The organism is Xenorhabdus griffiniae (assembly GCF_037265215.1).
GTDB lineage: Bacteria > Pseudomonadota > Gammaproteobacteria > Enterobacterales > Enterobacteriaceae > Xenorhabdus > Xenorhabdus griffiniae.
On the sequence record NZ_CP147737.1, the window covers coordinates 1,209,466 to 1,267,136 of the forward strand.

Annotated in this window: 42 protein-coding genes and 1 pseudogene (2 of these 43 only partly in view); 10 read left to right on the forward strand and 33 right to left on the reverse strand. The window is 52.8% G+C overall.

Annotation, left to right across the window (positions count from 1 at the left end):
* The 4 genes from WDV75_RS05435 to WDV75_RS05450 form a co-directional block, all read left to right on the forward strand.
* On the forward strand, positions 1-917 hold the 3' portion of the coding sequence (locus tag WDV75_RS05435; protein ID WP_273571070.1) for a S8 family serine peptidase. 5,527 nt of this gene lie to the left of the window's left edge; 917 of the gene's 6,444 nt are visible here — the last part of the coding sequence; the start codon falls outside the window, past its left edge; the stop codon is at positions 915-917.
* A gap of 407 nt (positions 918-1,324) precedes the next feature.
* Entirely contained in the window at positions 1,325-1,612 is a 288-nt protein-coding gene (locus WDV75_RS05440) for a hypothetical protein (RefSeq protein WP_273571069.1), read from the forward strand.
* A gap of 229 nt (positions 1,613-1,841) precedes the next feature.
* Positions 1,842-2,711, forward strand: coding sequence for an integrase domain-containing protein (locus tag WDV75_RS05445; RefSeq protein WP_273571068.1), 870 nt, complete (start codon positions 1,842-1,844; stop codon positions 2,709-2,711).
* A gap of 255 nt (positions 2,712-2,966) precedes the next feature.
* Positions 2,967-3,236, forward strand: coding sequence for a helix-turn-helix domain-containing protein (locus tag WDV75_RS05450; RefSeq protein WP_273571067.1), 270 nt, complete (start codon positions 2,967-2,969; stop codon positions 3,234-3,236).
* A 632-nt stretch (positions 3,237-3,868) separates the two neighbouring features.
* Here WDV75_RS05450 and WDV75_RS05455 read toward each other — a convergent pair.
* The 9 genes from WDV75_RS05455 to WDV75_RS05495 form a co-directional block, all read right to left on the reverse strand.
* Positions 3,869-4,897 carry a tyrosine-type recombinase/integrase gene (locus WDV75_RS05455; RefSeq protein WP_273571066.1) on the reverse strand — a complete coding sequence of 343 codons (1,029 nt, stop codon included), beginning with the start codon at positions 4,895-4,897 and terminating at the stop codon, positions 3,869-3,871.
* 79 nt (positions 4,898-4,976) lie between these two features.
* Positions 4,977-5,990, reverse strand: a complete 1,014-nt coding sequence (locus WDV75_RS05460; protein WP_273571065.1) for a TraI domain-containing protein — start codon at positions 5,988-5,990, stop codon at positions 4,977-4,979.
* A 163-nt stretch (positions 5,991-6,153) separates the two neighbouring features.
* A complete protein-coding gene (locus tag WDV75_RS05465; RefSeq protein WP_273571064.1) occupies positions 6,154-6,837 on the reverse strand; it encodes an N-6 DNA methylase in 684 nt (227 codons plus the stop codon).
* 106 nt (positions 6,838-6,943) lie between these two features.
* The gene (locus WDV75_RS05470; RefSeq protein ID WP_273571063.1) at positions 6,944-7,867 is read right to left on the reverse strand and encodes a DUF1281 domain-containing protein; all 924 of its coding nucleotides are present in this window, start codon (positions 7,865-7,867) and stop codon (positions 6,944-6,946) included.
* Between the two features lie 226 nt (positions 7,868-8,093).
* Positions 8,094-8,222 (reverse strand): hypothetical protein, encoded by a 129-nt coding sequence (locus WDV75_RS05475; protein WP_338860828.1) that lies wholly within the window; start codon positions 8,220-8,222, stop codon positions 8,094-8,096.
* A gap of 45 nt (positions 8,223-8,267) precedes the next feature.
* The gene (locus tag WDV75_RS05480; RefSeq protein WP_273571062.1) at positions 8,268-8,474 is read right to left on the reverse strand and encodes a hypothetical protein; all 207 of its coding nucleotides are present in this window, start codon (positions 8,472-8,474) and stop codon (positions 8,268-8,270) included.
* Positions 8,475-8,534: 60 nt separating this feature from the next.
* Positions 8,535-8,810 (reverse strand): hypothetical protein, encoded by a 276-nt coding sequence (locus WDV75_RS05485; RefSeq protein WP_273571061.1) that lies wholly within the window; start codon positions 8,808-8,810, stop codon positions 8,535-8,537.
* 122 nt (positions 8,811-8,932) lie between these two features.
* Entirely contained in the window at positions 8,933-9,394 is a 462-nt protein-coding gene (locus tag WDV75_RS05490) for an antirestriction protein (RefSeq protein WP_273571060.1), read from the reverse strand.
* Positions 9,384-9,830 (reverse strand): antirestriction protein, encoded by a 447-nt coding sequence (locus tag WDV75_RS05495; RefSeq protein WP_273571059.1) that lies wholly within the window; start codon positions 9,828-9,830, stop codon positions 9,384-9,386. The genes WDV75_RS05490 and WDV75_RS05495 overlap by 11 nt, the downstream gene beginning before the upstream one ends.
* A gap of 577 nt (positions 9,831-10,407) precedes the next feature.
* Here WDV75_RS05495 and WDV75_RS05500 point away from each other — a divergent pair.
* On the forward strand, positions 10,408-11,412 hold the full coding sequence (locus tag WDV75_RS05500; RefSeq protein WP_273571058.1) for a hypothetical protein: 1,005 nt from the start codon (positions 10,408-10,410) through the stop codon (positions 11,410-11,412).
* A gap of 164 nt (positions 11,413-11,576) precedes the next feature.
* Here the strand turns inward: WDV75_RS05500 and WDV75_RS05505 are convergent, their stop codons facing one another.
* The 5 genes and pseudogenes from WDV75_RS05505 to WDV75_RS05525 form a co-directional block, all read right to left on the reverse strand.
* The gene (locus WDV75_RS05505; protein WP_273571057.1) at positions 11,577-12,494 is read right to left on the reverse strand and encodes an integrase domain-containing protein; all 918 of its coding nucleotides are present in this window, start codon (positions 12,492-12,494) and stop codon (positions 11,577-11,579) included.
* A gap of 874 nt (positions 12,495-13,368) precedes the next feature.
* Complete coding sequence (locus WDV75_RS05510) at positions 13,369-13,791, reverse strand: hypothetical protein (RefSeq protein ID WP_074021858.1); 423 nt, start codon at positions 13,789-13,791, stop codon at positions 13,369-13,371.
* Positions 13,792-14,312: 521 nt separating this feature from the next.
* Positions 14,313-14,765, reverse strand: a pseudogene (locus WDV75_RS05515) (hemagglutinin repeat-containing protein); the annotation flags it as partial.
* A gap of 12 nt (positions 14,766-14,777) precedes the next feature.
* Positions 14,778-15,155: a hypothetical protein gene (locus WDV75_RS05520; RefSeq protein WP_273572347.1), complete on the reverse strand. Its 378-nt coding sequence runs from the start codon at positions 15,153-15,155 to the stop codon at positions 14,778-14,780.
* On the reverse strand, positions 15,152-15,475 hold the full coding sequence (locus tag WDV75_RS05525) for a CdiA family toxin C-terminal domain-containing protein (protein ID WP_273572346.1): 324 nt from the start codon (positions 15,473-15,475) through the stop codon (positions 15,152-15,154). The genes WDV75_RS05520 and WDV75_RS05525 overlap by 4 nt, the downstream gene beginning before the upstream one ends.
* A gap of 311 nt (positions 15,476-15,786) precedes the next feature.
* On the opposite strand from WDV75_RS05525, the gene WDV75_RS05530 reads away from it, so the two are divergent.
* Positions 15,787-15,927: a hypothetical protein gene (locus tag WDV75_RS05530; RefSeq protein ID WP_273572344.1), complete on the forward strand. Its 141-nt coding sequence runs from the start codon at positions 15,787-15,789 to the stop codon at positions 15,925-15,927.
* 415 nt (positions 15,928-16,342) lie between these two features.
* Here WDV75_RS05530 and xerC (WDV75_RS05535) read toward each other — a convergent pair whose 3' ends face one another.
* Both xerC (WDV75_RS05535) and WDV75_RS05540 read right to left on the reverse strand, forming a co-directional pair.
* Positions 16,343-17,473, reverse strand: a complete 1,131-nt coding sequence (gene xerC, locus WDV75_RS05535) for a site-specific tyrosine recombinase XerC (RefSeq protein WP_273572113.1) — start codon at positions 17,471-17,473, stop codon at positions 16,343-16,345.
* Positions 17,460-20,777, reverse strand: coding sequence for a CHC2 zinc finger domain-containing protein (locus WDV75_RS05540; RefSeq protein ID WP_273572111.1), 3,318 nt, complete (start codon positions 20,775-20,777; stop codon positions 17,460-17,462). The genes xerC (WDV75_RS05535) and WDV75_RS05540 overlap by 14 nt, the downstream gene beginning before the upstream one ends.
* Positions 20,778-20,876: 99 nt before the next feature.
* On the opposite strand from WDV75_RS05540, the gene WDV75_RS05545 reads away from it, so the two are divergent.
* Both WDV75_RS05545 and WDV75_RS05550 read left to right on the forward strand, forming a co-directional pair.
* Positions 20,877-21,269 carry a helix-turn-helix domain-containing protein gene (locus WDV75_RS05545; RefSeq protein ID WP_228903054.1) on the forward strand — a complete coding sequence of 131 codons (393 nt, stop codon included), beginning with the start codon at positions 20,877-20,879 and terminating at the stop codon, positions 21,267-21,269.
* Between the two features lie 78 nt (positions 21,270-21,347).
* Entirely contained in the window at positions 21,348-21,590 is a 243-nt protein-coding gene (locus WDV75_RS05550; protein ID WP_112896961.1) for a SymE family type I addiction module toxin, read from the forward strand.
* A gap of 52 nt (positions 21,591-21,642) precedes the next feature.
* Here the strand turns inward: WDV75_RS05550 and WDV75_RS05555 are convergent, their stop codons facing one another.
* The 4 genes from WDV75_RS05555 to WDV75_RS05570 all read right to left on the reverse strand — a co-directional run bounded on the left by WDV75_RS05555 (position 21,643) and on the right by WDV75_RS05570 (position 28,547).
* Positions 21,643-22,278: an SMI1/KNR4 family protein gene (locus tag WDV75_RS05555; RefSeq protein ID WP_273572105.1), complete on the reverse strand. Its 636-nt coding sequence runs from the start codon at positions 22,276-22,278 to the stop codon at positions 21,643-21,645.
* Positions 22,279-22,282: 4 nt separating this feature from the next.
* Positions 22,283-23,260 (reverse strand): NucA/NucB deoxyribonuclease domain-containing protein, encoded by a 978-nt coding sequence (locus WDV75_RS05560; RefSeq protein ID WP_338860837.1) that lies wholly within the window; start codon positions 23,258-23,260, stop codon positions 22,283-22,285.
* A gap of 852 nt (positions 23,261-24,112) precedes the next feature.
* Positions 24,113-25,243: a site-specific tyrosine recombinase XerC gene (gene xerC, locus WDV75_RS05565; RefSeq protein ID WP_273572113.1), complete on the reverse strand. Its 1,131-nt coding sequence runs from the start codon at positions 25,241-25,243 to the stop codon at positions 24,113-24,115.
* The gene (locus WDV75_RS05570; protein ID WP_273572111.1) at positions 25,230-28,547 is read right to left on the reverse strand and encodes a CHC2 zinc finger domain-containing protein; all 3,318 of its coding nucleotides are present in this window, start codon (positions 28,545-28,547) and stop codon (positions 25,230-25,232) included. The genes xerC (WDV75_RS05565) and WDV75_RS05570 overlap by 14 nt, the downstream gene beginning before the upstream one ends.
* A 99-nt stretch (positions 28,548-28,646) precedes the next feature.
* Between WDV75_RS05570 and WDV75_RS05575 the strand changes: the two genes are divergently transcribed.
* Together WDV75_RS05575 and WDV75_RS05580 are read left to right on the forward strand one after the other, a co-directional pair.
* Complete coding sequence (locus WDV75_RS05575) at positions 28,647-29,039, forward strand: helix-turn-helix domain-containing protein (protein WP_228903054.1); 393 nt, start codon at positions 28,647-28,649, stop codon at positions 29,037-29,039.
* Between the two features lie 78 nt (positions 29,040-29,117).
* Positions 29,118-29,360 carry a SymE family type I addiction module toxin gene (locus tag WDV75_RS05580; protein WP_112896961.1) on the forward strand — a complete coding sequence of 81 codons (243 nt, stop codon included), beginning with the start codon at positions 29,118-29,120 and terminating at the stop codon, positions 29,358-29,360.
* 52 nt (positions 29,361-29,412) lie between these two features.
* Here WDV75_RS05580 and WDV75_RS05585 read toward each other — a convergent pair whose 3' ends face one another.
* The 13 genes from WDV75_RS05585 to WDV75_RS05645 form a co-directional block, all read right to left on the reverse strand.
* Positions 29,413-30,048, reverse strand: coding sequence for an SMI1/KNR4 family protein (locus tag WDV75_RS05585; protein WP_273572105.1), 636 nt, complete (start codon positions 30,046-30,048; stop codon positions 29,413-29,415).
* A 4-nt stretch (positions 30,049-30,052) separates the two neighbouring features.
* Positions 30,053-31,018, reverse strand: coding sequence for a NucA/NucB deoxyribonuclease domain-containing protein (locus WDV75_RS05590; RefSeq protein ID WP_338860840.1), 966 nt, complete (start codon positions 31,016-31,018; stop codon positions 30,053-30,055).
* 18 nt (positions 31,019-31,036) lie between these two features.
* Positions 31,037-31,267, reverse strand: coding sequence for a hypothetical protein (locus WDV75_RS05595; protein ID WP_273571879.1), 231 nt, complete (start codon positions 31,265-31,267; stop codon positions 31,037-31,039).
* On the reverse strand, positions 31,264-44,802 hold the full coding sequence (locus tag WDV75_RS05600; protein WP_273571881.1) for a hemagglutinin repeat-containing protein: 13,539 nt from the start codon (positions 44,800-44,802) through the stop codon (positions 31,264-31,266). Before WDV75_RS05600 ends, WDV75_RS05595 begins: the two co-directional genes overlap by 4 nt.
* Before the next feature lie 67 nt (positions 44,803-44,869).
* Entirely contained in the window at positions 44,870-46,606 is a 1,737-nt protein-coding gene (locus WDV75_RS05605) for a ShlB/FhaC/HecB family hemolysin secretion/activation protein (protein ID WP_338860843.1), read from the reverse strand.
* Between the two features lie 318 nt (positions 46,607-46,924).
* On the reverse strand, positions 46,925-48,442 hold the full coding sequence (locus tag WDV75_RS05610) for a conjugal transfer protein TraG N-terminal domain-containing protein (protein ID WP_273571642.1): 1,518 nt from the start codon (positions 48,440-48,442) through the stop codon (positions 46,925-46,927).
* Complete coding sequence (locus WDV75_RS05615) at positions 48,439-48,789, reverse strand: hypothetical protein (RefSeq protein ID WP_273571640.1); 351 nt, start codon at positions 48,787-48,789, stop codon at positions 48,439-48,441. The genes WDV75_RS05610 and WDV75_RS05615 overlap by 4 nt, the downstream gene beginning before the upstream one ends.
* Positions 48,790-48,797: 8 nt before the next feature.
* Positions 48,798-50,234, reverse strand: coding sequence for an integrating conjugative element protein (locus WDV75_RS05620; protein ID WP_273571638.1), 1,437 nt, complete (start codon positions 50,232-50,234; stop codon positions 48,798-48,800).
* Between the two features lie 15 nt (positions 50,235-50,249).
* Positions 50,250-51,218, reverse strand: coding sequence for a TIGR03756 family integrating conjugative element protein (locus tag WDV75_RS05625; protein WP_273571636.1), 969 nt, complete (start codon positions 51,216-51,218; stop codon positions 50,250-50,252).
* The gene (locus WDV75_RS05630) at positions 51,215-51,613 is read right to left on the reverse strand and encodes a TIGR03757 family integrating conjugative element protein (RefSeq protein ID WP_273571634.1); all 399 of its coding nucleotides are present in this window, start codon (positions 51,611-51,613) and stop codon (positions 51,215-51,217) included. Before WDV75_RS05630 ends, WDV75_RS05625 begins: the two co-directional genes overlap by 4 nt.
* Before the next feature lie 129 nt (positions 51,614-51,742).
* Positions 51,743-54,988 (reverse strand): Ig-like domain-containing protein, encoded by a 3,246-nt coding sequence (locus tag WDV75_RS05635; protein WP_273571632.1) that lies wholly within the window; start codon positions 54,986-54,988, stop codon positions 51,743-51,745.
* A 101-nt stretch (positions 54,989-55,089) separates the two neighbouring features.
* Entirely contained in the window at positions 55,090-55,563 is a 474-nt protein-coding gene (locus WDV75_RS05640; RefSeq protein WP_273571630.1) for a hypothetical protein, read from the reverse strand.
* A 73-nt stretch (positions 55,564-55,636) separates the two neighbouring features.
* Positions 55,637-57,671, reverse strand: the 3' portion of a protein-coding gene (locus WDV75_RS05645) for a conjugative transfer ATPase (protein WP_273571627.1). Its footprint extends 713 nt past the window's final position; 2,035 of the gene's 2,748 nt are visible here — the last part of the coding sequence; its start codon lies beyond the right edge, outside the window; it ends in the stop codon at positions 55,637-55,639.

Consider the following 57,671-nt stretch of genomic DNA (forward strand, 5'->3'; position numbering starts at 1 on the left):
TCGCTGGAAATGGTGATAATAAGGTTAATGTGACGGGAAGTAGTTCCGATATCACTCTAGGTAATGGTAACAATACCGTTATTGGTGGTGTTAAAAAGCTAATCGTCGGAAATGGCGATAACAATATTGAATCCAGCAGTACTATGCCGACGATAAAAGTAGGTGATGGTAACAACACCATTACTGGCAATGTCGATAAACTAGCTGCTGGACATGGTGATAATAAGATCAATGTGACAGGGCATAGAGCTGATATCACGCTAGGTGATGGTAATAACATTATTATTGGTAATGTCGACGAACTAGTCGCCGGGGGTGGTGATAATAAAATCAATGTAACAGGACGAGATGCCGATATCACGCTAGGTGATGGTAATAACATCATTACCGGCAATGTTAATAAACTAATAGTCGGTAATGGCGATAACAATATCGAGTCCAGTAGTACTATGGCTAAAATAGAAGTAGGAAGTGGTAATAACCATATCGTTGCTAACGGTACTATGTCGAGGGTAAAAGTTGGTGATGGTAATAACAATATTTTGACCAGTGGTACTATGTCGACTGTAGAAGTCGGACATGGATCCAATAAGTTAGAATTTAACGGTGATATGGGCAAGTTGGTGTTAGGAAAGGATATTAGTCTTGATAATCTGAGATTCCAGCATGCTGGGCAAGATTTACAGATTTCGGTCATTGGTAGCAAACAGGAAGTAACACTGCATAATTGGTATGCCAGTTCTCCTGAACGACCAGCAAGCATTATGGTCGGTGATGGCCACCGTTTGATGGATAGTGAGGTTGAGCACCTTGTTCAGGCCATGGCTGCATTTGCACCATCAGCTCCTGCAACCACAATGTTCAGCGATGTTGAGCAACAACGGCTGCAACCTGTACTGGCTGCCAACTGGCATTAAATGTAATGGGTAATAGCGCCCGCGATAATCATCGCGGGCATCTTACTGGCTGGTAAAAATTGTGTTGTTCTACCTTAAACAAACATTTGACTCGCTTCAATCCAATAGATAATGTATGGAGCTGTAACTAAAACGATCCTATCGTCTGCAAGGATCAGCGTTAAGCGGCGAATGAAAACTCCCGTAGCCTGCAAGGGAGAGCAAGCATTGCGGTACATCTGCCCACCTTTGGAAGCAGATATTGTCAGACATAAACCCCTTGTCTGGTAATGAAGGTTTATTAAACTAAAAATACGCCCAAAAGGTGTTTTTATCTTGTCGCCGAAGGGTGTTGAACATGGGTTCATACACTGACTTTTCAAATCAACATAAATCCTGTTTATCTTCAATGAACAACAGGATGGCTTTTGTGCATCCGTTCATACTTTTATCTATCCCTGTCTGAATTATTCAACAGACAATTTTTTACCGCTAAACCATTAACGCATGACTACCGTTTGACATTGAATCTGGCGGCGTTTTGCTGTACCCGTTGGTATTTCAACGCTTTAATAGTCTTTGCTGATTGTTCGAAAACTCAAGGCGTCACTTTTTGCGGGTTACCGCTGAAAGTGACGCCGCAGCCAAAGAGTACCACAACCCTGACAGGCTCACGCCTGCTTCACCACGCAGTGAATCTGACACTGCATTTTTAGATTAAAAAAGGAGAACTTGACGATATCGAGGCTGGCTTTTAGCCGGTGGGGATGACCTGTTTATACAGGCGGCAGTACCGCGTACTCAACCGATACCCCGCAATACCTCAACCTGCGTTCACTCTGGCGCACAGATATCGATCAAGGGCAAAGCAGGTTTTTCTGTTTTGCCAGAATGGTCGCGCGCCAGAGATTGCATGTTGTCAGGTATAGGTCGCGGGAGAAGCTAATGAGTCGATTGATTAAGGAATTAAAATTTTTTGCCCGACAAGGCGGCGGCAGTCATAAAACTTGCCATGATCGCATTCAGATCGCCGAACGTTTAGGCGTGTTGTTATTGAGCCTGAATATTCAGGTCAAAAGCCTTAAGAATTTGAAAGCCAAGCATGTGGAACAGTATGTTGATGCCCGTTTGTCTCAGGGGATCGCCAAGCGAACGGTGCAAAATGAAATGTCCGCACTGCGTAATATCTTTCGCATGGCAGGTCGGGAGAAGCTGGAAACCTCGCCGCGTTTAAGCAATCAGGCATTGGGATTAAGTGGCACCAGCCGCGCCGGAACAAAACAAGCGATCCCTGATGCCACGTTTCAGGTTGTTTATCAGAAGGCACGTGAACGTGATGCCGGATTTGCCGTCACACTGACACTTGCCCGATTGTTGGGGTTACGTTCTCAGGAAGCGGTGCAATGCAGTGCTTCATTGAAAAGCTGGCGCAAACAGTTAGAGCAACCAGAGCCAAAACTGCATGTTGTTTTCGGTACAAAAGGTGGTCGGCCAAGGCAAACCCGCGTACTGGATGTTGCAGCGGTGAAAGAAGCTGTCGAACAGGCCATTGTTATTGCAGAGCAACGAGGTGGCAGGTTGATTGATAAACCAGACCTCAAGCAAGCCATGAACTACTGGCGGACACAGACCACAAGGATTGGTTTAACAGGCTGTTATTCTCCCCATAGTTTGCGTTATGCGTGGGCACAGGATGCATTGGCTTTTTACCAACAGAATGGTTTTAGCCGTCAGGAAGCAAGGGCACTGGTATCAATGGATTTGGGGCATGGTGACGGCCGCGGGCGTTATGTTGAACGGGTTTATAGCCGTTAAACTTAGTTGTTCGGTTATTGAGTCAGATAAAACAATCAGTTAAAGTATTCCCGCCATTAGCAAAATCTAGTGGTCAAGGTTTAGCAGCCTTGTGCGCTTATACACTGGTAAGAATCTTTACCAGTGTGCCTGCATACGCCTTTTCTATGGTGGTTCAGGCAGGGGAGACTCACGTCTCGCCGGAGTAAGCGCCGGTCTGCTAACCCTGCTTTGAATCACCACCATCAATATTAATTAATGGAAGGGGTAGCAGGAATGAATAATAACAATGTTCAAAATGACTGGCATCAGGCCGATATCATTGCAGCATTACGTAAACGTGGTACAACCTTAGCGGCGCTCTCCCGTGAGACGGGACTCAGTTCATCAACATTAGCAAACGCACTCAGCAGGCAGTGGCCTAAAGGCGAGTGGATTATCGCGAATTATCTCGGCATCCATCCCTCAGAGATCTGGCCCAGCCGCTATTTTGATAAACGTGGTCAACTGATTAAGCGTAAAGTTCGCAATAAACCACAGGAATAACTCGCTGTAATTTGTGATCGATGTCGTAAAAATGATAATTTTTTATCTTAAGCCCTGAGCGTAAAATGGCAGCCCAATTTGACCATTTTTAACCCTCACGGCTTTTTTGCTTTAAGATGATTAAAAAGCACGCAATAAGTAAGATAAATAATTAAAATCAGTCAGATAGTAAAGAGAAAACAAGGAAAAAAATCTAGGGGCATTAAAAGGGGCATAAACAAAATTAGAGATAATAGATTTTATAAATTCAACAGGTTATAATTTTTTTCGATTCCGCCTCCGGCACCAAATTTCCATGCGGGTTTGTCCTAGGTTGTTAAATTTCCTGACAAAAGCGCAAAAAAGAATCAATCGTTAATTAAATGTTAAATCCTAATCAGCTCAATTTGTACTGTTTAGTTGAAAAGAACACTTAAGACAAGATAACAGGGTAGCTGTTTTAACAGTTACCCTTTTCTCGTTTAAGGTAATGATTTCAGTAATTGATTCTGATGTCAAGTAAGGTGAAAACTTCACGTGACACGGGATCGGAATTAGCCATTTTTTCATACCATCGATATTGATGCAGGGCAGTTCACTCACACCTCCACCTCAATCCTGTCTGAGACCTGCCCTGTCTTTTTTACGCCGTTTTATTCATTCTCATCGGCATGCTCATCAACAAAATCAGTATACAACCCCAGTTCCCGTTCCAGCGCTTTGCCCGTCACTTCCATATCAAGATCAATGTATTCCATCGTGGTCGCCACATTACGGTGCCCCAGTAAGCGTTTCACCAGCGGCAGATTACGATCCGGCGATTTCATCAGGGTCGTCGCCAACGTATGACGAAAACGGTGAGGCGAGACTGCAAAATCACACTCTTTGGACAGCCGGCGAAAGAAAGAACGGAGCTGTTGTTTTTCCCGGTTGATATCGTATTGGTAACGGGAAAGCCGGCTTGGGTGCGGGACACTCAACCGGCTGAGATCGAAAATCGGATCGTGGGCTTTCGCACCGGCAGCGATGGCCCGTTCCACTAATTTTACCAGCCGGCGTTTAAGCGGCGGAATAATCGGTATTTCCCATTCACTGTGGTTTTTACTGCCTTCCAGCCCCAGTTCAATATAATTGCTGTCCAGATTAATATCCCGCAGCCGCAGGTGCAGTAACTGGTTCTGACGCATACCCGTAAAGCGCAATGTCGCCAGCACCGTTGACCAATACCAGGTCGGATACAGGGCACACCGCCCTCCCCGTGGAGTTATCTCGATGCTTTCTTCCTCAGCAAACTTGCCCATCAGCAGATTAATGCGGGTTATCTGCGATTGGCTCAAAATCTTCTTCTTTTTCTTCTCTTTTTTAGCCACGGCGTTGTTAAACGGATTTTCGGTGTGAGGCAGCAGTTTTCGCTCTATGCCGAAATTAAAAATCGCCCGCAGATGAGCTACCTTATTATTCCAGGTATAACTCGACTGCTTTTTTTCTACCAGAAGATGACGCCGCCACCGCAGCACATCCCGGTGAATAACCTGTGCCGGTGATGCGGCTTCTCCCATAAACCGGATAAAACCCCGTGTGACCTTGCGATAACTCCATTCGGTATCCGGTCGCAGGATATGTGAAAAAAAGTACTCTTCTAATAGCTCTTCCCAACTGAGCGTTTCTGCTGTATTCAACATGTTATTTTTTCCTCGGTTCATCCTGCCGTGTCCTGTCCAAAAACAATTCACGGCAATAAAATACAAATAACCCTTTAAATTATTTACCTTTAAATGATGAATGTGGGTGACTGTCAGTGGCAATACTTTCTTTCTCCCGTCCCGGCTGTTTGGTCAGTTTCGGACCGTGATGATGATTTTTTCCCTGATTTTGTGGTGAAGATGCATCCGGTGACTGAAATAAGGATAATAATGTCAGCGTATCGTCAGACACAGAGGGCGATGGGGTTGTGATTTCACTGACAGGAGGCGTGGATATCGTTTCCGGCACAGGGTTGTCTTCAGTAGAGAACACGGTCTCCGTCACCGGTTTCACCTGCAAAGGGGATTGAACCTGTCCGGCCGCATCCTGAAGCAATGTCTCTATCAATGGGACAGTGGAGGGTCGTCCGTTAAGATGCTGCATCAGACAGTGCCAGACCTCCGGTACCGTCACCAGCCACATCATGGCTTTTTCCGGTAACAGACAGGCGGCCAGCAACACTTCCTGCGGAGCCGACGGTATGTTCTCCGGGGCGCGGAAACGGAAACGAAACGGTTTGTCGGGAATACCGATGCCCGGTTGCCAGACCTGCCCGTCTTCCAGTTCCCCTTCGAGTTGCCGCAACAATGGCAGGTGGTAAAACAACGCGGCCCAGAATACCACCGCCTGCCATAAGACACCCTGTGCTGCCTGCGTTTCCGGTGTCACACCGGGCGGCAGTAAATGCCCCTTCGCCAGCCGCACGGCACAGGTGGTAAATTGCAGTGTCAGGTCAGCAAATCCGCCACGGCCTGACCACTTCCCTTCCGGAGAGGCGGGTATCTGCTGAACACTGCCCAATAATTGTTTAATCGGGGCGAGATAAAAACGCTGGTACAACCCTTCAGGGAGCGTACTGTTTTGCCATAATTGTTGCAGGCACTGATGGCGCAAGGGGGTTGCCAGCAACGCCTCCACTGATTGTGGCCGGAAATAGTCCCCGTTATCACAAGCCCCGCTCGTTTTTTGCCCTGATGATTTTTTCTGTAATGCTGGCGAGCGGGTAAAATGCGATTTAAAACGTGTAAACATCACTTTTCTCCTTGTCAAATTTGGCTCAGTGTCGGTCAATCCCACTCGGAAACAAGGCGAAACTCTTTTTGCGAAAATGAAAATTGTTTGTATGACTTACCCTTAAACGTAAAAAAGCGCCCCGAAAGGCGCAGTCGTGAAACAAAGAGGATGAAAACAGAAATCAGGCCGCGTGTTCATAGGCCTGCAAACGCTGTGACCAGTTGCCCAGATAATGGGCCGGTGTGTAGCGGGTTCGTTGGCTGCCACCATCATGCAGAGCATCACCAATCGTGACCGCCGCCGGAATACCGGCCAGGGAAAGCTGGATATAGGCCATCACCGCTGCCAGCGGATCGATATCAATCGCAGACACCCACATACTGGACAACGGATCATGTCCCTGCTCTCTTAATACCTCTGCGGCGGCCAGCATCATACAGGCTGCACCACAGCAAGGTTCGTGGAAAGTGACAAAGGGTCGGGTCTGCAACAAGTCAGACACCTCATGCAACTGCAATTGTGCCATGACTCTGGCCACACTCCAGGGCGTAAAGAACTGCTGAAGTTCCTTATTGCCCAGCTCCAGCTGCATAAACACACTGCCGAGAAAATCACCGGGTGCTTCCGACAATGCCAGCACGGTCATCGAAAAAAGTTCCACAATCCGGTCAATATCTTCCCGTTCGTATTTGTTGATGGTTTTCAGATAGAACTGCTCGAGTTCCTCACTGAAACAGTATTTATTGTGAATGGCCGCCATCGCACAGTTGCAAAAATCCTGAAAAACCCGATAACGGTGACGGGAACGGGCGGTTTGTTTAAACAGCAAAATAAACTCTTTCTGATAGTCAGGGCGAGAAGCCATGGCGTGTTTTCCTATAAAACAAAAAAGGTAAACACGCCCCGGAAGGGGAACGTGTTTCCCCTTTCGGTTGAAGTGAAAATAAGCTGATACAACGTTAAACAGCGGGTTACTGCCCGACGGCCATCGCCGGTAACGCCAGTGCCGGTTCGGTTTTGTCTCCGTTAACCAGATACAGGGCCGGACGGTTTTCGTGTCCTGCCTGCCCGTTATGACTGTCCACATGCTCGCCCTGGTCATAACAATCATAGCCTTTGAGGCTGCCTGACGGTTCGCTGTACCAGTGGCGGATTTCACAGTCAAACACCGATGACAACCCGCCCATCAGTTCTGCCGAAGGGGGGACCCACGGCGTGTCAAAACGCACGGTTAAGCTGCTGAGATGGCGCCGTTCCCAGCGGACATGATGACCGAACGGCCATTCCAGCCCATAGTGCTCATCGTAGCACTGCGCTGTGGTGGTCATTCCTTTTAATAAGCCACTGTTGCCGTTAATCTCCGGAGCCAGCCGGGTCGGTCGTATCATCAGCATATCGCAGGGCTGGGCCGAGGTCGGGTAAACCGCCAGCTTCTCCCAGCACGCGCCGATATCAAGATTGTCAGACCAGCCCACCACACCAAACCAGTCGGTATACTGACGGGTCAGCAGGCGGGCAATCATGTCACGCGCTGATGCCGGTATAGTCTCCCAGCGCAGCAGGCTTAAGCCTGACTGACGGTAGATACTGTCAATCCGCTTCATATTTTCGGTGCTCAACAACACATTGTCCTGCAACAGCGCCAGCCACTGTTCAAACGCCAGATTCTGCGCGGTCGGCGCTGCCGTTCCCCGAATCAGTTCCGGATACGGTGTGTAAGTGAGGGGTTTGGTGGGTTTTAATATCCCCGCACAGCCGGCCAGAAACAGGCGCAGGCTCTGTAATACCGCCTGACGGTAACGGGGGACTTCTTCCCCGCAGACCCATTGCTGCATCACATCGAGACAAACGGATTTTCCCGTAATTTCCAGTTGATTAGTGACCCATTCTGCCATGGTTAAGTTCCTTTGATTTTTAAGTTTAAAAACCGGAGAAACTGTTCCCCCACGGGAGTCAGTTCCCCCGATGGGTGATTGAAGAAAAGTGTCAGTTGAAATCCCGTCTGAAGATACCGGCAACCTGACTGCCGACAATGACCGTCAGTTCATCATGCACGCCCGGATACGGTGTACCGGGCGTCATTGCCGGGGCGTCCAGCCGGGTTAAATCGTATTTATCCACTCAGTCATTAATGGCTTCGGATGACCTGACACCGTGAGCGATAAGTTCGGTTACCGTTTCGGTTTCACACAATGCCGTGTCATTCAGACTCAGACCAGAATGACGTTTCAGCAACGCGGCGGCAATCATCTGCCAGACGGTTAAACGTAAAGGTGCCAGGGTGATACCTCGCCTTCACACGCTGACGATTGTGCTGTGCCGGAGAATATCCCGGACTTCAGGATGGTGCTGATAATCGGGCGAAATCATATGCAGTGACAACAGATTCGCCTCATGCCACAAGACACGCGCCGCCCCGGCATTCTGCCAGCTCAGCTCAAAGGTGGCCGACTGACACAAGCGCTGTTGTTTCTGCACCAGCGACAGACGTTCTGATGTCACGGTGACCGGCTGTGCCCAGACAATCTCGTCATCAAAGCGGCCACCGAGTACCTTGTTATCCTAGGCGTCATAAATCATCACGGTCAGTGGGAAAAAAGCCCGCCGGCACTGAGCTGAGGGCATTTCCGGTACCGGCCAGTCACCCAAAAGATGGATCACTTTCAGCCGCTGTACCGCTTCGGTGACCGAGTCGGTCTCACACACGGTCAGCGTTTCCTCCCGCAACGATTGGGGTCGTTGGGGATGCTGTATCAGGCCGGTGACCTGTACGGTAAAAATCGCTTCCTGCGAGACCGGTGTCGTGCTCTCCGGCGCAGGTAAAAAAATCGGGTTCATGGTGTGGCTCTCCTTGATTGGATGTCAATAAAAGACAACACCCGCCCGGTAACGGGAAGGTGTTGTCGGCTCCCCGGTCAGGCGCTAAAGAAAAGGGTTAACAACCTCATGGGCTGATAACGTCAGTGGTGATGAGGGTTATTATGGATAAGTGACGAGCGGATGATGTCCTCTTTGGGCTTCAACGCCAGTACCGCACGCAGCAGCCCGGTTTCCGGATGGTGCAGTGCGTATTCGCGCAGTTCGCAGAACCGGAACGCATCGGCATTCGGCTCATCCAACTCAGCGATACGGGCAAACACAATCGCGGTGACGGCCAGACCAAACGCATCCGCAGATAACGTGGCCGTCAGTGTCGTCTCCGGCAGATAAACCGAATAGGTTTTTGCCGCGGTGGGGATCATATACGTGAGGGAATCAGACACGTTCCGGCTGCGCCATTGCTCAGGACGATATTCACCGCACAACTGTGAGGCGGTATTCGCCAGCAGGAAACCCAGAAACAACCGTTCCAGCGGGGTTTTGTCGGGAAACACGACCGACAGGGCCAGGCTGTCCAGCAGCACCAGTTCATTATCCGGCATCACGTTCTCCCTTTAAGCCCAGAGCCGTCCGGATACACTGAGCCTGAGGATGTTGCCGCGCATATTCACGCAGGGCGCAAAACCGCTCAGCATATCCATCCAGCTTCATCAGGTCAGTCAGGTAACCCAATACACTCAGGGTCACCATCAGTCCAAAGGCATCAGCGGAGACTTCACCTTTAAAGTCCGTCGTACTCACCTTGACGCCAGAAGAATCCGGCCGCATCGGCACGATATAGGCGATACAGTCTGACACCTTCCGGTACTGCCATCGGTCACACCGCTCATCGTCACACAGCCCGGCAGCCGCTTTAATGAACGTGTGCTCCAGCAACATCAGTTCCAGTGAACCGGTGTGCGGAAAAATGTCAGCAAAAGGGGAGCGTTCAGCCGGGGGCACAGTGTGCACCGTGGCCGGGGGGGTATGTTGTTGCATGGTATTCTCCTGATAAAAACAACGGAGAACACCTGACCCAACGGGAAATGTGTTCCCCGTTGGGTGACTGGCCGGTTGGCCATCATGGATAAGATTAAGCGACCTTCATCGTCATCAGACTGACGATATCTGCTTCCAAAGGGGCGCAGATGTACCACACCGTAGTGTACTCCCTTGCAGGCTACGGGAGTGTTGCTGTCGCTGCCCGAAGGTGATCCTCACAAGCGACCGGATCATGGATAAGTCTGACTACGCTAATCAACAGAAATCATCAGATCAATGGGTAATTCATTTCCCGGGACAGAAAATAATGCCAAAATAAAGTGTGATGGCTTTTTCTCCGCTGCTATGTTTCTTTGGCGCCCCACCAAATAACTAGTAAAATAGTGCCATTCTTAAAACCCTCGTATTCAGGAACAGACTTTCTCACAATAGGAGCACCCATATGCCAGACAATACCTATTCAACGGAATTTTCAAGGATTTTAGCGTACAACCCCTCTTGCCCACCCATAATTTAAACTGTATATTTAACAAGCGGACAATATTAAACCAGAAATACTATATCAGGAGCTTAAATGTCAGAAAAATCGGAGTTTTTTTCAAGTTTTATTGAAATTGAAAACCGCCCTGCATTTTCAAATGAACAAGAAATTAGTCCGGAAAACTTCAAAGAGTTAATTGGCCAATATAAATTTGATGAAGATGTTGCTTGTCAGGTTAAGGGGCATAAAGGAATCTGTCATCAAAATCATAAAAGTGGGTGGCTCGGTATCACTACAGATGGTAAAGAAGCTTTAATTGGCGGTCATTGTGCACGAAATTATTTTAAGGCGGATAAAAATTTCATTCTTGAAAGAAAGCGTGTCAAAAAAGAAATTGAAAGAAAAAAAACGCTAGATAAAATACAGGAATATCGCTCTCAGGTTTTAATTTGGAATGAAGAACTTTCAAATCTAAGATTTAATCTTATTGAAACACGAGAAAAAGCAGCTTTATTTTATAAAATTTTTCCCAATGTAGTACTACAATTTATTTACAATGCACAAAAAAACAAAAACTGGGAGATAAAGATAGATATATTAAAAAAACCACACTCCGATATTGAAAAAAACAAATCCCAGTGGGTTGTTGGAACCTTATGTAATTTAAAACCAATCCCAACAATGCAAAAGATAATTAGCCTTATGAATAATATAAAGTATCTAATTGATACTTACCATGAAGTTTGTAGTCTTAAACCTGAAGAAATAAAAACACCTAGGCTAAAAAGAATTCATGAAATATTATCTGAAAAAGAAAATTATGAAAATGAATGTAATTTATATAAAAACGAAATAAAATTTTTTTTAGAACCCAAAAATCTAGATGCACTAATCTATGTATGTAATGACTCTGAAGAAGAATTTTTAACAACAAAATCCATCCTATCCATATCAAATGCTAAGGTTTCATCTGAAGCACACATAAACTTACGAATTAAGCGTATAAAAGAAAGAACCGAAAAACAATTTGGTGGTTATAAAATAAGAAAGAATCAAATAATCGAAAAATATCAAAAAAGAAATGCATTTTCTATTTGATTTTTCAGTATCATGTAGGGGCTGTATACACAATCCCTACAATCCGAATAGGAGACAGACAGTGAATTTATATAATCTTCGGATGGCTACAGCGGCGATTTGAATAATTTGAATAATTAGTAACCTTTCAATATAGCAATAATATCTTTAGCAAAAAAAACGCATTATTCAACCTTTCTGTTTTGATAATACACCTGCCTGATATAGCGCCCTCGCCCATCGCCATGCCCTAAATCCATTGAGACCAGTGCCAGCGCTTCCCGCTCGTTAAATCCTTGCGCTATATAATGCTCCCCGGATTGCTGAGCAAAATGGTAACGCATACTGTGCGGGGCGTTCTTACCCGTCAATCCTGAGCTTCTGACAATATAGCGGTAACGGTCGATGGCCTGCGTGATCGTCGGCTTATCAATCAGTTTACCACTGCGCCTGGCCTGCTCGCGTTCAGCATAAGCAATCGCGTGTTGCAGGGCTGCCCGATCCAGTATGACCGTCTGTCTGGGGCGTCCACCTTTAGTACCGAACACCACCCGCACAGACGTATGCCCGTTTTCCAGTGCTTTCTTCCAGGTCGCTAACGATTTGTAGGCTTCCACCGCTTCTTTGGTACGCAGTCCCAGCACATACGCCAGTTGCATCACCGCTGCCACGCGCCGGTCTTTTTGCTCCACCTGCTGAAAAACTGCCTGAAACTCCGCAGACGTTAATGCCGTTTTAGTGCCTGTTCGACTCGTTCCGGCAATACCCAGTGCCCGGTTACTCAGGCGGGGGTTATCCGGTGCAGCCAGTTTAAGTTTGCCCGCCTGCCTCAAAATCGTTCGTAGTGCTGACATCTCATTTTGCAAGGTTCGGTGGCTAATTTTGTTGGCCTTACGCTCAGCCATATAGCGTTCAATATATTTTGCTTTGAGGCTGTCCATTTGTCGAAGCCTGATACCCTTGTCTTTCAGAAAGTGAAGGAACTGCCGGGCAATCCGTTCACGATCTGAGACGGTGGCAAAACTTCCGCGCCCTTTTCGGGCATGGGTGATAAATTCTTTTCTGAACCGTTCAATTTTCGACCGTGCTGATTTCTGCGTCATCCCCGCCTCTCCTGCTTACTTTGATTATTTTTCATTCGTTTTTAAACCAGTCCCTGCGTGTCGGTTCAGGTTCACCGTTCCGTGGTGCGTCAGATAATGTGTAGCAGAGGAAAATTGCGTTGAGTTTTTGCAGGAGTTCGCTACGTGCTGAGCACGGCGGTGAAGTACTCCCCGTTCAGTGCCTGAGGTTACTCAGGATGAACGCCTCATTAATCATGACGTGGTGTGATTTCTCCTTTTTTACTGCATCAGCCTGTTGCAAGGCATGGGGTCAAAAAACAAACGAATAACGGGGTTCAGGATCAGAAAATGCCCGAAATAACGGGTGACTTTGAGTAATGCGTGGATCAAATCGGTCGTAAAGTCAGGCTCTACGTGCTCTGGACGTTGACGCCGAGCGGCGTCACTTGGTTATCGCTGCGCTCAAACACAAGTGACGCCGCGTAATTTTCGTGACGTTTATCGTGATAGATACAAAACGTGGGTGAATGTTGTACCGGTTAAAACGGTCTCGTTTAACGTAAGACAGGGCCTATTTTGCCCTGTTGTGTGAATAGCCGGTGATGAATAACACCGGGAAACTTTCATCCTCAGACGATGGGTTAGGTGTCCGGGGATATCTGCTTCCAAAAGTGCGCAGATGTACCGCATGGTATGCACTCCCTTGCAGGCTACGGGAGTTTTCGTTTGCCGCTTAACGCTGATCCTTACAGGCAATGGATCATGGGTAACAGTTAAGTACCTTATCGATTAGGTTGAGCAAGGTCAAACTTTTGTTCGATATTAAGGTGAGAAATTCAGCGAAAAAGTCCCAACGTCAGGGTAAATACGGTCTTAAACTCATAGTCCGTAACCTATCAGGAACACCATTCCCTTATACTTTAATCTCTAAAGGATGTTTATATTTAATGCCGGTTAATTCTGACAAATCGACCTCTTTTCCTGTCGTGAGAAAAAGGTTTCTGCGCCTCAGGTTGTACAGGTGAAGGCAATGCTCACACATATCAGCCACATTCGCCGGATTTTTGATTGCCTTGAGTGTCCTGACTGCGTATTTACCACATCGGCACCGCACGACATAGATGGCACTGTTTTTATGGTTACCCCGTTGCGATAAAGGACGAACCCCTAACACGGTAAAAAAGCCATATTCATAACCCTGGACCTGCATCAGTATGTTGATTAAATTGAGTTCTCTTTTATTTAAACGCAAATCATACGTCGTTTTGTAAGGAATAAAATGACTGGAGCGTTTTTGAATTTTCTTTCTCTTATCATTTTTATCGGTATCACTCATCACTTTTCCTGATCCATTTGAGAATAGATTAAATTTTTTCAATTTAATTCTTTTTATTATTAATTCAATAGCGAAAAAACTAAATGTAATAGGTAGATCACCGGAGCTGTGTATTCCCATCACCATAAACGGCGAAGCCTCAATGGCTTCGACCATTGAGGCTTCTATAAATTGTCTACTACCATAAACAAGAGAGTTTAATATAATAGAACATGACAAATATAGCGCTTTTAGTGTAAGTCACCTTGAGTGAAATGGCATTAAGTCATTTAGCTTTTTGTGATACACATCATGAACATTAAGCTAATGCAATTCCAACATGAAATATAAAAAGACAGAAAATGGATATACCCCCTGGATTAAGAAAAGTCATAAATCAATTCAATAATACATTTTCGTTAAATAACTGTAACCGTCCGGTGATCTCACCTTACATTGCCAGATAAACACAAAGTGGGATTTAGCTAAACGGGTTTTCAGGCCAGGGCAGAAGTTCATTCAATCGGTTGTTCGGCCTGGTGGATATCGCTAAAGCCCAGCGTGCCCGTTTCTAGCCGGTTTTTATCCTTATCCGCGTGACTGGCAATCACCGCACCGTCAAGCTGGGTATGTTCCCCCACCTGGATATCAAACCCGCCTTTGCCGGCAAAGATGCCCGTTTGCTCGTTTACCGAATCAAATGTACTGTGCAGCTTGTCCCTGCTGGCATTGACACTGGCCGAACCGCTCATCGAGCCGTAGGTGAAGCTGGCTCCTGCGCTGGCATTCTGCTGCTTGCTGTCGTAGTTACCCGCATCAATCAACGTTTCGCTATGGGTCACCCCGTCGCCGGTTTCATGGCCTTTACCCTTGTTGACGCTGGCCGAGAATTTAATGCCGTAACCGCCCTGTCCGGCTGTCAACCCTACGCCAACACTGCCGCCCTGACTGCTGTTTTCGCCCCGGGTGGTCTGGGTATTTTCAGCCGATCCCAGCACGATACAGTGCTAAGCATAACGTTCTGTAAGTGCTTTCATATGTCTTTCTACCGTATCCTTACTGTCAGGAAAAGCCTTGATATAAGCATCAGACACATATTGCATCAGCATAACAAACTGATTTGGGGTGATTTCTGAACTTTCAAATTCGCCAACATAAAAAGTAACTAAATCAAAATCTTCTGGATAATCCAGATCTTGATCTAAAACATATTCTAATCCTTCATGAACTACACACCCAATTCCCTTTGAGGCATCCAAGAGAAATTTTATGAAGCTCATTTTTTCTTCACTCAACATAGTGAACATGAGATAGTATAAATCTTCACCATCATTATTTATTAAATACTCTTTCGTCTCGTCTAACCACTTCGTTTTATCTCTCATGGAATATTCCTTGATGGCATAGTGATGAATGCATTACTAATTTCTCCACTTTTAGCATCTTTCGTTACTCTAAACCAATATCCATCAACTTTAGTTGAATACTCCCTTTTATCTGGATTGGATATAAAGTAATCCTTTGATTGTTTTGCTGCTTGAGTAGACATTTTAAGAACTTTATCGTCAGATAAGACCCGAGGGTCATATGTTGTCTTCGATTGAGTTTTTTTGTACCCAGTAGGCTTTCCTGCTCTGTCTACTGAAGGTAATTGATAACTATATTCTATTAACCCCGGATATTTCTTATCAGTTATTTTATTCAACAACCCATTCCATTGCGACGTTGACCGCCGGACCCCGATTTTCCCAATGCCCTCAGTCAGTTACACCCCGTTTTTTCCAATGGCCGTTCACCGCCGACCCTAAAACCCCCTGACGCGCTTTTCACCCCTGAACGCCGGTTTTTCCCGCCGTGCCATTGTCAGTGTAGCGCCTTTTTCGGCAACGGGCGAACGTCGCCCAACTCGCTTGGGCGGCGGGCGCCCGTTCTGCGGGCGCGGGCGGCAGAGAGCCCGCAAGCGGCGCCCCTGCGACGCTCTGAGGCACTGTGGCTTCGGCTTGCATATGACCTTGCATGACCACGCGGTTTTGTTCAGGGAAGCCCCTGGGGGCTGCACGGGGCGGAGATGGCGAGCACGGGAATGAGCAAGGAGCCTGCGACTGCGAACCGGGCGCAGCCAGTGCAGCAGGGTTGGGGCGGGGGGAAGTTAATTAACGGAGGCCGCAGGCCGACCTGCCTTTAGGGGTGTTGGCTGGACGATAACCCGGCAGCTAAAGAAGAACGCGGAGGTTGCCGATGGCCGACTCAGCGGCTGACAGCAGAAGGCGTCAGCCTTGTGCGCCACACCCCGCAATGCTGACCCGCGGGGGCGCAAGACATAATGCCAATTATACGCATTAAGCCGCTCATCAATGCTCAGGCGATTACCCGGGCTTACCGGCGCAGTGCGTATAATTCCCCCGCATTATGTTGAATAGGCGTTAGGTGGCCTGTACCAGCTCAACGGGGACGCCGGGGCTTGCGCCGCCTGACGACTATTTACCCCCGCGTGCGCCGATGCTGATGGGCAGTCCGGCCACGGTCTGCCCCCACACCGAACCCGCCCAACTCAACGGGGGCGTGCGGGCGGTCAGCGGCTATCGGGGGTTGAGGTCGGCTCTGAACTGTCCGGCGGCGTGTCCGTGTCGGCGTTATCGTCGGCGTACAGGTCGGCTAGTAAACCCACCTCATCGGTGTCGCTGACTTTCTCGTCAGCCATTTGCTCCGCCGGGTGGGTGCTGGCGTGCACCGCCTGCAAGGCCCGGATAGAGACCTGCGTATACACCTGGGTGGATTCCACGCTCGCATGGCCTAACATCGCCTGTATCCAGCGCAGGTCCGCCCCGTTCTCCAGCATCTGGGTTGCCATCGCGTGCCGGAACAGGTGGCAGGCACCTTTTTTCTCAATGCCGGCAGCCCGGATATAGCCGCTCACGGCATGGGTGATACCGTTCGGTTGCAACCCGTCTAGCCCGTCCATCGCCACGAACAGCGATTGAAGGTCCGGGGTGACCAGCAGTTGCGGGCGAACCTGTTGCTGATAGAACTGGAGCCAGCTTAAAGCCCGTTCGCCGAGGGGCAATACCCGGTCTTTATTCCCCTTGCCCTGCCGGACGGTCACGGTTTTGCGTGACCCGTCAATGCTGTAGATATCGAGCCGGGCCGCTTCACTGCGCCGTATCCCCGTTGACCAGAGCAGCTCCATCAGGGCCCGGTCACGTACCCCCTGCAACGTATTTGGGTCAGGCAGCGACAGGATATGCTCGATTTCATCAATGCTCAGGATATACTTTGGCAGCCGCTTTTCTTCCCGCGGCAGCTCAATGTCCGCCGCCGGGTTTGCCAGTATCAGATTCTGTTTCGTCAGCCATTTGAACCACACCTGCAACGGCTGCAACTGCGTGCGCTGGGTGCGGATGCTCAGCGGCTCTCCGTTGGTCTTGCGGTACTGGTACAGATAACGCTGGTAACGCTCTAGTATCGGCCGGGTGATATCCGCGGCATAGTACAGGCCCCGGTCCGTGGCCCACAGGATAAAGCGATAGGTGTGATGGGTCTGCACTTTCAGCGTGGTTTCCGACCAGTTCCGCTCCTGCCGCCATGCCACGAAGCGCAGCAGCAGCGCATACAGGCTTTTTGGGTCATGTGCCGGACCCACCGGCTGACGGTAGACGTCATCGACGGTCAGGAGACTTCCTTTGCGCGGTTTACGGTTTGCCATGATTTACCTCCGTTTCGGATTGGGAATGGGCGGCTGAGGCAGCGGGCGGTGGGGCCTTTTGCGTTTTATGTCTGTTAACCGTTTTCTTTCCGGCTCCGCCCGGCTCTGTTGTTAAACCTTGTGCTGTCTGTGCTGAGGCCGGATTTTGTCTGTCCGGCTGTGTACCGACCTGGGGCCGACCTGTACCCGACTGAACATCCTCTGACCCCGACCGGAACGCCTTGCCCGCAACAGCGTCATTCGTCATTTCTGTTTCTTCGGGCAGGGAGATTGAAGTCGGTTTTTTTTCTGCCTTAATAACCGTTTTTTGTTTTACCCCGGCCACTTCCGCCGATAAGTCTGGTGTTGCCTGCCCTGAGGCCGGATTTTGACTGACCGACTGACTGCCGACCCTGCCCCGACCTGTACCCGACTGAATATCCTCTGACCCCGACCGGAACGCATCGCCTGTCGTTTCTGACTGGGATTCCGTCATCTCCAGTAACCCGCACAGATGTGGTTGCCCGGTATCTTCACCATCCCACAGCAGCGTATATTCATAGGTCAGCCCGCGGCGGTGCAGCAACAGGTATTCCATTTCCAGCAACCGCGCCAGATGCACTTTCAGTTGCGTATCGCCCCAGTGCAGAGCGGCCCGAATATCCCGCCGGGTAAAATGCAGTTCATCGACCCTGACCGCCTGTTGTCCGGCGGTTTCCCGTACCCAGTCCTGTATCAGCAGTAACAGCTTACGCGTCTGCGGCGGCATTTCATCCAGCGTGCGCCCCAGAACTTCATGTGCCAGTTGGTTAGCAAGCTGGATATCGTCTTTCGTCACTTCGATATATTCAATCACCTGCCCGCGATGGGTGGTTTTCTTCACTTCACGTTGATACTGGTGCAGTAAGGCAATGGCCTGTATCAAGGTGAGGTATTTCATATGGTCGCGCCGCATCCGGGTTTTGTCTGACAGGAACGTCAGTTGATGGGCGTAAGGATTGACCACTTTCAGCGGCCTTAACAGGCGCTGGGCGTTCTGGTGTAACTGCGTCAGATAGCTTTTCTCCGAGTCAGCCAGCAACCCGGCCAGCGTCTGGCTGTGCCGCTGCATGGCGTGGATGGCCTGCGTCTGCTCGCGCGATTCGTTGACCGTCAGCACCAGACAGCGGTTCAGCAGCTCTTCATCCACATCAATGGCCGTCGTCGTTAACATCAGCATCACCGGGCCCTGTACCTTGTATTCCCGCGTCACCAGCTCGCCGCTCTGTTCGTTCTTGCCCGTTGACGCGATTTTCAGCTCGCCGTCGGACTGCAACAGTTTCAGGGCATAGGCCGCCTGCCGTACGCCTTCCTCTTCGGCTATCGCCAGTATTTTGTGTTGCAGGCTGGTTTCTCCCAGATAGTAGAGGCTCTGCCCGGTCATCGCCGAGTACTGGATACGCTCCTCTTCCGGCATCAGGTTCAGCACGGCATCCATCAGGCTGCTCTTGCCTGCCGCGCTGCTGCTCTGGATTAACACGGCCAGCGGTTTATCGAGTTTGCGCGAGACCGCCGCCAGATACCCGGTCAGCAGATTGGTCGATTCGCCGACCACGCCACAGGCGGCCATGTCGTGGATAATCTGTTCTGTCAGGTTTGGCGATGTCAGCAACGCCAGCGCGGCGGCTTCATCTTCCGCGCTGACCGTAACTGCCGTTGTTCCTGAGGCTTCGGCGTCGGCCTGCTGTTGCGCGTCCTGTTGCTGCTCCAGCATCAGCAAGACCCGTCCGGCTTCGCGTTTGATGACCGACAGCTCGCATTCCAACTCTTGCGCCGCCGTGCTGATGTAGTTCTGACGATGCCGGGCGTGATACATGTCCAGTGTATCCACATGGAACAACCCGCTGGTTTCATCCCGCACCTGCACATTGACTTTCATCACATCGGGCACCGGCGATTTCTTCATCCCCCGTATCCGCCAGACCCGGGGGCCGCTTTTCATCAGCAGTTCACCGGACGCCGTGCGCTCGCAGGGCACTTGTGCAACGGTCAGCTCTGGCGGGGCGGCTAAAGAAGAGGATTCAGCCACACCGGCACTTTGGGGCTTTTCCGTCATATCTGACGAGACGGGCCGCTCATGACTGAACACCGCACCTGGTGCCGTTCCCTGTCCCAGCCAGACTGCCTGTTGCAACGCCAGCCCCAGCGCATGTTCGGCGTTGCCGCTTTTCAGCGCATAATCATTGGCATCCATGCCCGGCGGGAACTGCACCCGCCACGCCTCGATACCGGCTTCCAGTAAATCAGCCGCCACATTAGCCGCGCCACGGTCTCCGGCCTCATCGCGGTCAAAGGCAATCAGCACCCGTTTCACGCCGTGATACTGCAAAGCGTCGAGGTGCTCACGGTTAAACCCGTTCACCCCGAACGCGGCAATCACGTTGCGGAACCCGGCACACCAGAACGTCATGGCATCGATCAGCGCTTCGCACAGGATAATTTCCGCAGCGGCTTTCATCGCTGCCTCATTCCAGACTCCGGCCAGGGGTGAGGACAGGTACAAATGCTTTGGGCTGTCTTTCAGGACTTTGTAATCCGGCTGGGTTCGGCGGCCATACAGTTGCAGCACCCGCCCGCGGCTGGCCACACTGGCCGATTCGGCCCAGCCGATTATCGGCACCACGACGCAGCCCCGGAAGTGGTCCTGCCGGGTGGTGGTACGCAACACGCCCAGCCCCGACAGCTTGCCGCGCAACTGCTGACCTTCCTGACTGTCTTTGGACGGCAACAATCCGGCGGAACCGCTGATACCGTGATGGCCTGCGTACCCCAGCTTAAAGTGACTCACCAGTTCAGGATGATGCAGCCCGCGTTTTTCCAGCCAGGCTTTGGCTTCCGGTGACGCCAGTAAGTTCTGATGATAAAAATCAATCACCTGATGCAACAGCGCCTGTCCGTCATCGTCCAGGTCGGCCAGTTTCGGGCGCGGCAGGGGGGCAGCCTGTGATTTCGGCTGGGCGGCTAACGAAGAGGCGGCCACCACCGTATTGTCCATGTCCGGCAGCCCGGCCAGTTCCCTTAGCCGACGGATAGCGATTTTCAGCGTCACGCCTTCCGTTTGTATCACCCAGTCCAGCACCGACCCCGCGGCGCCACAGCCAAAGCAGTGATACAGGTTCTTAGCAGGCGATATCACCATTGAGGGCGTTTTCTCGTGATGGAACGGACAGCGCAGCACATAATCCTCACCGCGTTTTTTCATCGTACGGCCTTGCTTACGCGCCAGCCCCAGCAATGAGACAGTTTGCTTTAAGCGGGCTAAATCGGTATCGGGAATGCGGGTCATCAATGACCTCCTGTAAAAACCTGTCAATATGCTTTTATGGTTTCTTTATACATGCATATATGGTATGTTTCAAGCATCACGTTTAAACAAGGGGGTAAAATGCTGGCTCTGTTTCCCTGGCGAGTAATTTCTATGGACTTTGGTAAACGTCTGGTAACCCTGCGTAAAGACCGCAAGCTTACTCAGGCCGCACTGGCGGAGAAAGTCGGTTGTCACGTGACAATGATCCGGCGTTATGAAGCTGACGAAGTACAACCGACACTGGAGATTATCCGCAAGCTCTCCCGTGCACTTTCTGTCAGTGCAGATACGCTGGTTTTTGACGAGAATGAGCGCAACCCTGATGAAGAACTGCGTTTGCAGTTTGAGGCTATCAGCCAGTTCACGCCGGAAGAGAAAGAAGTGGCAAGGGTGTTACTGGAGTCATTGATTTTAAAACACGATGCCAACCGTTTTGCCCGTAACAACAGCAGAGCGGGCACCGAGAAGTAAGACGTAAAACACGTGCGGCGATCCCGTGTTGGAGCACAGAACCGCCGCTAACCGTAAGCAACTATTGGAGTAGTTACTATGGCTAACCGCGATTGTAATGCAGATTGGAAGATTTCAAAAGCCCGGCGCAGCTATAAGGTGGGGTATACCAGCACCCGCCACGAAGATCGCAACACGGGTAGAACCCGCTATTACAGTCAGCATCCGAGCCTGCATCTTAAAGGCAACTGGCTGGAAGAAGCCGGGTTTACTACTGGACAGGCGGTGAACATCACCGTTGAACGGGGGCAGCTGATTATCCGGCTCGTTGAGAACAGCTGACGACTCAAAAAAGATCCCAGTGCTTGGACTGGGATCTTTTGCTAACTGATTTTTAATCTTTTATGTCCATTTTAATGCTTGCCCCATCGGGAATATTTCGTATTTGTAGAGCCAAATCAGCTCTGGCTCTCATTGATTCGCCTGTTCGAGCTAAGTAAAGATTTTCCAATTCATATTCTCCGCCTAAAACAAAGGGAATTTTAGGGACTAAACGATAGCCAGATTGAATAGGGCCGTAAATGTTTTGCCAATTATGAGCCAAAGAATATCCAGTTAAGACTTCATAATCTTCCAAGATAATCCCACTCCATTCATTTATACTCTTGGCTAATTTATCAAATAATCCCGTTTCAGGATCGAATGTATGAATACAATCATCTTTTAAACAAAACTGATTTCCAAAGATATCTTCTGCAAAGAAAAGAGCATCCTTAGCCATATCTTCGTACGAGTTAATCCATAACCTATTGTTGTTCCAATCAATTAAGCCGATCTCTTCACCTATCGTTTCATATGGAAAAACGCGTAATGCAGACTCAAAGCCATAAAATCCATTTTTTTTAGTCAATAAACAGCTCAATTCCTCCACCAATGATTTTCCATAATTGGAAGCAATATATTTTTCTGATCTAACCGAAGAAATATCATGACTACAAATTGAGAGTAATTTGTCAGTTAAAGGCCACATTTTTCTATTTCTCCGTTTCTATTTTGCCTGATTTGTCTGTCTTTATAATTACAGTTGCACCATTAGGTAATCCGCGACATTGTTGACCAATACATGATCCAGCTCCTCTATTATCAGAAGGGGTAATTGGTCGAACCGAAGCGCCTGAGCCACCTTCTTTAAACATAGCAGGAGGATATTCATCACGATCTGCACCTTTCACCGGAGGAGTATTTTTCAAGGATTCTCTTCTCCTCTGAGCAGCGCCTTCACGATCAATCGTCAACACATTAGGATGCCCTGCTTTCTGAGCATCTTCAATATGCTTCGCTGATTCTGGATATTTTGTTTTATCTACAACAATAACTTTATGCTCATTAGTATGTTGTTCAGAGCTACTGCCTTTGTTAACAATCGAACCTTTTATTGACGGTACAGATGATGGTTTCTCCTGCATTTTATCACTGGCTTTTGCCCCAATAATTCCCGTCGCGGTCTCCAGCAACATCAGGTTACGCTGCTCTTCCTTCACGTACTGCGCCGCATCCGCCTTGGATAACCCGGCGTTTTCCAGCTCTTTTTGGCGCAGTTCCGTGTTAAAAAACCCAGAAAGTGGTCCGCTGCCGCCATTTAGCCAGCTGCTCTGCTCTGAACGACCTATCTTATCATTGGCACGGTATCCCGATACCGCCAGTTCTTTACCCAACTCATGGTTGATGAATGCCAGTTCTTCGCGGCTCAACTCACCACTCAACGCCATCTGTTTCAGGCTGTTGATGGTCGCATCACTGGCCTGCCGGTATTCTGTCCAGACCCCTTTACGGCAGCTGTCATCCTGACACGATGCCAGTTTACCGCGCATGTCCTCCACTGACGGCAAGCCTTTATCCAGAATACGCTGGCTCAGCTCCTTAGCCTTGCCGCACGCTTCCGGTGACAGCGTGCGGCAATCATCCAGATTTCGCGAGGCCAGCGCATTATTCTCAATAACAACCCATTCCATTGCGACGTTGACCGCCGGACCCCGATTTTCCCAATGCCCTCAGTCAGTTACACCCCGTTTTTTCCAATGGCCGTTCACCGCCGACCCTAAAACCCCCTGACGCGCTTTTCACCCCTGAACGCCGGTTTTTCCCGCCGTGCCATTGTCAGTGTAGCGCCTTTTTCGGCAACGGGCGAACGTCGCCCAACTCGCTTGGGCGGCGGGCGCCCGTTCTGCGGGTGCGGGCGGCATAGAGCCCGCAAGCGGCGCTCCTGCGACGCTCTGGGGCACGGGCGTTTCAGACCGGGCACGGCTTTGCATGACCCCGCCGGGTTCAGGGGAAGCCCCTCGGGGGGCTGCACGGGGCGGCGATGGCGAGCACGGGAATGAGCAAGGAGCCTGCGACTGCGAACCGGGCGCAGCCAGTGCAGCAGGGTTGGGGCGGGGGGACGTAAATTAACGGAGGCCGCAGGCCGACCTGCCTTTAGGGGTGTTGGCTGGACGATAACCCGGCAGCTAAAGAAGAACTCAGGGTTGCCGATGGCCGGCTCAGTCGGTTAGAGCAGAAGGCGCAGCCTTGTGCGCCACTCCCCGCAATGCCGACCCGCGGGGGCGCAAGACATAATGCCAATTATACGCATTAAGCCGCTCATCAATGCTCAGGCGGTTGCCCGGGCTCACCGGCGCAGTGCGTATAATTCCCCCGCATTATGTTGAATAGGCGTTAGGTGGCCTGTACCAGCTCAACGGGGACGCCGGGGCTTGCGCCGCCTGACGACTATTTACCCCCGCGTGCGCCGATGCTGATGGGCAGTCCGGCCACGGTCTGCCCCCACACCGAACCCGCCCAACTCAACGGGGGCGTGCGGGCGGTCAGCGGCTATCGGGGGTTGAGGTCGGCTCTGAACTGTCCGGCGGCGTGTCCGTGTCGGCGTTATCGTCGGCGTACAGGTCGGCTAGTAAACCCACCTCATCGGTGTCGCTGACTTTCTCGTCAGCCATTTGCTCCGCCGGGTGGGTGCTGGCGTGCACCGCCTGCAAGGCCCGGATAGAGACCTGCGTATACACCTGGGTGGATTCCACGCTCGCATGGCCTAACATCGCCTGTATCCAGCGCAGGTCCGCCCCGTTCTCCAGCATCTGGGTTGCCATCGCGTGCCGGAACAGGTGGCAGGCACCTTTTTTCTCAATGCCGGCAGCCCGGATATAGCCGCTCACGGCATGGGTGATACCGTTCGGTTGCAACCCGTCTAGCCCGTCCATCGCCACGAACAGCGATTGAAGGTCCGGGGTGACCAGCAGTTGCGGGCGAACCTGTTGCTGATAGAACTGGAGCCAGCTTAAAGCCCGTTCGCCGAGGGGCAATACCCGGTCTTTATTCCCCTTGCCCTGCCGGACGGTCACGGTTTTGCGTGACCCGTCAATGCTGTAGATATCGAGCCGGGCCGCTTCACTGCGCCGTATCCCCGTTGACCAGAGCAGCTCCATCAGGGCCCGGTCACGTACCCCCTGCAACGTATTTGGGTCAGGCAGCGACAGGATATGCTCGATTTCATCAATGCTCAGGATATACTTTGGCAGCCGCTTTTCTTCCCGCGGCAGCTCAATGTCCGCCGCCGGGTTTGCCAGTATCAGATTCTGTTTCGTCAGCCATTTGAACCACACCTGCAACGGCTGCAACTGCGTGCGCTGGGTGCGGATGCTCAGCGGCTCTCCGTTGGTCTTGCGGTACTGGTACAGATAACGCTGGTAACGCTCTAGTATCGGCCGGGTGATATCCGCGGCATAGTACAGGCCCCGGTCCGTGGCCCACAGGATAAAGCGATAGGTGTGATGGGTCTGCACTTTCAGCGTGGTTTCCGACCAGTTCCGCTCCTGCCGCCATGCCACGAAGCGCAGCAGCAGCGCATACAGGCTTTTTGGGTCATGTGCCGGACCCACCGGCTGACGGTAGACGTCATCGACGGTCAGGAGACTTCCTTTGCGCGGTTTACGGTTTGCCATGATTTACCTCCGTTTCGGATTGGGAATGGGCGGCTGAGGCAGCGGGCGGTGGGGCCTTTTGCGTTTTATGTCTGTTAACCGTTTTCTTTCCGGCTCCGCCCGGCTCTGTTGTTAAACCTTGTGCTGTCTGTGCTGAGGCCGGATTTTGTCTGTCCGGCTGTGTACCGACCTGGGGCCGACCTGTACCCGACTGAACATCCTCTGACCCCGACCGGAACGCCTTGCCCGCAACAGCGTCATTCGTCATTTCTGTTTCTTCGGGCAGGGAGATTGAAGTCGGTTTTTTTTCTGCCTTAATAACCGTTTTTTGTTTTACCCCGGCCACTTCCGCCGATAAGTCTGGTGTTGCCTGCCCTGAGGCCGGATTTTGACTGACCGACTGACTGCCGACCCTGCCCCGACCTGTACCCGACTGAATATCCTCTGACCCCGACCGGAACGCATCGCCTGTCGTTTCTGACTGGGATTCCGTCATCTCCAGTAACCCGCACAGATGTGGTTGCCCGGTATCTTCACCATCCCACAGCAGCGTATATTCATAGGTCAGCCCGCGGCGGTGCAGCAACAGGTATTCCATTTCCAGCAACCGCGCCAGATGCACTTTCAGTTGCGTATCGCCCCAGTGCAGAGCGGCCCGAATATCCCGCCGGGTAAAATGCAGTTCATCGACCCTGACCGCCTGTTGTCCGGCGGTTTCCCGTACCCAGTCCTGTATCAGCAGTAACAGCTTACGCGTCTGCGGCGGCATTTCATCCAGCGTGCGCCCCAGAACTTCATGTGCCAGTTGGTTAGCAAGCTGGATATCGTCTTTCGTCACTTCGATATATTCAATCACCTGCCCGCGATGGGTGGTTTTCTTCACTTCACGTTGATACTGGTGCAGTAAGGCAATGGCCTGTATCAAGGTGAGGTATTTCATATGGTCGCGCCGCATCCGGGTTTTGTCTGACAGGAACGTCAGTTGATGGGCGTAAGGATTGACCACTTTCAGCGGCCTTAACAGGCGCTGGGCGTTCTGGTGTAACTGCGTCAGATAGCTTTTCTCCGAGTCAGCCAGCAACCCGGCCAGCGTCTGGCTGTGCCGCTGCATGGCGTGGATGGCCTGCGTCTGCTCGCGCGATTCGTTGACCGTCAGCACCAGACAGCGGTTCAGCAGCTCTTCATCCACATCAATGGCCGTCGTCGTTAACATCAGCATCACCGGGCCCTGTACCTTGTATTCCCGCGTCACCAGCTCGCCGCTCTGTTCGTTCTTGCCCGTTGACGCGATTTTCAGCTCGCCGTCGGACTGCAACAGTTTCAGGGCATAGGCCGCCTGCCGTACGCCTTCCTCTTCGGCTATCGCCAGTATTTTGTGTTGCAGGCTGGTTTCTCCCAGATAGTAGAGGCTCTGCCCGGTCATCGCCGAGTACTGGATACGCTCCTCTTCCGGCATCAGGTTCAGCACGGCATCCATCAGGCTGCTCTTGCCTGCCGCGCTGCTGCTCTGGATTAACACGGCCAGCGGTTTATCGAGTTTGCGCGAGACCGCCGCCAGATACCCGGTCAGCAGATTGGTCGATTCGCCGACCACGCCACAGGCGGCCATGTCGTGGATAATCTGTTCTGTCAGGTTTGGCGATGTCAGCAACGCCAGCGCGGCGGCTTCATCTTCCGCGCTGACCGTAACTGCCGTTGTTCCTGAGGCTTCGGCGTCGGCCTGCTGTTGCGCGTCCTGTTGCTGCTCCAGCATCAGCAAGACCCGTCCGGCTTCGCGTTTGATGACCGACAGCTCGCATTCCAACTCTTGCGCCGCCGTGCTGATGTAGTTCTGACGATGCCGGGCGTGATACATGTCCAGTGTATCCACATGGAACAACCCGCTGGTTTCATCCCGCACCTGCACATTGACTTTCATCACATCGGGCACCGGCGATTTCTTCATCCCCCGTATCCGCCAGACCCGGGGGCCGCTTTTCATCAGCAGTTCACCGGACGCCGTGCGCTCGCAGGGCACTTGTGCAACGGTCAGCTCTGGCGGGGCGGCTAAAGAAGAGGATTCAGCCACACCGGCACTTTGGGGCTTTTCCGTCATATCTGACGAGACGGGCCGCTCATGACTGAACACCGCACCTGGTGCCGTTCCCTGTCCCAGCCAGACTGCCTGTTGCAACGCCAGCCCCAGCGCATGTTCGGCGTTGCCGCTTTTCAGCGCATAATCATTGGCATCCATGCCCGGCGGGAACTGCACCCGCCACGCCTCGATACCGGCTTCCAGTAAATCAGCCGCCACATTAGCCGCGCCACGGTCTCCGGCCTCATCGCGGTCAAAGGCAATCAGCACCCGTTTCACGCCGTGATACTGCAAAGCGTCGAGGTGCTCACGGTTAAACCCGTTCACCCCGAACGCGGCAATCACGTTGCGGAACCCGGCACACCAGAACGTCATGGCATCGATCAGCGCTTCGCACAGGATAATTTCCGCAGCGGCTTTCATCGCTGCCTCATTCCAGACTCCGGCCAGGGGTGAGGACAGGTACAAATGCTTTGGGCTGTCTTTCAGGACTTTGTAATCCGGCTGGGTTCGGCGGCCATACAGTTGCAGCACCCGCCCGCGGCTGGCCACACTGGCCGATTCGGCCCAGCCGATTATCGGCACCACGACGCAGCCCCGGAAGTGGTCCTGCCGGGTGGTGGTACGCAACACGCCCAGCCCCGACAGCTTGCCGCGCAACTGCTGACCTTCCTGACTGTCTTTGGACGGCAACAATCCGGCGGAACCGCTGATACCGTGATGGCCTGCGTACCCCAGCTTAAAGTGACTCACCAGTTCAGGATGATGCAGCCCGCGTTTTTCCAGCCAGGCTTTGGCTTCCGGTGACGCCAGTAAGTTCTGATGATAAAAATCAATCACCTGATGCAACAGCGCCTGTCCGTCATCGTCCAGGTCGGCCAGTTTCGGGCGCGGCAGGGGGGCAGCCTGTGATTTCGGCTGGGCGGCTAACGAAGAGGCGGCCACCACCGTATTGTCCATGTCCGGCAGCCCGGCCAGTTCCCTTAGCCGACGGATAGCGATTTTCAGCGTCACGCCTTCCGTTTGTATCACCCAGTCCAGCACCGACCCCGCGGCGCCACAGCCAAAGCAGTGATACAGGTTCTTAGCAGGCGATATCACCATTGAGGGCGTTTTCTCGTGATGGAACGGACAGCGCAGCACATAATCCTCACCGCGTTTTTTCATCGTACGGCCTTGCTTACGCGCCAGCCCCAGCAATGAGACAGTTTGCTTTAAGCGGGCTAAATCGGTATCGGGAATGCGGGTCATCAATGACCTCCTGTAAAAACCTGTCAATATGCTTTTATGGTTTCTTTATACATGCATATATGGTATGTTTCAAGCATCACGTTTAAACAAGGGGGTAAAATGCTGGCTCTGTTTCCCTGGCGAGTAATTTCTATGGACTTTGGTAAACGTCTGGTAACCCTGCGTAAAGACCGCAAGCTTACTCAGGCCGCACTGGCGGAGAAAGTCGGTTGTCACGTGACAATGATCCGGCGTTATGAAGCTGACGAAGTACAACCGACACTGGAGATTATCCGCAAGCTCTCCCGTGCACTTTCTGTCAGTGCAGATACGCTGGTTTTTGACGAGAATGAGCGCAACCCTGATGAAGAACTGCGTTTGCAGTTTGAGGCTATCAGCCAGTTCACGCCGGAAGAGAAAGAAGTGGCAAGGGTGTTACTGGAGTCATTGATTTTAAAACACGATGCCAACCGTTTTGCCCGTAACAACAGCAGAGCGGGCACCGAGAAGTAAGACGTAAAACACGTGCGGCGATCCCGTGTTGGAGCACAGAACCGCCGCTAACCGTAAGCAACTATTGGAGTAGTTACTATGGCTAACCGCGATTGTAATGCAGATTGGAAGATTTCAAAAGCCCGGCGCAGCTATAAGGTGGGGTATACCAGCACCCGCCACGAAGATCGCAACACGGGTAGAACCCGCTATTACAGTCAGCATCCGAGCCTGCATCTTAAAGGCAACTGGCTGGAAGAAGCCGGGTTTACTACTGGACAGGCGGTGAACATCACCGTTGAACGGGGGCAGCTGATTATCCGGCTCGTTGAGAACAGCTGACGACTCAAAAAAGATCCCAGTGCTTGGACTGGGATCTTTTGCTAACTGATTTTTAATCTTTTATGTCCATTTTAATGCTTGCCCCATCGGGAATATTTCGTATTTGTAGAGCCAAATCAGCTCTGGCTCTCATTGATTCGCCTGTTCGAGCTAAGTAAAGATTTTCCAATTCATATTCTCCGCCTAAAACAAAGGGAATTTTAGGGACTAAACGATAGCCAGATTGAATAGGGCCGTAAATGTTTTGCCAATTATGAGCCAAAGAATATCCAGTTAAGACTTCATAATCTTCCAAGATAATCCCACTCCATTCATTTATACTCTTGGCTAATTTATCAAATAATCCCGTTTCAGGATCGAATGTATGAATACAATCATCTTTTAAACAAAACTGATTTCCAAAGATATCTTCTGCAAAGAAAAGAGCATCCTTAGCCATATCTTCGTACGAGTTAATCCATAACCTATTGTTGTTCCAATCAATTAAGCCGATCTCTTCACCTATCGTTTCATATGGAAAAACGCGTAATGCAGACTCAAAGCCATAAAATCCATTTTTTTTAGTCAATAAACAGCTCAATTCCTCCACCAATGATTTTCCATAATTGGAAGCAATATATTTTTCTGATCTAACCGAAGAAATATCATGACTACAAATTGAGAGTAATTTGTCAGTTAAAGGCCACATTTTTCTATTTCTCCGTTTCTATTTTGCCTGATTTGTCTGTCTTTATAATTACAGTTGCACCATTAGGTAATCCGCGACATTGTTGACCAATACATGATCCAGCTCCTCTATTATCAGAAGGGGTAATTGGTCGAACCGAAGCGCCTGAGCCACCTTCTTTAAACATAGCAGGAGGATATTCATCACGATCTGCACCTTTCACCGGAGGAGTATTTTTCAAGGATTCTCTTCTCCTCTGAGCAGCGCCTTCACGATCAATCGTCAACACATTAGGATGCCCTGCTTTCTGAGCATCTTCAATATGCTTCGCTGATTCTGGATATTTTGTTTTATCTACAACAATAACTTTATGCTCATTAGTATGTTGTTCAGAGCTACTGCCTTTGTTAACAATCGAACCTTTTATTGACGGTACAGATGATGGTTTCTCCTGCATTTTATCACTGGCTTTTGCCCCAATAATTCCCGTCGCGGTCTCCAGCAACATCAGGTTACGCTGCTCTTCCTTCACGTACTGCGCCGCATCCGCCTTGGATAACCCGGCGTTTTCCAGCTCTTTTTGGCGCAGTTCCGTGTTAAAAAACCCAGAAAGTGGTCCGCTGCCGCCATTTAGCCAGCTGCTCTGCTCTGAACGACCTATCTTATCATTGGCACGGTATCCCGATACCGCCAGTTCTTTACCCAACTCATGGTTGATGAATGCCAGTTCTTCGCGGCTCAACTCACCACTCAACGCCATCTGTTTCAGGCTGTTGATGGTCGCATCACTGGCCTGCCGGTATTCTGTCCAGACCCCTTTACGGCAGCTGTCATCCTGACACGATGCCAGTTTACCGCGCATGTCCTCCACTGACGGCAAGCCTTTATCCAGAATACGCTGGCTCAGCTCCTTAGCCTTGCCGCACGCTTCCGGTGACAGCGTGCGGCAATCATCCAGATTTCGCGAGGCCAGCGCATTATTCTCAATCATGACAACATCAAATTTTTCCTAAAATCTTTTATGGTGAAGATAATTTATCAAACAAATGACACCACCCAGAAATATTCCCATAACGACACCTATTCCAAAAGCTTCAACAATATCTTTATAACCGATTGAAAAAAAACCAGTTTCAAAATAAAGAACAAATTTAACTAACAGTTTTACCACCATGACCGTGATGAACACACCTACGCTTTGAACTAAAGACCAAGATAAAAAATAGATTATAAATTTCATTTTTTATCCTTAGAGCTTAGCTCATCCATAATTACTTTATTTGCAGTTTCAGAACCAACAGCTCCTACTGTACTACCAACAATGCCAGGAACAGGGGATATTAACGGTGGTGCCGATATTGAAGGATTGATTAAATTGAATCTCTCTTTAAATCCATTTGACCAAGGATTAATTTTATTATCCAAATAGTTAGTAGTTCCCTTTGTTACTCCATAACCTATTGATGATCCTATAAATGATCCCCCCATTGGTAACCACGGTGAGTTTCCATCAATGACGTTAGAAACACCTGCACCTATGGTGTTGGTTGTTGCAGTTCCCCAATATCCCATCCCAGCAGTTGTACCTCCTGTAACCAAAGATGTCACGAAGCTGGTATAGCTAAAGTCTTCTTGAGGATTGTTGTAGATGTTGTAACCTTGCATTCCTAGGTTGGCTAAACCTGTAGTACCTACACCTATAGCTCTGTTTGCAATAGTCGTACTACCAATCCAATTAGTAACAGCTGGTGTAGCCGTTTTGGCTAATGCCGGTAAGGCTAGAGAAATTGTTGCAATTGCTGCCCGTGGAATATTATTAACTTTCTGCCATGTATCATAATTATCAATGATTGGGCTAAGTTGATTGAGACTATATTTCGCTAATCTTCTACAATCCGCATCACAACCCGGTGATTGAACCAGCTTAAACAACTCTTCTCGTTGTTTCTCCAAATAATCTTTTGAAATTCTTGTCTCTATAGCTTTCTGTTGCTGATCTTGATCTGCTTTACTAGCAACCTCGACTAAACGCCTTCGCTCTTCATCACTCGAAGCTGACTTATACTCTTCCAACCATGAAGTGACTTGTTTTGCTTTGAGATAATTATTCTCAATCGCATTCTTCGCCGCCGACGCCCCGCTCACCCCGCCTGCCGTGGAATCCGTTGCCAGTCCTGCCGCTATCCCTCCTGCCAGTGTAGACAAGTTACTGACTTTTTCCTTCTCATCTGGCGACAATTCACTCAGATTTTTGGCTGGGTAAAGCGCACTGGCTATCGCCGACGCTGCCAGTTCACCACTGACCGCCCCCGTTGCACCCGCCATAGCAGAGCCCCCTTTCATCTCAGCAATCACGCCGCCCAAAATCGCATGGGCCACCAGATTGGTCGCTTTTTCTTCTGCCGTCAGTTGCTCATACGGCTTACCGCCATAGGTCAACTCCTTGACCGCATTGGCCAGATAAGGCGCCGCGCCGCCAGCGAGGGCGGCTTTAATATCCCCGCCGGCCAGTCCTTGCAGGGCAGTCACGACAGCCGTCACGGCCTGACGCTGACCGCCGCCAACTTCCGCACCCTGTGCTTTGAGTGCCGCGTCGTAAGCGATTTTATGCGCCCGGTCTGCAATGGATTCCGGGGTAATTAAGCCGTTTTCCTGTTTCAGCTGCGCTTCCGCCTGCTGTTTCAGGGCCTGCTGCGTTTGCGGGTCTTTCAGTTTTTCCGTCGCGGTTTTTGTCGCTTTAATCGCTTCGTGTGTACTGTAAATATCCAGTACCTGCGTGCCGATTTGGGCAATGGCCTGCGCCTGCGCCAGCCGTCGCTGCTCTTTCTCCTTATCGAAAATCGGACTCAAGCTGTTGGCGGCATTATCGGTATCGCGGCTCAGGTCTGAGACAGCCTGTTTTTGCTTATCCGTATCACGCACAATAATCGTGCCGTCACTCACTGCCGCATGTGTCGTTGACGATTTGCTGTCACTCTTGTTGGTGCCGGCCAGCCTATTCGAGGCCATATTGGACACCAGTTGGCTGCCCACCGCGCCGCCGGTACTGATACCGACACTTTGGTGTTCGCTCTTGTATTCCGCCTTGTTCTCAATATCACTGAAGCCCAGTGTCCCCGTCTCCAGACGGTTCTTATCCTTAACGGCAGCGCTGGCCATCACTGCGCCGTCAAGCTGGGTATGTTCGCCGACCTTGATATCAAAGCCGCCCTTGCCGGCAAAAATCCCTGTCTGCTCATTGACGGACTCGAACTGGCTGTGGATTTTGTCACGGCTGGCATTGACACTGGCCGAACCGCTCATTGAGCCGTAAGTAAAGCTGGCACCGGCACTGGCGTTTTCCTGTTTGGCATCATAATTGTCTTTATCCTGCTCGCTCTGCAAATGCAGATTACGGCCGATATCGGCGGTGACTTTCTCGCCACTGACCTGCGCCCCTTTGAGCGTGGTGTCCTGACCGGATTTCAGGCTGACCTGATTGCCCGCATCAATCAGTGTTTCGCTATGGGTGACGCCGTCGCCGGTTTCATGCCCCTTGCCCTTATTGACACTGGCAGAGAATTTGATGCCGTAACCGCCCTGACCGGCGGTCAATCCCACACCGACACTACCGCCTTTGCTGCTGTTTTCACCGCGCGTCGTCTGGGTATTTTCAGCGGATTGCAGGACGATATCCCGTTTCGCGGCCAGGGTCACATCCCGCCCTGCTTTCAGACTGCTGCCTGCAATCTGAATATTGCCGCTGTCTGCCTGAGCGTTGTCGCCTTTTGCGGTAATACGGATATCCCGCCCGGCATTAAGCTGACTGCCCTGTGACTGTGTCTGCTCTGTGCGGGTTTCGGATTTCGCCGACTGGCTGCCATAGGAAAGCTGGATACCGATAGTGTCTGTCGGTTTTTCCGCGTTGCCGCCCGCCTGATTAATCGCATCTGCTTTGGCGGATTCCGCCTGACTGAGCTGCCAGGCCTGATAACCCTGCGCCCCGGACAGCACCGACTGGGTGCCTTTCAGCGCTTTCAGCCGCCCGTCCCCTTCAGTTCTGGCCTGCTGGGCCGTACTGACTGCGGTATTGAGCGCACTGCCCACCGTGCCGGACAGCGCCAGTGTCAGGCCGGACTGTTTCGATTCAAATGTCTCTTCCCGGCGGCGTTTGTCCTGCCCCGGGTCAATCTGCACGCTGTCGCCGGTAATACTGATATCCTGCCCGGCCACCAAATCGGCACCGCCGACCTGCACCCGGTTATCTGCCGTGATATTCACATTGCCCTGACTGCTGCCCACCGTGCTGACACTCTGGCTCTGGGTGATGCCGTCTTCATTAACTTGATGGCGTGTGGACTGACTGCCCACGGTGAAACCCATGCCCCCGCTGCTGAGCAGCCCGCTCTTCTTCTTCTCTTCCAGTAAATAATGGGACTCGGTTTCTGTGGCCGCGGTAATCGCCACGTTATTGCCTGCCTGCAGGGTCACGTCCTTATCCCCGGCGACCGCCGAACCGCTCACGCTCAGGTCGTTACCCGCTGTGATACTGATACTATCGCCGCTGAGCAGGGTGCCTTGCTCACGGGTCACGCGGTCTTCCTGTACTGTATGGCTGCTGCTTTTTGACAGCACGCCTTTTTTATTCGCACTGGATGCTGAGAATTGATAGTCACTTTCGCTGGCGCTGTTCAGCGTAATATCCTGTTTCGCCTGCAATTCAAGCGCCCCCTGCTCACTGTGCAGCGTGCTGCCGGTGACCGTAATATCCCCTTCCCGGGCCATCACCGACACGCCGTCACGCCCGCTGAAAGTACTGCCCACACTGTGCTCGCTGACGCTCTCCATCTCCCGCCGGCTGTTCGTACTGCCCTCGCGCTTGCGTTCACTGTCCTGGTCTGCCACACGCTGACGCGCCTCCTTGATAATCACCGTTTGGGCATCCAGGCCAATATGGCCTGACCGGCTGTCAACCTGCGCCCCTTCGGCCGTCAGGTTTTCCCCCGCCTGAAGGATCACCCCCCGGTCACCGCTCAGACCACTGAGATACAGCCGGTCTTCCTCACGCCGGTTACTCACCGACGAGGTCCGGCTGTTGGCTTCCAGCTGCGTGCTATGGGTGGTGGTTTCCGCTAGCAGGTTCACATTGCCGCCAGCCTGCACCTGAACCGTTCCCCCTGCTTTGGCCTGGCTCCCCTGCAACGTGATGTCCTGGCCGGCGCGCAGGCTGAGGTTGCCCCCGGCATTCAGCGTACTGCCCTGCGCCTGTTGCCACTCGCCGCTGACGGTCGCCATCCGTTGCCCGGCCTCTTCCATGCCGTCGCTGGTACGGTTGCCCATCGCCCCGGCAATGACCGCAATGTTCCCCGTCGTCGTGCTTCTGGCGGCAGTAATATCCAGATTATCGCGCGCACTCAGGTTGAGGTGACGGGTGGCTTCCAGTTTCGCCCCGCGCAGCTGGATATCCCCGCCGCGCAGGCTGAGCTCTTGGGCGCTCATCGAGGCCTGGCGCAGGGCATCCTGCAAATTGGTGCTTAAGGTCAGGCTCTCCGCCTGCACATCAATGCGCTCTGCGCGGATATCCCCGCCCTGATGCAGGAACTGCGCTGTGTCAATGTTCAGTGCCCGCTCGGCAAACAAGTTACCGACGTTAGTGAGGCTGTTGGCAGACAGTTGCAGGTTGCCCCCGCCAATCAGGGCACCCTGGCCGGTCAGCCGCAGTGTGGTGTTGGCCAGATAGACCTTGGGAACCCATACCGTCTGCGGGCCACCGGCGGTCTCAACCGTCTCGCTCACCAGCCAGACGATATCCTGCTGCAACGCCGCAATCTGGGCCGGTGTCAGCGCCACGCCCGGCACCAGCCGGAAGTCATTGGCCACCTTCATCCCGTTGTTCATCAGGGTCTGGTACTGCGCCATCGCATCTTCACCGCGCACAGAAGGGCGGCCGGTCAGTTTGAGTATCTGCTCACGCACCAGACGTTGCTCATAGAAACCGTCCCCCAGCCGTTTATGTACCTGCGCCGGATCATACCCCACCCGCTGCAACAGGTAATCGCTGCTGATAAACCGGGTCCGGCTGGTAAAGCGTTCATCTGTTACCACCAGATAAGGGCTGCCTTCTGCCGGATGCTGACGGAACAGGCCGTTATTGGGTACAAAGGTGGCGACCCGGTCCAGTTTTTGCTGGCTGGTCAGGGCCAGTTCAGCCGGCGTCAGGGGGTGCTCGATCGGCCTGAGGGGTGGGTCAGCCGGTGTCAGTTCCCGCTTGAGCAGCGTGAGCAATTGCTCATCCGAGGTAAAGGGTTGATCGGCCGGCGTCAGTTCCCGCTTCAGCAGCGTAAGCAACTGGTCGTCCGATAGTTGGGGCTGATCGATCGGCGTCAGTTCCCGCTTCAGCAGCGTGAGCAGCTGGTCATCCGATAAGTGGGGGAGATCGACCGACGTGAGTCTCCGCTTGAGCGGCGTCAGCAGTCGGTTGGCCAACACCAGTTGACTGTCCTGCGCCTGCCACTCGACCCCTTCTACCGTCACCGCCAGCGGATTGCGTTCCCATTCCGCCCGCTCGGCTTCCGCCGCCTTTTGAGCCGCCTCCACCACGCTGATTTGTGCCGGGTTGACCGTGGTATTTTCCAGTTTCGCGCCGTGGATGGCGACATCACCGTGCCCGGTCATGATCGCGTCAATGGTCGCCAGCGCGACGGTTTCATCACTGTGGTGTTCCGGATACCAGTGCCGGGTATCCCGATCGTAATGGTCGACCAGGAATTCCTCGCGCCGTTCATTCACGGAATAAGCCCGGTTGGTGATCTCGCCGTCGCCTGTCGTCACCAGGTCACCGTTGGCACTGACGGTACTGGCGTCATTGAGCAGTTTCCCCGTGATCCGCAGCGTCATATTTCCCCCTGCCAGAATATGGGCGCCGATGCCTTCAGACACCAGTTTATCCCGCGTCACCGTGCCGGTGGCCGAGCGTTCACGGAAGTTGTTGTAATCATCCACAAAGGGCACATTGGCAATGTCGAGATGTTTCTCCGGATCCCACTGCTCAAGCCGTCCCCGGTTGTGCTCACGCCAGACTGTATTGTGATAAGGCGTCGGTACTGTATTCTGACGATGACCGCGCGTCTCATAGAACGTCATATCATAACTGCCGTCGCGACCCGGCTTCAGTGCCAGATAATGGACCCACAGCTCATAGGGTTGCCCGAGGTGATCCTTGACCCGCACCTGAGCCCGTTTACCGGCCGCATCAATGGCCAGCAGGGTGCCATAACGGTTGTTTTCCACCGCAGTGTCATCGCGGAACGTCAGGCGCTGGGTGGTGGGTGCCATGGTATTTTTGTCGCGATTGACCCCCGACGCGTAAGAACGCCAGTAATAATTGTAACGGTGCCATTGGGTCTCCCCCTTTTCCGCCCCGCGCACGATCTCCAGCCCTTCGCGCAGGTTATTCAATCGGTTGGCTTCAATCGACACATCCCCGTCGGCCTCTATGCCGCTCGCTTTGTTCTCAATCAGGTCATCACTGGCCAGATGCAGGGTGCCGGCACTGTAAATCAGGCTGCCGTCTCGGTTGGTCATGCGCTCACGGGCCTGCAAATCCAGGCGTTCCGTTGCGGCTATCACCGCGTTCTGCCCGTGGTTGTCGATAACCCGGCTGCGCACCGTGACCGTATCCCCCATCACCGTGTCCGTGTTATCCAGCGTGTCGCTGGTGAGGGTCATGCTGTCGGCTTCCAAACGCTTTTCGTTGCGCAGGGTGCCGGTCGTCAGCCGCAGTATTTTCCCGGCCAGCGTCCCCTGGTTGGTGAAGTGGGCACTGTTAATGGTCAGGCTGCCGGGCAACCACCAGTCGGCCAGGTTGGTCAGCAGCCCGCCCACCGAGAAGGTCAGCGCACCGTTACTGCTGATCGTATCGCCAGCCCGGTGGGTGTAATCCTGCTGCACGGCCAACGTCAGGCCTTGCTGGCTGAGCAAGGTTCCGCCGGTATTATCCAGGGTGCGGGTATTGACCGTCAGCTGCTCTCCGCTCTGGACAAGGCCGCCCTGATTGAACAGCGCCAGCACAGGCGGGATACCCGCATTGAGATTAAGTGTGCCGTTGGCGCGGATCATCCCCTGCCGGTTGTTCAACTTATCGAGGTTTGACAAGGTCAGCGTGCGGGTACTTTGCAGGCGGCCTGCTGTGTTGTTCAGCTCACGGGCTGTCACCTCGGTGTGCGTTGTCCCCAGCAACAGGCCACCGTCATAATTGTTCACCCGGTCGCTGTGCACGGCCAGCGTGTCCTGGCTGGTGATTTTTCCCTGCCCGTGGTTATTGAGTGTCTGACTGTCGATCCGCATTGCCCCGGTGGCGATCAACTGCCCAACCTGATTGTTTATCGTTTCACCCTTAAAGGTCAGGGTGCCGCCGCCGTGGATTTTTCCCTGCTGGTTATTGATCACATTAATGCGGTAAATGCCGTTCCCCCCGCTGATCAGCGTCCCGTCCGGGTTATCCAGCTGACCGGCGGTCACTTCAAGCGTGCCCAGGCTGTTGAACACCCCCTGCCGGTTGTCGACCTGATCGGCCGAGATCTGCTGGTTGCCGTTGCTTTTCAGCGTTCCGCCGGTATTATCCAGGAGTTCCAGAATGCGTAGCCCAAGCTGCTGTTTGCTGTTTATCGACCCGGCGGCATTCAGCAAAGACCGGGCATCCAGCTGCATCGCCCCGTTGCTTTGCAGTTTCCCGCCACGGTTATCCAGTCTGCTGCTTAAGTGCAACCGCACCGGCTGCTGGCTGTCAATCAGGCCGTTGATGTTGTCCAGACTCAGCGCCGTCACCGAGAGGGCGCCGTCCGAAAGCAGTTTCCCGCCCACGTTCAGCACACGACCAGCCGCCGATCCCTCGGTGGCTCCCTGCACATCCAGCCGCTTCAGGGCACTGATTTTACCGCCCTGATTATTAATCACCTGTGCCGAGCGCAGCATCAGCGCCCCCGCTGATCCCAGTGTGCCTTTCTGATTGTCCAGTGTGTTGACCGCCAGTGTGGCATCCTGCAGGCTCGACACGCTGCCCTCTTGGTTGTCAAACCGCTCAGCCGTGGCGGACCAGCCCCTCTGGGTGCCTATCCATCCCTGGGTATTCAGGATATTTTCCGCACGCAGGGATTGTGCCAGCTTGCTGAATATATGGCCCTTGCTGTTATCCAGTGTCTGGATGAACCGCATATCCAGCGCGTCCAGCACCTCAATTTTTCCCTGTGCATTAAGGAGGCTCAGCGCATTCACCGTGCTGTACCCGCTGCTGGTCAGTTTTCCCCCCTGGTTATCCCAGCGGCCCGCCAGATCCAACTTCACTCCCTGTTTGCTTCGGATCTCGCCTTTCTCGCGGTTGGTCAGCTGTCCGCCCCACAGTGACAGCCAGCCTTCGCTAAATAACGTCCCCGCGTCATTGTTCAGTAAACTGTCCGTGCCGCCCTGCCAGTGCAGATGTTGTTGTGCCGACAGTTTACCCGCCTGATTAATAATATCGCCGGTACTATTGAGCGTCAGATCACCGACCGATTGCAGTTTACCGCCGGTGTTGTCCATGCTGTGGGTGGAGACGGTCACTTGTTTGCCGCCCTGGGCGGTGCCACCGCGGTTGTCCCAGTGGCCATCCGTGTGGATATCCAGCGTGTCACCGGCCTCGATAAATCCCTGTTGGTTATTTATAGACTGTTGGATATCAAACCGCAGGTTCCCTAGGCTGACCAGATTACCCAATGTATTCTTCAGGTGCTGTGCTATCAGTTGCAAATAGTTGCCCTGCATGTACCCGGACTGGTTGTCGATGCTGCCGGCCGCTTTCACGGTCAGCTGTTGCTCAGAAAATAGCTTGCCCTCGCCGTTTTGGAGATCCCCCCCCGACGTCACATGCAATGCGGACAATCCCTGCAACATGCCGCGCTGGTTATCGATAGTACCCGTCGTGTTCACGGTCAGCGCTTGATCTGCTAACAGTTTGCCGTCACTGTTATTGATATGGAGGGCAGAGATATCCACCTGTCTGCCGCCCTGGGCTATCCCGTTGCGGTTATCCCAATTGCCCTGAGTGCGAATATCCAGGGCGTCAGTCGCTTCGAAAAGCCCGTGCCGGTTATCAATCGCTTGCCGGATGTCAAGCTTCAGGCGCCCCTTGCTGATGACCTTGCCCTTCGTATTATCCAGGCGTGATGCCGTCAGTTGCAGGTGTTCACCCTGAATGTCCCCAGACTGGTTATCGATATTCTCGTCAGCGTTCAGGGTCAGTGCCTGAGCGGCCGACAGTGTGCCGCCGCTGTTATCAATGCTACGGGCGGAGACGTCAACCTGTTTGCCGCCTTGCAGGCTGCCGCCGTGGTTATTCCAGTGACCGTCAGCATGGATATCCAGAGTATCACCGGCCTGAATAAGTCCGTGCTGATTATCAATGTCCTGATTGATCTCAAGCTGCAGATGCCCCTGACTGACAATCTTGCCTTTCGTGTTCGTCAGCGTCTGGGCTGTCAGTTCCAGCGCTTCGCCCTGGATATTGCCGGATTGGTTATCGACGCTGCCGACCGCTTTCAACGTTAGCGCCTGATCGGACAACAGTTTGCCCTCGCCGTTTTGGATATCACCTCCCGACGTCACGCTCAATGCGGACAGCCCCTGCAACGTGCCGCGCTGGTTATCGATAGTGCCCGTCGTGTTCACGGTCAGCGTTTGTTCAGCCAACAGTTTGCCGTCGCTGTTATCGATGCGCTGCGCGGAAATATCTACCTGTTTGCCACCTTGTACGGTTCCGCTGCGGTTATCCCAGAGGCCCTGGGTGCGAATATCCAGGGCATCAGTCGCATCGAGCAGTCCGTGCTGGTTATCAATCGACTGATGACTATCAAGCAGAAAATGGCCTTTACTGACGATCTTACCCTGTGCATTGTTCAGGTGCTGCGCCGTCAATTGCAGCACTTCGCCCCGGATGTCGCCGGACTGGTTATTGATGTTGTCGGCGACGTTCAGAGTCAGCTTTTGTTTGGCCGACAGTTTGCCGCCACTGTTATCAATGCTACGGGCGGAGACGTCAACCTGTTTGCCACCTTGTAGGGTACCGCCGTGGTTATTCCAGTGGCCGTCAGTGTGGATCTTCAGGGCCTCATCGGCCTTAATGAGTCCGTGCTGACTATCAATATCCTGATTGATATCAAGCTGCAGATACCCCTGACTGACAATTTTGCCTTTCGTATTCGTCAGCTTCTGTGCTGTCAGCTCCAGCGCTTCGCCCTGGATATTGCCGAACTGGTTATCGACACTGCCGGTCGCCTTCACGGTCAGCGCCTGGCCGGACAACAGATTGCCCTGGTCGTTTTGGATATCGCCCCCCGATGTCACGTTCAATGCGGACAGCCCCTGCAACGTGCCGCGCTGGTTATCAATGCTGTTGCCCGTGGTTATGGTCAGCGCTTGATCCGCCAACAGTTTGCCGGCGCTGTTATTGATGCGCTGCGCGGAAACATCCACCTGCCTGCCGCTTTGCGCGGTTCCGCTGCGGTTATCCCAGAGGCCCTGGGTGCGAATATCCAAAGCATCAGCCGCATCGAGTAATCCGTGCTGGTTATCAATCGACTGATGACTATCAAGCAGAAAATGACCTTTACTGACGATCTTACCCTGTGCATTGTTCAGGTGCTGCGCCGTTAATTGCAGCACTTCGCCCCGGATGTCGCCGGACTGGTTATTGATGTTATCGGTAGCATTCAGGGTCAGCTTTTGTTCGGCCGACAGCGTGCCGCTACTGTTATCAATGCTACGGGCGGAGACATCAACCTGTTCGTTGCCCTGAGCGGTGCCGCCGCGGTTATCCCAGTGGCCGTCGGTGTGGATTTTCAGTGCATCATTGGCCTGAATAAGTCCGTATTGATTATCAATATCCTGATTGATCTCAAGCTGCAGATGCCCCTGACTGACGATCTTGCCTTTCATATTCGTCAGCATCTGTGCTGTCAGCTCCAGCGCTTTGCCCTGGATATTGCCGGACTGGTTATCGATGCTGCCGGCCGCTTTCAATGTCAGCGCCTGATCGGACAACAATTTGCCCTGGCCGTTTTGAATATCGCCCCCTGACGTCACGTTCAATGCGGACAGCCCCTGCAATGTGCCGCGCTGGTTATCGACAGTGCCCGTCGTGTTCACGGTCAGAGTTTGTTCGGCCAACAGTGTGCCGTCGCTGTTATCGATGCTGTGCGCAGTGACATCCACCTGTTTACTACTTTGGGCGATCCCGCTGCGGTTATCCCAGTGACCCCGGGTGCGAATATCCAGGTCGTCAGCCGCATCGAAAAGTCCGTGCTGATTATTAATTGCCTGCTGGGTATCAAGCTTCAGCTGTCCCTTGCTGACGACCTTACCTTCCGTATTCGTCAGGTTCTGTGCCGTCAGCGCCAGTTCTTTACCCCGAATGTTGCCGGACCGGTTATCGATGCTGCCGGTCGCTTTCAGGGTCAGTGCTTGATCGGCCAGCAGTTTGCCTTGGCCGTTTTGGATATCGGCCCCTGATGTGATGTTGATTACTGACTGACTCTGCAGTGTGCCGCGCTGGTTATCGATATTACCCGTCGTGTTCACGGTCAGCGTTTGTCCGGCCAACAGGGTGCCGTCACTGTTATTGATATGGTGAGCGGAGACATCAACCTGCTTGCTGCCTTGGGCGGTGCCGCCGCGGTTATCCCAGTGGCCCTGGGTACGAATATCCAGCGCATCAGCCGCATCGAACAGCCCGCGCTGATTATCAATTGTCTGCAGGATGTCAAGCTTCAGGCGTCCCTTGCTGACGACCTTACCTTCCGTATTTGTCAGGTTCTGTGCCGTCAACAACAGGTGTTCACCCCGCATCTCTCCGGACAGATTATTGATGCTGCCGGAAGCCTTCACCGTCAGCGGTTGTTCAGACAACAACTGACCTTTGGTGTTATTGATATCAGCGCCCGACGTAATGTCCAATGCCGATTGACTCTTTAACGTGCCGCGCTGGTTATTCAGGCTACCGATATCAAGCCGCAGGTTGCCGTTGTTACCCAACAGACCGTCGGTGTTGTTCAGCAATCCGGTCACCCGCCAGTGTTGCACCGTCTTTTCAAACGCCACCAAATGCCCCTGCTGGTTGTTCAGGGAACCGGCATTCAGGCTGAGTTGGGGCGCTTCAATGCGGCCGCCGGTGTTATCCAGCGCCCCGGCCAGCGCAAAACGGCTTTCCCCGACTCCTGTCTGAGACCAGACCGCCTTCTGGTTGAACAGATTATTGGCATCAATCTCCCAGCGACCAACAGCTATCCGTGCCTGTTGCGCGTCAATATCGCCCGGGGTTTTTACGGTCAACTGCTGACTGTCAATTTTTGCCTGTTGCAGGGCAACGCCACTGGCTTGTGCGGCAATCTCAGCACGGCTGGCCGCCAGTTGGCTTTGGCTGATATCCACCCGCTGGCCAGTCACTTTGATATTACCCAGACTGAGCAAATGGCCGTTGGCCTGAGTATTCCCCTGACTGTTCAGTGTCAGATTCGCTTTATGTTTCAGCGTACTGTTAATATCGCTGCCGGCCAGCAAATATCCGCGGCTCTGAATGCCCCGGGCCGACGTCAGCCGGATATCACCCACGGCCGCCAGGGTGCCGGACTGCTGAATATCACCGTCGCGGCTCTGTACCGCAAGCTGCCCGCCGCTGTGCAGTTTACCGTGATGTTCAAGCCCATTCCGGGCGGTCAGGGTGATATCCCCTCCCGCCTGAGTGATGGCTTCCTGCTCCCCCGATTGCCAGCTCAGCCGGCCTTCGCTGCTGACAGTCAGCGTTTTCCCCGCCTGCAAATGTCCGCCCTGATTACGCACCCCGACGCCGGCTTCCGTGCCTATCATGCGGATATAACCGCTGTACATGCCGCCCATCTGCCCCATATCTATCGCCAATTCGGGCTTTTTTCCCTCCGCAGCCAGCTGCGTCACTGTTTTGCTGTCCACACTGATGCGATTACGCCCTGCCACCACGGCGATCTCTTCTTTGGCCCAGACGCCGGCATTCAGCTTCACGACCCGCGCCAGAATATCAACATACCCGGCATCGTGGCGCGGGTCACCATTGAGCCCGCCGCCCTCAATGCTCACCACACCCCGCTCGACTTGATACCCCGCCAAGCTGCCGTCGGCGTTCAACTGCGGCTTCCCTGTGGTCAGGGTCATCCGTCCGGCATTGATGGTGCCACAACCGTTGCACACAATCCCCGACGGGTTGGCCACAATCACCTGCGCCCGGCCGCCTGCCACTTCCAGAAATCCCCGCAGCTGGCTGGGCTTATCGCTGTTGACCTCATTAATAATAAACCGGGCCGGCGCCGCGTTCGGATCGAGGCGGGGATTACCCTGTATTATTCCGGCCAGTTGGGTAGAAGTCATCAACGCCGAGTTATTAAGGATAGCACCTCGCTGGTCGACATCGAACTGCTGATAGGGGTTATGTGATACGCCGGCCTGATTGGGCGCATTGATATTGACCTGCGGCAGGCCATTCTGGGTTGTTATCACTTCCGGACGCTGAACAGGGGCTACCCGCCTGTCAGCGATAATACCGTCCGCCAACGCCTGTCCGGCAAACAGTGCTGCCCCCAGCAGCCATACCGCACGGCGTACCGTCACCCACAAGCGCGATGCACCGATACCACGACGCTGCCCGGGTGCGGTGCTGCAACTGCGGGCCAGTTCCGATACCACCTGCAATTCACCGTGCGTGCGGCTATAGATAAGGCAATAACACTGTTTGTTCATAAATCAGTCCGTCCAGATCAAATAAATAAACGCAATATTTGTTTGTGATTAAGGGTGAGTGTGGTTATCAGATTTCCAGATTGAGGCTGAAACCGCCGCTCACACCCGGGGTGTGAAAACCGGCGGGCTGGTAAAATGGCACCCCGGCAAACAGATCATAACTGAGCCGGCGCCACAGCGTGCCGCGCACACCTAGGGCACCGCCCGCCAATTGATGCCCGACGAGATGACGGGTGCCCGGTCCATCCACACGGCCATAATCCACCGCCCAGTAAAGCTCGTGACCGCGCGACAGCACATTCCAGGCCAGCTCATTACGCCAGAGCAGCCCTCTTTCACCGGACAGCATCTGCTCGCCGTCAAACCCGCGCACGGTATAACGCCCGGCAATCGCCAGCCTGTCCTGCGGTGTCAGCGGATTTGCACTCCACTGCCAGCGCACTTTGGTGTGATAACGCCAGGGCTGTGTGCCCCATTTAAAAGGTACATTCAGGCTGATATCCCCCAGCGCCATTCCCGTGCGGGCACTGCCCCTGTGATTGGCTTCTTCCGGTGCCGGCAGCGCACCGAAGGCGCCGGTTCCCCGCCGCCAGTTGATGCCGGCGTCCAACGTGATATCACCGAAGTAACTGCGCTGGCTTAAGCCTAACTCCCAGCCCGCAGTACGGCGGTGTTGTTGGGCTATTTCGATATTTCCCACAGCATTGGTGGAATGGCGACGAAAGACGCGCAGATTAAGGGTTGTTTTGTGCGACTGATTGCGAAATAACAACCGGGACACCGTGAATTGCGCATTCTCACTTTTGCCGCTGTAAGACAGGATTTCGTTCGCGTTGGCGATATTCTGATGATAGGTGTAGTCATTGTAGTTGGCAGAAAACGCCCAGTAACCGAGCGGGAAGACGTAGTTAACGGTACGGGCGCGGTTACCAAAGGGGCCGGGCTCAAACAAATCCTTACCGATGTTGGCATAGAACAGATCGTTCTGGGCAAAAGGCGCATCAATCGCCAGCGTCACCGACCCCAGATAGCGGCCAGTGCTTTGGGCACCGCTGTCATCGAGTCCCAGACTGAGCCGGAACAGGCGCCCCTCTTTCCAGCTGATCCGCAGGTCACTGGTTGCCTCCTGCTGACCGGGTTCGATTTTAATATCGGCCTCAACACTGGGCACCCGTTTGAAATTTTCCAGCGCCTGCTCGATATCGCGCAAATTCAGGATATCCCCGGCGGTAGCGGGCATGGCATTCCACAACCGCCCACGCCAGGACACCGGCTCATCAAAGCGGATATTAGCAATACGGCCGGGCTGGAGCGTCAGCGTCAACACTCCACCCGCCAGATCCTGCTCCTGCACCATGACACGGGTGGTGACATAACCTTTGGTCAGAATGGCATTTTGCACCTTGTTATTAACCAGCAAAATCCCCTGCCCACCCAGGCAACGCCCTTTGGCATCCCCTGCCGCGTCCAGTGCCCACTGAAAACGACGAGCGGAATCGCCTTCCAAACGTAAGGTATTGATCGTAAAACAAGGATGTTCATCCGCCGGATAATCAGACAGGCGCACGCCGGGGCGCGTAAGCCGGATATCGCTATCCGGTGTCTGTTGCTGCTGTAGCGCGTGCTGCCTTTCCTGCTGCCGGAGTTGCTCCTGAGCATCCAGCGTTACTGCACGTTGTTCTGCTACCTGTGATTGCTGTTTTTGCTGAATAAAAGGCGGGTCATCGGCCTGTACAGGGGAAAATACGAGTACAGTCCATCCGGCCAGCCCGGCTATCATGTTGCGGAAAGTTACCGTTGCCATATAAACCCATCGGATACGTAATTATTATTGAATAGTAATAAGGGAGTTTTAAGATGAGGTATTATGGTCAGCAGGGTTTAATTATCAAGCTGGCAGATGAGATATTCATCATATAGGTGATTATTTGGACGATTTAACTCTAAAAATGCAACAAAATGGCAATGAGTCAACAGAATAACAACATATTATGTGCAACATTAAGCAGATTCATCTGGGTTTTAAGTTCAGCCAAAACAAAAACATCATGGATATGATGAGAAAATATGATGAATAGGTTATATTCAGAGTATTCCTAAGGTAATCACCCCGTTGAACGTTTTAGCGCTTACCGCCGGATAGGATTTTCTGCATCACCATTTGCCCGAACAGGCCCGCTGACTGCCTGACCTGCCCCACGCCCTGACTCATCATGCCCGCCATATCGCCCATCCGCACCCCCGCCCAGGCTAATGCGCCCAGCCAGACCATCGGCAGCACAATAAACAGCGTGCCCATCACCAGCCCCATAATCAAATCATCCGAGGTGTTCTGAAATCCCGCCAGATTCAACAGGCTGTGGGTGTCTGAGCCATACAGGGCGTCCAGTAAATAGCTGTCTAACCAACGGGCAGTTTCCCACCAGAAGGTCAGGAAATTCAACGCAAACAGGGCGAACGTCAGTGTGAGTACCGTCTTAAATTCATAGGCGGCAAACAGCAGGATCAACGGGATCAGGATATACAACGCCATCAGGATCACCGCCTGTATCATCGGCAAAGCCTGACGCACCGCATCAAACGCCGGCATGCTGAGGAATCCCCCCAGCAGAGTCCCCGCAGAAGACCCCACTCGATTTGATCTGTCCCAGACCGTAAAATCGGCATTGCCGCCATACCCCGCATACACATAGCCGTCCTGAGACATTGTCAAGTTAACCGGACTGACTAAACGGCGGATCACCGCTTCTTGATATTCACGGGTTTCTTTGCCCAGCATTTTGAGGGCTGCCGACAGACGCAACCACAATCCCGGATCAGCCTCGGCCAATACCCTGGCCTTCAGCCCGGTTTCAGGGGTTGACCACCAGGCCTGACAGGTGGGATAACCGCCCTGCCCGGTATTGGGCCGGCCACTGTCCCGGCTTTCATTCCACGGAAATAGTACCCTGGGCATTCGGGATTGCAGCGTCCGGTAATCGCCGGATAAGAAGGTGCGACTGCCCAGCCAGTCAATATCATGCAGGGTGGCCGGATCGGGGGTTTGCCCCTGATCCCGTTGTTTCCACTGATACAACGCTAAGGCATAACAGTCATTAGTGAAATCCTGCAATTCCGCCGCCAGTGCCGGGCTATGGATACGGGTGTGCTGTACCTCAAAACGCAGCTGCCTTAAATCCGGCCGGCAGGGAATGGACGCTACCGCCGCTTGCGTTAATCCCTTTGACAACCGATGCACCACGGCCCACCAGAGGGGCACCGCCGCCGTCTGATTATTCAGGCTGGAGATCACCGGCGCATAACCACTTTTATCCGGCGCTTGCGGTGTCCAGGTACCGCAACTTTTGGCGCGGGACTGATCGTACTGGAGGGTACTGAGGTTGACATTCACCAGCGGCACACAACACACCACCATGACGAAAAAGGCGCCATACAACGTATTTTCGAGACGGGCAAGCGACTGCAACCCGCCATGACCGTCCTCTTCGTCACTCTCCCGCACTTTCAGCCAGACCGCGATGACCTTTATCACTAAAGGGGTTGTAAACAGTCCGGTGGCAATCAGTATTTGCCATAACCCGTTATTGACCACCCAGCCAAGCAGGGTCAGAAAGTACTCCAGATAGCTGTTGGTGGTCATTGCGTTACCTCAATCGCGCCTGACAGGGCATATTCACCCAGCAGGATAAACAACAGGCTGACCACCATCACTCGTATCAACGTTACGCGGTATTCCGGCTGCTGTATTGTTCTTTGCCAGATTTTCCATCCGCCCCAACCTAACGTGACATAAAGGCATCCCCGCCAAACCAGCCAAACCGCTTTTGTCTTCATTATCCACTGATTCAGCGCGGACATTTTTTCGGGATACTCCATGCCTGCCCAACCCATCAGCAGTGTGACGACCATGACTGCGATGATGACCAGTAATACCCTGAACCCTGTTTTCACTTTCAGAATAGAATGCGATTTGACCGTTTCTGCCATGATCTACCTTACCTCCGTTCACTGTTAGGCATTTCCAGCTGATAAAAACGGGCATCGGTGCTGTCCGGCACCTGCTTTTGCGGATGGGCCTGGATACGGTGCGTGTCCCGCTCAATAATGGTCAGGATGGCGTTACGGGACAGTTCCCGTTTCAGCATCATTTCATTTTTCAGCGCATTGATTTCCCGATCCAGTGCCTCAATCCGCCGTTCCCCTTCGGCCAGCGCTTCCGGCTGGGCGGCCGCATTGGGCTCTGACATGCCGGTAATCAGCATGCGCCGCATCAGCAATGCGGTCTCGGTGGTCTCGGCCATCGCCAGCTCGCCCGCCAGACGCGCGGTCAACGCCGCACTGTCCGGGTCTCGCTGCAATGCCTGGATCACACCTTTGGTGACCACCAGGCTCCCGGTTTTCAGTTTGGCCAGATTGGCGGCGGTCGGTTTTTCCGTGCCATTGACCAGTTTCACCAGCTGTTCAGTATTGGCTTTGGTGCCCTCTTCCAGCATCGGCGCAAAGCCGGTGCCGGCCACCGTCACGCCCGGCTGCTGCATTTCCCCACCGCTGGTGCATTCTGCGGCATTGGCACAGGTACGGATAGCCCGGTCGCCCAGCACTTTTACCACCGCCTCTGCCGCTTCTCTGGCATTCTGGAATTGGGTACAGGCACCGCCATCACAATGTTGATGGCTGACGGAAGCCTGGCTCAGTACCGGCAACTGATTCATCATATTAAATCCCGCGCTGGCTAAATCACGGGTGGGCCGGATGGCATTTTGTCCCTTGCCCCCCTGCTTATTCCCGCCAATCCACGGATGCCCGCTGGTGCCTGTGGCTTTGCTGCCGGCATTATTGACTCTTACCGCATCGGCATCCCCGCTGTTCACCTGTGTCTTATATTCCTGTAGGGCAGCCGATTGCGTCCATTTACTGTTTTGTGCAAAATCCATCATCCGTCGGGCCATGTTCTGGCAATTAAACTGAGCCTTGTCGTACGCCACATTGGCCTGCAACACACCGTTGGTCAGCATGTCATAGAGCCCCGGATTGGCACGCTGAATGATCATGGCGGGTAAGCTGGCAACAGCGCCGGTAGCCCCCTGGATCACTTCACTCATCAGGTTTTTAAACCCGGCCGTAATACCGTTTAACTGATTACCGACGGTAGTTTTTAAGTCAAAATTGCCGCACATCAAATCGGAACTCCAGCCCAGCTCCAACCCACCCAGCGTGGTCAGGGAACGGCGGGTGGCCGGCTGTGAAATCACTGAGCCGCCCCCTAAGGTATAAAACAACTTATCGGAGACCGCACCGGAGACATCGGCACCATAACCCAGCACACTGTTATTTACCTGTGGTAATGAGAGGGATACAACCGGTGTATTACCCTGCACAGAAGCGGTTGCCAGCCCACTCAATACCAGCAATAACCCGTTTATTCTCGTCATCATTCCTCCCTTATTTCAGATATCGGTACTGCCCAAAAAACGCTGCCCCCGGCGCTGACAACAACTGTAGGGTTGCCACAGGGCATACGCCTGATTGCCATTGACCGCAGCCGGATGTTCGCCGTCAGGAAACACCGCACAGGACGGACTTAACCGGGGTGATAATCGCTGCCATTGGTGATTTTGGGTGCCGGTATTTTCTGTCACTGGTTCGGGTGGCCAATAACCGTCAGCGCGTTGACCTTTTAATGTCTGATAAACATGGGGTTGCCCGGCGCGGGTGATAATATCCGCCACCCGCTGCGCCACCACAGCAGACGCTTTGTCATCATCGGTCTGATTGACAAAGCCTGAGCGCGGATAAATAGTGCCCCACAGATTGGCAGCCATTTGGCTGCCCAGCTCCCGCTGGCCGGGAATAAGCGCTTCCGGGTAGAACGCTTCCGGCAAACCGGTGCGCCATGCCATCGTATCCAGCGTGCTGAGAAAATAAGGCACCAACGGGGTGGCAGCGCTTCGGCAGGAATACCCGGGAATTTGCTCGCCAATCAGACGGGTGGCAGGATGCCCGATGGCATCGGCATATTTAAAACGCAGGCTGGTCCGCCGCTGGCCTGCCATCTGGCTATTGTGGTGGCCACCGCCCGCAGTCAGGTGGGATAACGCCCCGGTGACAACATTTTCCAGTCCGCCGGATAACCGGCTGACTTGCGCCATGTCTGCCCACGGATTGCCGCCGGGGGCGTGATAGGTGGACACCACCGCTTCGGGGAGGTAGTGAGTGACTTTAACCGACGTTTTTACCGTACAGCCCTGCCAGGAACAAAACAGCCAGTAACAAATACCGCTGACCCGCCACTGGATACAGGATGGCGAGAGACTGCTGGCCACAATCTGGGCGGTGTTGAGGGAGGCCCGCGCAAAGGGAGCAAACGCCGCTATCAGCGTGATGACAACAGGAAAAGCAAGGCGGGGTGTCTTCATGGCTGGCGCTGCTCCCTGAGGGCACTTGCTTTTGCCACATCCGCCGTACCATACACCACATCCCGGTCATCAAATACCACCGCAGGGTATTTACGCACGCCTGATTGCCAGGCTTTAACAACAGCACGATAAGACTGAATCAGTTGCTGTTCCTGCTGATGCCATTGGGGTGATTGCAGAATAGCTTGTGCTTGAATAGCGGCTTGCTGCGGATCGGCAGAAAGGTGAGCGAAGATTTGTCTCTGATGTTGTTCAGCCACATCCAGCCAGACAATTTGTGTCTCCGGGGAAAGATTGACGGGAGAATGCTGACTGTCAGTATAAATAACCACTTTCGCATTAGCCGATAATGAGGCCAGCAATCCCACCCAAAGCAATAAAGCCGACTTCCACATAGCACATTTCCCGTTTTATCAAACACCGGGATAGCCTGAAGAAATATATTGTAAAAATCAGCCATTAATTAGTTTTCCGAAAAATGAAAAAAGGGACTGAAGAGCAAAGCAAAACCGCCCTGTTATTCATTAACGACTGCATGCAAATCCTGTCATCGGCCAGCCATTTCGCATCCACCGGTCTGTTTCTGCCCAAAACGCCCATTTCGCCTGATGCTCTGCTGAACCTGAGCTGGCCGCCAGATAATCCGTTGATGTCACGTAAAATTCCCGCGCCCAGCCATCATAAAGGTAAAAGTTCCCCCATTCCTCATAGAGCCGTTCCAGGGCATATTTGGTGGCAATCCGGCTGCCGAGTGATTGGCAAAGCTGTTTCGCATGAGAATAAAAATCTTTTGTCAGGCCGGAGCGCTCAAACCAGGTGTGAACCGTCAAGGTCAGTGCGACCTGTTGCCCTGTCTCATCAGTGCCGGTGAGCCTGACCCCGTCAGGATTTTGTTGCACCGTCACCCCATCCCCCGATACCGTCACCGAGGGTGAATCACTCTGCCAGCTTACCCTGCCTGTATTGCCGGCCGTGATAAGGCGAAATTTTGCGCCATGCCAGAGTACGGAAGGCCCCCGGAGACCAAACGATTTCTGGTTGGCATTGCCACCCTGGCGGTCAACGGCAACGGTATCAACCAGGCGTAACGGCAGGATAAATTCCACAGAAGAGGAGACTTGCTGCGCACCCACTTCAGCAGTGACCGAAGCCTGTCCAGCATGACGACTGACAAAGGTTGCCGTTGCATTTCCCTGACGGTCTGTCCTGTCTTCTGCAAAAATCATCTCGCCAAGGTTGCCAGACCAATCAACCGCTTTATCCGCAAGCCCCTGCCCATGAATATCGGTAACGGTGACAGTAAAAGTCACCCGATCTTCGCCATCCGCCGCAGCACGGGTTTTATTGACCCGAATGGTGGATAACAGCACTTCATCAAAGGTGACAATAGGGGCAGCCACTTTATGATCGCCGACCTGGATCTGAACCTGGTGCTCCCCTGCAAACGTACTACTCAGCTGAACCTGTGCTTGTCCCTGAGGGTCGGTTTGTGTCCGTTCTGAGGACAGCACACCGTGATCTGCTTGCCAACTCACCGACTGATTTGCCACAGGTGATCCCAGTGAATCTTTCACCGTGGCCGTCAACACCACAATATCCTGCCCATCACCTTTAGCCCTGACTTTGTCCACCGTGATAGCGGGTCTCAGCCGGCGTTCAAACGTCACCGGAGCAGCATCAAGGGTTTTCCCCGCCACCTCGGCTTTCACCGTTGCCCGCCCTGCGGTGTGGCTGATTAACCGGGCTGTCGCTTCTCCCTGACTGTTTGTCTGTTCCTGCCTGTCCAGCAGTTGCCCGTTATCCGCAGACCATTGCACTTTGCTGTGGGCAACGGGGTGATCTGCTGCATCGCGCACGTTCACCGTATAAAGGAGGCTGTCCTGACCATCGGCAATCGCGGTCTGTTTGTCCACCTGAAGCGTATGCGTTAGCGAGGCAATAAAGCGGATCGGAGAAGCCATCACCGTTTCACTGCCAACCGCCACTTCAACTTCTGCATTTCCTGATACTTTGCTGGTTAAATAGGCGGTGGCCTGCCCTTTCGCATCAGTCATTAATGAAAATAAGGAGAGCTGTCCAAGACTGCTCTGCCAGCCAACAGCCTGATTGGGCACAGGTTGACCATCGGCGTTTTTAACTGTGACCGTCAAGGTCGCCCTCGATTGTCCATCCGCCTTAACGCTGTGCTTATCAATGGTGATTTCGGGTATCAGCACCGCATCAAACTGGACTGAAGGGGCAACAGCAACCTCTTCATCCACGGAAACACGTACCGCATGCAGCCCCGGCTGACGGCTGTACAGCACGATCGATGCCTGCCCCTGCGTATCCGTGTTCTGCCGGATTTGGGACAATTCGCCTTTATCATTTGACCAAATAACGGCCTGATTGGAAATGGGAGTTCCCTCCTGATCGGTGACCAGGACGGTATAGATCACACTGTCATGACCATCGGCTTTGGCCTGCGTTTTATTCGCTGTCACCTGTAATTGTTTTTCGGTCGGCAGACTCACCAACAGGATTTCTGCCCGATTAGAGCGGTTACCCCGGCTGTCGATGGCGATTCCCGAAAGCCGAACGGGGTTTTTTGTGGTTTTCGGCAACCGTAATGTCACTTTTTCCGGCCGTTGATCAAGTACTTTCCCGCCTGCCTGCTGTAATTCAGCCGTGTCCAGCGCTAAACGTACCAACGGATATTTGGTGTGGATAACGGGAAAAAAGGTCACTTCCTTGCCTTCATAGCCTTTAACCAAAGTCGGAAAGGCCAGCGTCAGCAGCGTTTGCTTCTGATAATCCAGTACCATATCACTGCGCCGGTTCACAAAATCAAATTGGCTGGATCTCAGGCTGCGCAGGGGAGCGACCGCGTTCGGGTCAAGCTGATGGCTGAACGGGACACCCAACCGATAATTGAGGTTCAGGGTAAAACGGTTCTCACTGGTCGCTTGTTTACCCTGCCGAAAAACGGCACCCAATGTGACTAAGGGGACTGGCGTGTAAGTCAGCCCAGCGGTGACGCTGTACGGATTTTTCTGGCGTTCGGATCCACCGAATAAGGCAACCTGCTGCCCGTCATAGTGTTCATACGTCAACTGTCCGCCCCAGTGAGGAAAAGCCGGCAAATACGCTTCGGCCTGAATATCCCAGCCGTTTGCCGGTCTTGCATCGAAATCCGTGAGCCTCGCGGCTTTCCAGTGAGATAAACGTCGGTAAATATTCGCAGACAGTTTGACGTTATCATGCCAGGCTTCTAACCCAAGACTGTAACGGTGATGCTGCTCCGGCCACAACGCATCCCAGAAGATATTGGCACCCCAGAGCCAGTTATCGGCGACATAGCGATAGCCGAATCCAAGTGTGGTTGTTGTCTGGCCGTGGTGAGTTTTTACCCCTGACTGGCTGAATGCGGTACCTGAAACCGAGTGATAAAAAGGCAGCAACCCATCCAATGCAACGTCTTTTAACGCAAAATGGCTGTCGAAAGGCAGTGTGAGGCGGGCATTGCCGTATTGGTTCAACCACGGTGTCAGTGTTGATGTCACCGCAGACGATAATTGCTGGGCAGCCAGTGTTTTTGCCGCTTCGCTGGGTGACTGCGATTGAGTCAGTTGCCCCCATTGGGTGGTGATTTCGGCCAGTTTTTGTGCCGGCAGATCTTGGTTTTGATCTTCTGGCCTGGCCTGACCGGGAAAACTCAGCGACAGACTTAACCCGCTAATAATCAGCCATTTTATTCTATTGTGCCAGGTGGATTGGTTTTTTTGCACCACGGATTGTGACCCTTTTCATTCATACTGAAAGGGGTAACATGCAGAAAAAGGGCGTTAAATACTGCGGTTAATTCTTTTTCTCATGGTGAAAATTACCTGGATCAGCGATGAACAGGAACCCCGTTAAATGTATGCGTACAGCACTGACACTGGACAGGAATATCATTTACTGACAGATTTGGATTCACCTTCCTTAAAAAACCGGATCCATCGACGAACAGCCCGTTGTAATAACTGGATTCACCACAGCGGATATACTCTCTTTGTTCATTTTCATATAACGCCACTAGCCAAAATAGAGGTTCTGGACGGTCCAGTCGCTGAACGGCTTCACTGTGAACCAAATCCCATTTTTCACCGACTTTACTCAATAAGAACATAAAAAGTGGCGTGTAATCTAAGCCGTGTCTTTGCTTGCCTTTCATAGACAGAAAGCAGGGCATATCTTCCCTGATTAATTTTTGTCTGGCTCGCTCCCATCGATATTCACCACCATGATGAAAAAAGAAATGAGTTGTCGTATTGACCCGGCGATAAAGTTTCTTTTTTCCATGATTGGATTGATGTTTTTTCATTCTTATATTCATCTCAATTTTTTAGGCAAGAGAGGTAACGTCAGTCAATATACCCGATAATAAGATTAAATCGTTATGTCAGTTTTAACCCCCGCGCAACATCCATTTTTCTGGCCACTAACACAGCCGCCTCCAGTTCACTGCACTGGTGCTCACGCATTAACGCCCGCCGTTCTGCTTTTTCTTCTTTTTCCGTCATCCCCAACGCCAGATAGAGGCTCGGGGGCACGACCCTGAACAGGGCTTCGATTTTTTTCGCCAGCACCACGCCTTCGGTATAACAGCGGGGTAATTTACTGGCGGAGAGCAAGACGGCTTTCTGTTCTTCGTTAAGTTTTTTGAAACGGGCGATTTGCTCGACTTCATCCGGGGGCATGGTCAGGCACAGCCACCATTCGGCCATATTCAGCATTTTCTCAGCCGTATCCGGGTAATCGGCAAGGTTTTGGGTGGCAAGCCACAGCCAGGCGCCCAGTTTACGCCACATTTTCACCACTTTGGTCATATAGGGGGAGAGTAGCGGGTTGGTGGTGGTGATATGCCCTTCATCAATCACCAGTTGCAGTTCCCTGTCCTGATATTGATCGCGTTCGGCCAGGTTATTGACGGTATTAATCAGTGAGACCATCGCCAGTGCCATCTGCGCCGAGTAGTTTTCCCGTGCCAGTGTGCCCAAATCAATCAGGGTGACATCCACTTCCGGCCATGGCGTGCCGGGACGGTTAAACAGCTCCCCTTCAAAGCCCTGGGTAAACATCGACATGGCACCGGCCATTTCATCTGCCCGCGCCCGTCGATGTGCCGTGATTAACGGCTGGCCATGCTCGTCCTGTTGGTGATTGCGGGCGATGGCATACAGCGCATTCTGTAAATCTGAGGCAATCATCTGGCGTCTGTCAGCATGGCTGGCGTGTGCTGCCATCATAATGGCTTCGCGGATCAAACCCCGGTCGGAACGGGTTAAACGCTCTTCCTCTTTTTTCTCCCCGCCGGTGATCATCAGCCGGGCCGCGATTTCCATCTCACCCAGAATATCACGCTGTTCATCCCCGTCATCCTGCGATTCATCGGTATCCGGAATATCGTCTTCATGAATACACAGTTGTCCGGGACTCAGTTGCAGCAGCTGGTGCGCATCGGCAAACAGCGCCAGACTCACCCCACAACCGGGCTTGATACCGATTTTATTGACCGTCAGCCCGAGGCTGGCATAGTAATCGGCCAATAAACCAAAGCTGTTACCGGCTTCGACAATAAACAGGCGCGGTCGGTGGATCGCCATCAGTTGCACCAGGGAGGCGCACAACGTGGCGGATTTGCCTGCCCCGGTCGGGCCAAATAATAATAAATGCGCATTCTGGGTACGATCCTGTTTATTCATCGGATCGAAGGTCAGCGGTGCCCCACCGCGATTAAAGAAGCTGAACCCCGGGTGCCCGGTGCCGGTTGAACGGCCAGTCACCGGCATCAGTCCGGCCAGATGCTGCACCCAGCTCAGGCGGCTGTACCAGTGTTGCTTATCTTTCTGCGGATTAAATCCCATCGGCAAAGCGCGCAAATAGGCATTCAGCGGGGACACACTGAATTCCGGTCGCACCGGCTGTAATCCGGCGGTCAGTAACGTTGATGATAACTGGTGCGCCCGCTGGTTCAGGTCAGTGATATCGTTGCCCCGCACCAGAAAGATCAGCGCACTGCGGTACAGTTTATGGCGTCGTCCCAGTAAAGCTTTGACTTCCTGCACATCCTGCCGGACACGCGCCGATTCGGTATTTTCCCCCACGGCATTTTTTGCCAGCCGGGTAAAATCCGCTTCCAGCGTATCCTGTGCCTGCGCCATGATGGTCAAAGAAACCACGGTGCCTTCCGGCATCATATCCATCAGGGCATTGATATTATCCCCCCGTTTCACTTCCCCCGTCAGCGTGCCCGGTGCTGGCGGACGGCGCAGACGTTCAACCGGCACCGCTTGATGTGGCAGACCATCAAACCACCAGATGCCATTGTCAGGATCAGACACCGGCGGGGTAAACCACAGGCTTTCGGCAAAATCATGATGAAGCGGGAGATCGGGCTGCGGGGGCGTTTCATCACTCACCGTGCGGTAG

Coding starts and splice junctions, on each gene's coding strand:
- WDV75_RS05610 (WP_273571642.1), bottom strand. CDS start 48,442: ATGACCACCAACAGCTATCTGGAGTACTTTCTGACCCTGCTTGGCTGG.
- WDV75_RS05445 (WP_273571068.1), top strand. CDS start 1,842: ATGAGTCGATTGATTAAGGAATTAAAATTTTTTGCCCGACAAGGCGGC.
- WDV75_RS05585 (WP_273572105.1), bottom strand. CDS start 30,048: ATGTGGCCTTTAACTGACAAATTACTCTCAATTTGTAGTCATGATATT.
- WDV75_RS05570 (WP_273572111.1), bottom strand. CDS start 28,547: ATGACCCGCATTCCCGATACCGATTTAGCCCGCTTAAAGCAAACTGTC.
- WDV75_RS05460 (WP_273571065.1), bottom strand. CDS start 5,990: ATGTTTACACGTTTTAAATCGCATTTTACCCGCTCGCCAGCATTACAG.
- WDV75_RS05620 (WP_273571638.1), bottom strand. CDS start 50,234: ATGACGAGAATAAACGGGTTATTGCTGGTATTGAGTGGGCTGGCAACC.
- WDV75_RS05530 (WP_273572344.1), top strand. CDS start 15,787: ATGACCACGCGGTTTTGTTCAGGGAAGCCCCTGGGGGCTGCACGGGGC.
- WDV75_RS05545 (WP_228903054.1), top strand. CDS start 20,877: ATGCTGGCTCTGTTTCCCTGGCGAGTAATTTCTATGGACTTTGGTAAA.
- WDV75_RS05595 (WP_273571879.1), bottom strand. CDS start 31,267: ATGAAATTTATAATCTATTTTTTATCTTGGTCTTTAGTTCAAAGCGTA.
- WDV75_RS05550 (WP_112896961.1), top strand. CDS start 21,348: ATGGCTAACCGCGATTGTAATGCAGATTGGAAGATTTCAAAAGCCCGG.
- WDV75_RS05475 (WP_338860828.1), bottom strand. CDS start 8,222: ATGATTGCCGCCGCGTTGCTGAAACGTCATTCTGGTCTGAGTCTGAAT.
- WDV75_RS05505 (WP_273571057.1), bottom strand. CDS start 12,494: ATGACGCAGAAATCAGCACGGTCGAAAATTGAACGGTTCAGAAAAGAA.
- WDV75_RS05575 (WP_228903054.1), top strand. CDS start 28,647: ATGCTGGCTCTGTTTCCCTGGCGAGTAATTTCTATGGACTTTGGTAAA.
- xerC (WP_273572113.1), bottom strand. CDS start 17,473: ATGGCAAACCGTAAACCGCGCAAAGGAAGTCTCCTGACCGTCGATGAC.
- WDV75_RS05455 (WP_273571066.1), bottom strand. CDS start 4,897: ATGTTGAATACAGCAGAAACGCTCAGTTGGGAAGAGCTATTAGAAGAG.
- WDV75_RS05600 (WP_273571881.1), bottom strand. CDS start 44,802: ATGAACAAACAGTGTTATTGCCTTATCTATAGCCGCACGCACGGTGAA.
- WDV75_RS05605 (WP_338860843.1), bottom strand. CDS start 46,606: ATGGCAACGGTAACTTTCCGCAACATGATAGCCGGGCTGGCCGGATGG.
- xerC (WP_273572113.1), bottom strand. CDS start 25,243: ATGGCAAACCGTAAACCGCGCAAAGGAAGTCTCCTGACCGTCGATGAC.
- WDV75_RS05465 (WP_273571064.1), bottom strand. CDS start 6,837: ATGGCTTCTCGCCCTGACTATCAGAAAGAGTTTATTTTGCTGTTTAAA.
- WDV75_RS05450 (WP_273571067.1), top strand. CDS start 2,967: ATGAATAATAACAATGTTCAAAATGACTGGCATCAGGCCGATATCATT.
- WDV75_RS05485 (WP_273571061.1), bottom strand. CDS start 8,810: ATGAACCCGATTTTTTTACCTGCGCCGGAGAGCACGACACCGGTCTCG.
- WDV75_RS05510 (WP_074021858.1), bottom strand. CDS start 13,791: ATGAGTGATACCGATAAAAATGATAAGAGAAAGAAAATTCAAAAACGC.
- WDV75_RS05580 (WP_112896961.1), top strand. CDS start 29,118: ATGGCTAACCGCGATTGTAATGCAGATTGGAAGATTTCAAAAGCCCGG.
- WDV75_RS05495 (WP_273571059.1), bottom strand. CDS start 9,830: ATGCAACAACATACCCCCCCGGCCACGGTGCACACTGTGCCCCCGGCT.
- WDV75_RS05630 (WP_273571634.1), bottom strand. CDS start 51,613: ATGTGGAAGTCGGCTTTATTGCTTTGGGTGGGATTGCTGGCCTCATTA.
- WDV75_RS05640 (WP_273571630.1), bottom strand. CDS start 55,563: ATGAAAAAACATCAATCCAATCATGGAAAAAAGAAACTTTATCGCCGG.
- WDV75_RS05520 (WP_273572347.1), bottom strand. CDS start 15,155: ATGAGAGATAAAACGAAGTGGTTAGACGAGACGAAAGAGTATTTAATA.
- WDV75_RS05615 (WP_273571640.1), bottom strand. CDS start 48,789: ATGGCAGAAACGGTCAAATCGCATTCTATTCTGAAAGTGAAAACAGGG.
- WDV75_RS05590 (WP_338860840.1), bottom strand. CDS start 31,018: ATGATTGAGAATAATGCGCTGGCCTCGCGAAATCTGGATGATTGCCGC.
- WDV75_RS05625 (WP_273571636.1), bottom strand. CDS start 51,218: ATGAAGACACCCCGCCTTGCTTTTCCTGTTGTCATCACGCTGATAGCG.
- WDV75_RS05540 (WP_273572111.1), bottom strand. CDS start 20,777: ATGACCCGCATTCCCGATACCGATTTAGCCCGCTTAAAGCAAACTGTC.
- WDV75_RS05470 (WP_273571063.1), bottom strand. CDS start 7,867: ATGGCAGAATGGGTCACTAATCAACTGGAAATTACGGGAAAATCCGTT.
- WDV75_RS05560 (WP_338860837.1), bottom strand. CDS start 23,260: ATGGAATGGGTTGTTATTGAGAATAATGCGCTGGCCTCGCGAAATCTG.
- WDV75_RS05500 (WP_273571058.1), top strand. CDS start 10,408: ATGTCAGAAAAATCGGAGTTTTTTTCAAGTTTTATTGAAATTGAAAAC.
- WDV75_RS05490 (WP_273571060.1), bottom strand. CDS start 9,394: ATGCCGGATAATGAACTGGTGCTGCTGGACAGCCTGGCCCTGTCGGTC.
- WDV75_RS05555 (WP_273572105.1), bottom strand. CDS start 22,278: ATGTGGCCTTTAACTGACAAATTACTCTCAATTTGTAGTCATGATATT.